Source organism: Pseudomonas sp. MF6776 (assembly GCF_016613125.1).
GTDB classification, from domain to species: Bacteria; Pseudomonadota; Gammaproteobacteria; order Pseudomonadales; family Pseudomonadaceae; genus Aquipseudomonas; species Aquipseudomonas iridis.
Genome location: NZ_JAENSQ010000017.1, coordinates 57,672 through 114,619, shown reverse-complemented (window position 1 = coordinate 114,619; position 56,948 = coordinate 57,672). Strand labels below are relative to the sequence as shown.

At 59.6% G+C, this 56,948-nt stretch carries 53 protein-coding genes (2 of these 53 cut by a window edge); 21 read left to right on the top strand and 32 right to left on the bottom strand.

The features are described 5' to 3' along the window. On the top strand, positions 1-514 hold the 3' portion of the coding sequence (locus JJD74_RS19550; protein ID WP_042556966.1) for an SCO family protein. It extends 122 nt beyond the left edge of the window; 514 of the gene's 636 nt are visible here — the last part of the coding sequence; its start codon lies beyond the left edge, outside the window; its stop codon occupies positions 512-514. A gap of 174 nt (positions 515-688) precedes the next feature. Here the strand turns inward: JJD74_RS19550 and JJD74_RS19545 are convergent, their stop codons facing one another. The 3 genes from JJD74_RS19545 to JJD74_RS19535 all read right to left on the bottom strand — a co-directional run bounded on the left by JJD74_RS19545 (position 689) and on the right by JJD74_RS19535 (position 3,218). Next, positions 689-1,459, bottom strand: a complete 771-nt coding sequence (locus tag JJD74_RS19545; protein ID WP_042556965.1) for a MetQ/NlpA family ABC transporter substrate-binding protein — start codon at positions 1,457-1,459, stop codon at positions 689-691. A 77-nt stretch (positions 1,460-1,536) separates the two neighbouring features. Further along, the gene (locus tag JJD74_RS19540) at positions 1,537-2,211 is read right to left on the bottom strand and encodes a methionine ABC transporter permease (RefSeq protein WP_042556964.1); all 675 of its coding nucleotides are present in this window, start codon (positions 2,209-2,211) and stop codon (positions 1,537-1,539) included. Next, the gene (locus JJD74_RS19535; protein ID WP_042556963.1) at positions 2,211-3,218 is read right to left on the bottom strand and encodes a methionine ABC transporter ATP-binding protein; all 1,008 of its coding nucleotides are present in this window, start codon (positions 3,216-3,218) and stop codon (positions 2,211-2,213) included. The genes JJD74_RS19540 and JJD74_RS19535 overlap by 1 nt, the downstream gene beginning before the upstream one ends. Positions 3,219-3,481: 263 nt before the next feature. On the opposite strand from JJD74_RS19535, the gene katE reads away from it, so the two are divergent. Continuing rightward, positions 3,482-5,623: a catalase HPII gene (gene katE, locus JJD74_RS19530; RefSeq protein WP_042556962.1), complete on the top strand. Its 2,142-nt coding sequence runs from the start codon at positions 3,482-3,484 to the stop codon at positions 5,621-5,623. An 80-nt stretch (positions 5,624-5,703) separates the two neighbouring features. Here the strand turns inward: katE and JJD74_RS19525 are convergent, their stop codons facing one another. Genes JJD74_RS19525 through JJD74_RS19510 form a run of 4 tightly spaced genes read right to left on the bottom strand, consistent with a single transcriptional unit; the run spans position 5,704 to position 8,503 of the window. Beyond that, a complete protein-coding gene (locus JJD74_RS19525; RefSeq protein ID WP_200616593.1) occupies positions 5,704-6,417 on the bottom strand; it encodes a PA5502 family lipoprotein in 714 nt (237 codons plus the stop codon). Positions 6,418-6,454: 37 nt separating this feature from the next. Next, positions 6,455-7,243: a zinc ABC transporter permease subunit ZnuB gene (gene znuB, locus JJD74_RS19520; protein WP_042556960.1), complete on the bottom strand. Its 789-nt coding sequence runs from the start codon at positions 7,241-7,243 to the stop codon at positions 6,455-6,457. Next, positions 7,236-8,021, bottom strand: coding sequence for a zinc ABC transporter ATP-binding protein ZnuC (gene znuC / locus JJD74_RS19515; protein WP_042556959.1), 786 nt, complete (start codon positions 8,019-8,021; stop codon positions 7,236-7,238). Before znuC ends, znuB begins: the two co-directional genes overlap by 8 nt. After that, the gene (locus JJD74_RS19510; protein WP_042556958.1) at positions 8,021-8,503 is read right to left on the bottom strand and encodes a Fur family transcriptional regulator; all 483 of its coding nucleotides are present in this window, start codon (positions 8,501-8,503) and stop codon (positions 8,021-8,023) included. The genes znuC and JJD74_RS19510 overlap by 1 nt, the downstream gene beginning before the upstream one ends. A 66-nt stretch (positions 8,504-8,569) precedes the next feature. Here JJD74_RS19510 and JJD74_RS19505 point away from each other — a divergent pair, with 66 nt between their 5' ends. After that, the gene (locus JJD74_RS19505; protein WP_196304120.1) at positions 8,570-9,490 is read left to right on the top strand and encodes a zinc ABC transporter substrate-binding protein; all 921 of its coding nucleotides are present in this window, start codon (positions 8,570-8,572) and stop codon (positions 9,488-9,490) included. A gap of 91 nt (positions 9,491-9,581) precedes the next feature. On the opposite strand, the gene JJD74_RS19500 is transcribed toward JJD74_RS19505, so the two are convergent. After that, complete coding sequence (locus tag JJD74_RS19500; protein WP_200616592.1) at positions 9,582-10,535, bottom strand: homoserine kinase; 954 nt, start codon at positions 10,533-10,535, stop codon at positions 9,582-9,584. Between the two features lie 60 nt (positions 10,536-10,595). After that, entirely contained in the window at positions 10,596-10,886 is a 291-nt protein-coding gene (locus JJD74_RS19495; RefSeq protein ID WP_042556955.1) for a DUF2782 domain-containing protein, read from the bottom strand. Positions 10,887-10,960: 74 nt separating this feature from the next. Here JJD74_RS19495 and polA point away from each other — a divergent pair, with 74 nt between their 5' ends. Beyond that, positions 10,961-13,765: a DNA polymerase I gene (polA, locus tag JJD74_RS19490; RefSeq protein ID WP_200616591.1), complete on the top strand. Its 2,805-nt coding sequence runs from the start codon at positions 10,961-10,963 to the stop codon at positions 13,763-13,765. 329 nt (positions 13,766-14,094) lie between these two features. Here polA and yihA read toward each other — a convergent pair whose 3' ends face one another. Further along, entirely contained in the window at positions 14,095-14,739 is a 645-nt protein-coding gene (yihA, locus tag JJD74_RS19485; RefSeq protein WP_150595860.1) for a ribosome biogenesis GTP-binding protein YihA/YsxC, read from the bottom strand. Between the two features lie 217 nt (positions 14,740-14,956). Here yihA and JJD74_RS19480 point away from each other — a divergent pair, with 217 nt between their 5' ends. The 7 genes from JJD74_RS19480 to JJD74_RS19450 all read left to right on the top strand — a co-directional run bounded on the left by JJD74_RS19480 (position 14,957) and on the right by JJD74_RS19450 (position 22,220). Beyond that, positions 14,957-15,214, top strand: a complete 258-nt coding sequence (locus JJD74_RS19480) for a c-type cytochrome (RefSeq protein ID WP_042561931.1) — start codon at positions 14,957-14,959, stop codon at positions 15,212-15,214. A 45-nt stretch (positions 15,215-15,259) separates the two neighbouring features. Beyond that, complete coding sequence (locus JJD74_RS19475) at positions 15,260-15,871, top strand: c-type cytochrome (RefSeq protein WP_042556952.1); 612 nt, start codon at positions 15,260-15,262, stop codon at positions 15,869-15,871. Positions 15,872-16,059: 188 nt separating this feature from the next. Continuing rightward, positions 16,060-16,701, top strand: a complete 642-nt coding sequence (locus JJD74_RS19470) for a thiol:disulfide interchange protein DsbA/DsbL (protein ID WP_042556951.1) — start codon at positions 16,060-16,062, stop codon at positions 16,699-16,701. Between the two features lie 14 nt (positions 16,702-16,715). Further along, positions 16,716-17,594, top strand: a complete 879-nt coding sequence (locus JJD74_RS19465; protein ID WP_115147887.1) for an endonuclease/exonuclease/phosphatase family protein — start codon at positions 16,716-16,718, stop codon at positions 17,592-17,594. Then, the gene (locus JJD74_RS19460) at positions 17,591-19,648 is read left to right on the top strand and encodes a diguanylate cyclase (RefSeq protein ID WP_200616590.1); all 2,058 of its coding nucleotides are present in this window, start codon (positions 17,591-17,593) and stop codon (positions 19,646-19,648) included. The genes JJD74_RS19465 and JJD74_RS19460 overlap by 4 nt, the downstream gene beginning before the upstream one ends. Positions 19,649-19,747: 99 nt before the next feature. Next, positions 19,748-20,530 (top strand): N-acetylmuramoyl-L-alanine amidase, encoded by a 783-nt coding sequence (locus JJD74_RS19455; RefSeq protein ID WP_200616589.1) that lies wholly within the window; start codon positions 19,748-19,750, stop codon positions 20,528-20,530. A gap of 76 nt (positions 20,531-20,606) precedes the next feature. Continuing rightward, positions 20,607-22,220 (top strand): EAL domain-containing protein, encoded by a 1,614-nt coding sequence (locus JJD74_RS19450; protein WP_395599675.1) that lies wholly within the window; start codon positions 20,607-20,609, stop codon positions 22,218-22,220. On the opposite strand, the gene JJD74_RS19445 is transcribed toward JJD74_RS19450, so the two are convergent. Continuing rightward, positions 22,217-24,007 carry a KinB sensor domain-containing domain gene (locus JJD74_RS19445; RefSeq protein WP_042556946.1) on the bottom strand — a complete coding sequence of 597 codons (1,791 nt, stop codon included), beginning with the start codon at positions 24,005-24,007 and terminating at the stop codon, positions 22,217-22,219. The two genes, JJD74_RS19450 and JJD74_RS19445, sit on opposite strands and share 4 nt — an antisense overlap. A 10-nt stretch (positions 24,008-24,017) precedes the next feature. Continuing rightward, a complete protein-coding gene (gene algB, locus JJD74_RS19440) occupies positions 24,018-25,364 on the bottom strand; it encodes a sigma-54-dependent response regulator transcription factor AlgB (RefSeq protein ID WP_042556945.1) in 1,347 nt (448 codons plus the stop codon). 427 nt (positions 25,365-25,791) lie between these two features. Here algB and JJD74_RS19435 point away from each other — a divergent pair, with 427 nt between their 5' ends. The 5 genes from JJD74_RS19435 (at position 25,792) to JJD74_RS19415 (ending at position 30,248) form a co-directional block, all read left to right on the top strand. Next, positions 25,792-26,076, top strand: a complete 285-nt coding sequence (locus tag JJD74_RS19435; RefSeq protein ID WP_042556944.1) for a hypothetical protein — start codon at positions 25,792-25,794, stop codon at positions 26,074-26,076. Positions 26,077-26,150: 74 nt separating this feature from the next. Next, positions 26,151-26,315, top strand: coding sequence for a DUF1328 domain-containing protein (locus JJD74_RS19430; protein WP_042556943.1), 165 nt, complete (start codon positions 26,151-26,153; stop codon positions 26,313-26,315). A gap of 2 nt (positions 26,316-26,317) precedes the next feature. Next, positions 26,318-26,782, top strand: coding sequence for an inhibitor of vertebrate lysozyme family protein (locus JJD74_RS19425; RefSeq protein WP_200616588.1), 465 nt, complete (start codon positions 26,318-26,320; stop codon positions 26,780-26,782). Between the two features lie 701 nt (positions 26,783-27,483). Then, the gene (gene gltP, locus JJD74_RS19420; protein ID WP_042556941.1) at positions 27,484-28,815 is read left to right on the top strand and encodes a glutamate/aspartate:proton symporter GltP; all 1,332 of its coding nucleotides are present in this window, start codon (positions 27,484-27,486) and stop codon (positions 28,813-28,815) included. Positions 28,816-29,018: 203 nt separating this feature from the next. After that, positions 29,019-30,248: a nucleoside recognition domain-containing protein gene (locus JJD74_RS19415; RefSeq protein ID WP_042556940.1), complete on the top strand. Its 1,230-nt coding sequence runs from the start codon at positions 29,019-29,021 to the stop codon at positions 30,246-30,248. 103 nt (positions 30,249-30,351) lie between these two features. Here JJD74_RS19415 and JJD74_RS19410 read toward each other — a convergent pair whose 3' ends face one another. From JJD74_RS19410 to JJD74_RS19365, 10 genes are all read right to left on the bottom strand, one after another. Then, positions 30,352-30,978 (bottom strand): ABC-type transport auxiliary lipoprotein family protein, encoded by a 627-nt coding sequence (locus JJD74_RS19410; protein WP_200616587.1) that lies wholly within the window; start codon positions 30,976-30,978, stop codon positions 30,352-30,354. Further along, entirely contained in the window at positions 30,975-31,913 is a 939-nt protein-coding gene (locus tag JJD74_RS19405; protein ID WP_047299189.1) for an MlaD family protein, read from the bottom strand. The genes JJD74_RS19410 and JJD74_RS19405 overlap by 4 nt, the downstream gene beginning before the upstream one ends. Before the next feature lies 1 nt (position 31,914). Continuing rightward, positions 31,915-32,718 (bottom strand): ABC transporter ATP-binding protein, encoded by an 804-nt coding sequence (locus JJD74_RS19400; RefSeq protein ID WP_200616586.1) that lies wholly within the window; start codon positions 32,716-32,718, stop codon positions 31,915-31,917. Continuing rightward, entirely contained in the window at positions 32,715-33,863 is a 1,149-nt protein-coding gene (locus JJD74_RS19395; protein WP_042556936.1) for an ABC transporter permease, read from the bottom strand. The genes JJD74_RS19400 and JJD74_RS19395 overlap by 4 nt, the downstream gene beginning before the upstream one ends. Positions 33,864-33,917: 54 nt before the next feature. Beyond that, the gene (locus JJD74_RS19390) at positions 33,918-34,946 is read right to left on the bottom strand and encodes a DUF5924 family protein (protein WP_042556935.1); all 1,029 of its coding nucleotides are present in this window, start codon (positions 34,944-34,946) and stop codon (positions 33,918-33,920) included. Positions 34,947-35,058: 112 nt separating this feature from the next. Then, on the bottom strand, positions 35,059-36,438 hold the full coding sequence (locus JJD74_RS19385) for a M16 family metallopeptidase (RefSeq protein ID WP_042556934.1): 1,380 nt from the start codon (positions 36,436-36,438) through the stop codon (positions 35,059-35,061). Between the two features lie 175 nt (positions 36,439-36,613). Then, on the bottom strand, positions 36,614-38,272 hold the full coding sequence (locus tag JJD74_RS19380) for a Na/Pi cotransporter family protein (RefSeq protein ID WP_042556933.1): 1,659 nt from the start codon (positions 38,270-38,272) through the stop codon (positions 36,614-36,616). Positions 38,273-38,663: 391 nt separating this feature from the next. Further along, positions 38,664-39,431, bottom strand: coding sequence for a TerC family protein (locus JJD74_RS19375; protein WP_042556932.1), 768 nt, complete (start codon positions 39,429-39,431; stop codon positions 38,664-38,666). 85 nt (positions 39,432-39,516) lie between these two features. After that, positions 39,517-40,824: a CitMHS family transporter gene (locus tag JJD74_RS19370; protein WP_042556931.1), complete on the bottom strand. Its 1,308-nt coding sequence runs from the start codon at positions 40,822-40,824 to the stop codon at positions 39,517-39,519. Between the two features lie 370 nt (positions 40,825-41,194). Continuing rightward, the gene (locus JJD74_RS19365; RefSeq protein WP_115147892.1) at positions 41,195-41,521 is read right to left on the bottom strand and encodes a DOPA 4,5-dioxygenase family protein; all 327 of its coding nucleotides are present in this window, start codon (positions 41,519-41,521) and stop codon (positions 41,195-41,197) included. Positions 41,522-41,603: 82 nt separating this feature from the next. Here JJD74_RS19365 and JJD74_RS19360 point away from each other — a divergent pair, with 82 nt between their 5' ends. Continuing rightward, positions 41,604-42,266 (top strand): NAD(P)-dependent oxidoreductase, encoded by a 663-nt coding sequence (locus JJD74_RS19360; RefSeq protein ID WP_200616585.1) that lies wholly within the window; start codon positions 41,604-41,606, stop codon positions 42,264-42,266. Positions 42,267-42,270: 4 nt separating this feature from the next. Here the strand turns inward: JJD74_RS19360 and JJD74_RS19355 are convergent, their stop codons facing one another. Continuing rightward, a complete protein-coding gene (locus JJD74_RS19355; RefSeq protein ID WP_047299186.1) occupies positions 42,271-43,221 on the bottom strand; it encodes a choline sulfate utilization transcriptional regulator in 951 nt (316 codons plus the stop codon). Positions 43,222-43,335: 114 nt separating this feature from the next. Here JJD74_RS19355 and betC point away from each other — a divergent pair, with 114 nt between their 5' ends. The 3 genes from betC (at position 43,336) to JJD74_RS19340 (ending at position 47,612) form a co-directional block, all read left to right on the top strand. After that, positions 43,336-44,850, top strand: coding sequence for a choline-sulfatase (gene betC / locus JJD74_RS19350; RefSeq protein WP_200616584.1), 1,515 nt, complete (start codon positions 43,336-43,338; stop codon positions 44,848-44,850). Positions 44,851-44,866: 16 nt separating this feature from the next. Then, the gene (gene choX, locus JJD74_RS19345) at positions 44,867-45,787 is read left to right on the top strand and encodes a choline ABC transporter substrate-binding protein (RefSeq protein ID WP_200616583.1); all 921 of its coding nucleotides are present in this window, start codon (positions 44,867-44,869) and stop codon (positions 45,785-45,787) included. A 256-nt stretch (positions 45,788-46,043) separates the two neighbouring features. After that, the gene (locus JJD74_RS19340; RefSeq protein ID WP_200616582.1) at positions 46,044-47,612 is read left to right on the top strand and encodes a SulP family inorganic anion transporter; all 1,569 of its coding nucleotides are present in this window, start codon (positions 46,044-46,046) and stop codon (positions 47,610-47,612) included. Positions 47,613-47,730: 118 nt separating this feature from the next. Here JJD74_RS19340 and aroE read toward each other — a convergent pair whose 3' ends face one another. Next, a complete protein-coding gene (aroE, locus tag JJD74_RS19335) occupies positions 47,731-48,552 on the bottom strand; it encodes a shikimate dehydrogenase (protein WP_042556924.1) in 822 nt (273 codons plus the stop codon). A gap of 9 nt (positions 48,553-48,561) precedes the next feature. Then, positions 48,562-49,476 (bottom strand): oxygen-dependent coproporphyrinogen oxidase, encoded by a 915-nt coding sequence (hemF, locus tag JJD74_RS19330; protein ID WP_200616581.1) that lies wholly within the window; start codon positions 49,474-49,476, stop codon positions 48,562-48,564. Between the two features lie 163 nt (positions 49,477-49,639). Between hemF and JJD74_RS19325 the strand changes: the two genes are divergently transcribed. Further along, a complete protein-coding gene (locus JJD74_RS19325; protein WP_042556922.1) occupies positions 49,640-50,617 on the top strand; it encodes a quinone oxidoreductase family protein in 978 nt (325 codons plus the stop codon). A gap of 7 nt (positions 50,618-50,624) precedes the next feature. Here JJD74_RS19325 and JJD74_RS19320 read toward each other — a convergent pair whose 3' ends face one another. The 7 genes from JJD74_RS19320 to dprA all read right to left on the bottom strand — a co-directional run. Further along, positions 50,625-51,923, bottom strand: a complete 1,299-nt coding sequence (locus tag JJD74_RS19320; protein ID WP_200616580.1) for a phenylacetate--CoA ligase family protein — start codon at positions 51,921-51,923, stop codon at positions 50,625-50,627. Beyond that, the gene (locus JJD74_RS19315) at positions 51,913-53,181 is read right to left on the bottom strand and encodes an aminotransferase class I/II-fold pyridoxal phosphate-dependent enzyme (protein ID WP_052491494.1); all 1,269 of its coding nucleotides are present in this window, start codon (positions 53,179-53,181) and stop codon (positions 51,913-51,915) included. Before JJD74_RS19315 ends, JJD74_RS19320 begins: the two co-directional genes overlap by 11 nt. Next, entirely contained in the window at positions 53,178-54,272 is a 1,095-nt protein-coding gene (locus tag JJD74_RS19310; RefSeq protein WP_115147899.1) for a DUF3419 family protein, read from the bottom strand. Before JJD74_RS19310 ends, JJD74_RS19315 begins: the two co-directional genes overlap by 4 nt. Before the next feature lie 42 nt (positions 54,273-54,314). Then, positions 54,315-55,049 (bottom strand): iron-containing redox enzyme family protein, encoded by a 735-nt coding sequence (locus JJD74_RS19305; RefSeq protein WP_042556920.1) that lies wholly within the window; start codon positions 55,047-55,049, stop codon positions 54,315-54,317. After that, a complete protein-coding gene (locus tag JJD74_RS19300; protein ID WP_234451806.1) occupies positions 55,027-55,530 on the bottom strand; it encodes a hypothetical protein in 504 nt (167 codons plus the stop codon). Before JJD74_RS19300 ends, JJD74_RS19305 begins: the two co-directional genes overlap by 23 nt. A gap of 444 nt (positions 55,531-55,974) precedes the next feature. After that, on the bottom strand, positions 55,975-56,532 hold the full coding sequence (locus JJD74_RS19295) for an L-threonylcarbamoyladenylate synthase (protein ID WP_200616579.1): 558 nt from the start codon (positions 56,530-56,532) through the stop codon (positions 55,975-55,977). Positions 56,533-56,587: 55 nt separating this feature from the next. After that, a protein-coding gene (gene dprA / locus JJD74_RS19290; protein ID WP_200616578.1) for a DNA-processing protein DprA crosses the window boundary here: on the bottom strand, positions 56,588-56,948 show its end. 737 nt of this gene lie beyond the right edge of the window; the window shows 361 of its 1,098 coding nt (coding positions 738-1,098); the start codon falls outside the window, past its right edge; it ends in the stop codon at positions 56,588-56,590.

Here is a 56,948-nt window from a genome sequence, read left to right as displayed (position 1 = left end):
CGGCATCATCCTGCTGCCGCAGAGCCGCAATCTGCCGGACGTGACGATGACGGACCAGGACGGCAAACCGGTCGCGATCAATGAGCTCAAGGGCAAGTGGAGTCTGCTGTTTTTTGGCTACACCTTCTGCCCGGATATCTGCCCGACCACCCTCGCGCAACTGCGCCAGATCAAAAGTGAACTGCCGAAGGACGCTGTGGACAAGTTGCAGATCGTTCTGGTCAGCGTCGACCCGAACCGGGACAACCCGAAGCAGCTGAAACAGTATCTGGGCTACTTCGATCCGCAATTCATCGGCCTGACGCCAACCTCGATCGAAGAACTGCAGAAAGTCGCCAACGCGGTGAGCATTCCGTTTATTCCAGCGGACACCAGCAAGCCGAATTACACGGTGGATCACAGCGGCAATCTGGCGGTAATCGGGCCGGACGGCACGCAGCGCGGGTTTATTCGGGCGCCGCTGAACAACGCCAAACTGGTGGCGCAGTTGCCGGTGATGCTTAACCGCAAATAACACGCCACTGCCCCCTGTGGGAGCGAGCCTGCTCGCGAAGAGGTCGGCAGAGTCAACATCTACATTGCCTGACACACCGCTTTCGCGAGCAGGCTCGCTCCCACAAGGGACTGTGTTTTCGGGCACAAAAAAGGGGACGCACATGGCGTCCCCTTTTCGTTGCAGCAATCTGAATCAGAACGCCGGCAACACCGCACCCTTGTACTTCTCGGTAATGAATTGCTTCACCTCCGGACTGTGCAGGGCCGCGGCCAGTTTCTTCATCGCGTCGCTGTCCTTGTTGTCCGCACGGGACACGAGAATGTTCACGTAAGGCGAGTCATTACCCTCAATCACCAGCGCGTCCTTGGACGGATCGAGCTTGGCTTCCAGCGCGTAGTTGGTGTTGATCAGCGCCAGATCGACCTGAGTCAGCACACGCGGGATGGTCGCGGCTTCCAGTTCGCGGAACTTCAGGTCTTTCGGGTTTTGCGCGATGTCTTTGATGGTCGACAGGATGTTGGTCGGGTCCTTCAAGGTGATCACGCCAGCCTTGGCCAGCAGCAACAGCGCACGGCCGCCGTTGGTGGCGTCGTTCGGGATGACCACGTTGGCGCCGCCTGGCAATTCTTCGATCTTCTTGATCTTGCTCGAGTACGCGCCCAGTGGTTCCAGGTGTACGCCGGTCACGGCAACCAGGCTGGTGCCCTTGGCCTTGTTGAATTCATCGAGGTACGGCTGGTGCTGGAAGAAGTTGGCGTCCAGACGCTTTTCGGCAACCTGTACGTTCGGCTGAATGTAGTCGGTGAAGACCTTGACCTTTAGATCCACGCCTTCTTTGGCCAGTGCAGGCTTCACGAACTCGAGGATTTCAGCGTGCGGCACCGGGCTGGCGGCAACGGTCAGGGTTTCGGCGTGGGCCGAGAATGCCGCAACGGCAGCGAAAGCAGCGATCAGTTTTTTCATTCAGCTAACTCCTTATGAGGCGCCCGTCTGGCGCCTGCCAGCGAATGGCCGGCTCATCTCTTGATTACAAAAACCGGTTATTTGCGCGAGAAATGCACGACCAGTCGGTCGCCCACCATTTGCAACACTTGCACCAGGATCAGCAGCAACACCACGGTGACGATCATCACGTCAGTCTGGAAACGCTGGTAGCCGAAACGGATCGCCAGGTCGCCCAGGCCACCGGCACCCACCACACCGGCCATCGCCGTGTAGGAAACCAGTGTAATCGCTGTCACGGTAATCGCTGCGAAGATGCCCGGACGGGCCTCTGGCAGCAACGCGTTGACGATGATCTGCCGAGTGGTCGCGCCCATCGACTGGGTCGCCTCGATGATGCCGCGATCGACTTCACGCAGCGCGGTTTCCACCAGACGCGCGAAGAACGGCGTGGCACCCACCACCAGCGGCGGAATCGCACCGGCCACGCCCAGCGAGGTGCCGGTGATCAGCACGGTGAACGGGATCATCACGATCAGCAGAATGATGAACGGCAGCGAGCGCAGGATGTTCACCGCCAGCGACATGAACGCGTAGACACCGCGGTTTTCCAGCAACTGACGCGGGCTGCACAAAAACAGCAGCACACCCAGCGGCAGACCGAGCAGCACGGTGAACAGCAGCGAACCGCCGAGCATCAGCATCGTGTCGCCGGTGGCCAGCCAGATTTCGTACCAGTCGATATTGGCGAAAAAGCTCATAAAGGCTTCCATTAACGCAGGACCTCCATGTGAACGTCAGCGGCGGTGAAGCGAGCGAACGCCGCTTCCATGTCGCCACCGGTGACGGCGAGGGTCAATTGCCCGTACGGAACGTCTTTGATGCGATCGATACGACCGGCCAGGATGCTGTAGTCGACACCGGTCTCGCGGGCGACGGTACCGAGCAACGGCGCGTAGGTCGCTTCGCCTTGGAAAGTCAGACGCACGATACGGCCCGGCACGTGAGCGAAGTCATCGCGCTGTTCGCTTTCGTCGATCTGCTCGCTTTCCTGCACGAAACGCTTGGTGGTCGGGTGCTGCGGATGCAGGAACACATCGGCCACCGAACCTTGCTCGACGATCACGCCGGCATCCATCACACCGACCTGATCGCACACACGGCGGATGACGTCCATCTCGTGGGTGATCAGTACGATGGTCAGTTTCAGCTCGCGATTGATCTCGGCCAGCAGTTGCAGGACCGAGGCCGTTGTCTGCGGGTCGAGAGCGCTGGTGGCTTCGTCGCACAGCAGAATCTTGGGCTTGGTCGCCAACGCGCGGGCGATGCCGACACGCTGCTTCTGGCCACCGGACAACTGCGCCGGGTACTTCCTGGCGTGGTCGGAAAGACCGACCCGCGCCAGCAACTCGGCCACACGTTTGTCGATTTCGCTGCTCGACAACTCGCCGGCCAAGGTCAGCGGCAACGCAACGTTGTCGGCGACAGTCTTGGAAGCGAGCAGGTTGAAGTGCTGGAAGATCATCCCGACTTGCTGGCGGAAACGGCGCAGGCCGTTGGCGTCCAGCGCGGTGACTTCTTCGCCGTCGACGAAGATCTTGCCGCCACTGGATTCTTCCAGGCGATTGATCAGACGCAGCAGGGTACTTTTTCCCGCGCCGGAATGGCCGATCAGACCGAAGACCTGACCGTTCTCAATCGAGAGACTGGTCGGGTGCAGGGCGGGGATGTCCTTACCGGCGACGCGGTAAGTCTTGTGGACGTTTTGAAACTCGATCACGTAGCGAACCTTGTGGGGCGCGTTAGAAAAGGATCAGCGGTTAGCCGGGCGCGCATTTTAGCCTGTCCGTATAGAGGTTCTTAGCATTTATTTCGCATTTAACCTTCGAATTGGCAATAAGAAGATCAAAGGTCATAAAAAAGGAACGCCCGTTCCTTGTCATCGGTCACTACTTAAGCGACTTGAAAGCCTGGGTGCCGTGCCCGGGAACCACTCAAGAGTCCTCGGCACGTCCCGGGGGTCAAACGAGGAGTTTACGTCTGATGAGTACCAAGAAACCTGCCCCTGCAAAAAGTGAAATGGCCGGAACCGATACCCCGGATCGCGCCAACACCAACGCCAAGCTCGACAGTCTGGAGACTTTTCGCTCCGACGCCACCGGCCAGGCACTGCGCACCAACCAAGGCGTGAAGGTTGCCGACAACCAGAACACCCTCAAGGTCGGTGAGCGCGGGCCGTCGCTGCTGGAAGATTTCATCATGCGTGAAAAAATCACGCATTTTGACCATGAGCGTATCCCGGAGCGTATCGTCCACGCCCGCGGCACCGGGGCCCATGGTTTTTTTCAAGCCTATGAAAATCATGCTGCGCTGACCAAAGCCGGATTTCTACAGGATCCAGGGAAGAAAACCCCGGTGTTCGTCCGCTTTTCCACGGTGCAAGGGCCACGCGGTTCCGGCGACACCGTGCGTGACGTGCGCGGGTTTGCCGTGAAGTTCTTCACCGACGAGGGCAACTTCGACCTGGTCGGTAACAACATGCCGGTGTTTTTCATTCAGGACGCGATCAAGTTCCCTGATTTCGTCCACGCGGTAAAACCTGAACCGCACAACGAAATCCCTACCGGTGGCTCGGCTCACGACACCTTCTGGGACTTCGTGTCGCTGGTGCCGGAGTCGGCGCACATGGTCATCTGGGCGATGTCCGACCGGGCGATCCCGAAGAGCCTTCGCAGCATGCAGGGCTTTGGCGTGCACACCTTCCGCCTGATCAATGCCGAGGGCAAATCGCGCTTCGTCAAATTCCACTGGCGCCCAACTGCGGGGACTTGCTCGCTGGTGTGGGACGAAGCGCAGAAGCTCGCCGGTAAAGACACCGACTATCACCGTCGCGATCTCTGGGAAGCCATCGAGATGGGCGACTACCCGGAATGGGAATTGGGCGTGCAGATCATCGAGGAGGAAAACGAGCACGATTTCGACTTCGACATCCTCGACCCGACCAAGCTGATCCCGGAAGAAATCGTGCCGATCACGCCGCTGGGCAAAATGACCCTCAACCGCAACCCGGACAACTTCTTCGCCGAGACCGAGCAGGTTGCGTTCTGCCCTGGCCACATTGTTCCGGGTATCGACTTCTCCAACGATCCGCTGCTGCAAGGTCGGCTATTTTCCTACACCGATACGCAAATCAGCCGACTCGGTGGGCCGAACTTTCATGAGCTGCCGATCAACCGCCCGGTGGCGCCGTTCCACAACGGTCAGCGCGATGCTCAGCACCGCACAACCATCGACAAGGGGCGCGCCTCTTACGAGCCGAATTCGATTGACGGCGGTTGGCCGAAAGAAACGCCACCGGCCGCGCAGGACGGTGGTTTCGAGAGCTATCCGGAACGCATCGACGCCGCCAAGATCCGTCAGCGCAGCCAGTCGTTCAGCGATCACTTCTCGCAGGCAACCTTGTTCTTCAACAGCATGAGCGAGCATGAGAAGGAACACATCATTGCCGCTTACAGCTTCGAGCTGGGCAAGGTTGAGCGCGAGTTCATCCGTGCACGGGAAGTGAACGAAATTCTGGCGAACATCGATCTGGAACTTGCCAAGCGCGTGGCGGAAAATCTCGGTCTTCCGGCACCCACCAAAGGCACGGTCGAAGCGCGCAAAACGTCTTTCGATCACTCACCGGCGCTGAGCCAGGCCAATTTGTTGCCAGAAAACATCAAGACGCGAAAAGTAGCGATTCTTGCTGCCAACGGCGTCGATGGTGCAGCGATTGATGCAATGAAGAAAGCACTGGCCGCTGAAGGTGCGCACGCTAAATTGCTCGGCCCGACCTCGGCGCCGGTAAAAACCGCCGATGGCAAAAGCCTGCCGGTGGATGCATCGATGGAAGGCATGCCTTCCGTGATCTTCGATGCGGTGTTCGTGCCGGGTGGCGCGGCGTCGATCAAAGCGTTGAGCGGTGACGGCGTGGCGTTGCATTACGTGCTGGAGGCGTACAAGCACCTGAAGGCGATTGCCTTGCACGGCGAAGCCAAGCAATTGCTGGATGTGCTGAAGCTGGAGGCGGATGCCGGGTTGCTCGAGGGTAAGGATGTCGGGGCGTTGACCAAACCGTTCTTTGCCGCGATCGGGCAGCATCGGGTTTGGGCTCGGGAGCCTAAGGCGAAAGCCGTTCCGGCGTAAAAGCAAAAGATCGCAGCCTTCGGCAGCTCCTACATGGGTTCACATTCTCCCTGTAAGAGCTGCCGGAGGCTGCGATCTTTTTACGGTTTACGCGGACTCAGCACCATCTGCGCCGGCACCGTGCGCAGAATCTGCTTCTCGATCTTCAGATCAAAATCCGGATTCAATTTCTTCACACGCTTGGTCAGCAAATTCGCCAACCATGGATAGTCATTGGTACGTGGCGCCTGAATAGTCACCGCACACTCGTAATTCACTACATCGGCGGCGATCGCATCCAATTGGCGGCGAAGTTTGTGACTATCGGTGATATTCAGCGCAACCGTGGTGCTTTCGGCTGTCGGGTCAATCACTTTGGCTTTCGGCCGGGCTTCCGCAGCGAGCAACGCCGCCTCGGCTTTTTCAAGCTCGGCCTTGCGTGCTTCGGTAATGGCGCCGTTGACGCCACCGGTCAGCGCCGGGGCCTTGGGCATCAATACACGTGCACGGCTCAAAGCAGTTGCAGCAGCGTTTACATCACCCTTTTGCAAGACGATCTGGCTGCGACGCAGATACGCCTCGGCCAATTGCCGTTGATATTGCTCAAGGGATTGATCGTTGGGGGTTTCAGTCTGCAAAGTGGCCAACTGGGCTTCGGCAGTGGCCAATTCGCTGCTGGCCAGGCTTTGTTCCAGCTGCGCGATGGCCGTAGCCCGCGCATCGGGGGCTTCAGCCACCGGCGGCGTGCTTTGGCAGGCGCCCAGCAGCACTGAAAATGCGACAAGGAGCAGATAACGGGAGGCGAACGGCTTCATTCCTGCGACTCTCTAATTGCGCAAAAAGCGGCCAAGTCTACACCCCACGACGAGGCAGAACAAAACTCAGCAGAAACAGTGCGGCCGCCGTCACAACGATTGACGGCCCCGCCGGGGTGTCCTTGAACCATGACAACGCCAGCCCGCCACACACGGCGAGCATGCCCAGCAGGCTCGCGCCCAGCGCCATCTGCTCTGGTGAACGAGCGTGACGCTGTGCCGCAGCCGCCGGAATGATCAACAGCGAAGTAATCAGCAATACGCCGACGATTTTCATCGCCACCGCGATCACCACCGCGATCAACAACATCAGCGCCATGCGCAAACCCGCGACCGGCAGGCCTTCAACCCTGGCCAGTTCCTCATGCACGGTGATCGCCAGCAGAGGCCGCCACAGCGTCACCAGCAACACCAGCACCGCCGCGCTGCCGCCGAGGATCCACGCCAGGTCAGTCGGGCTGATCGCCAGCAGGTCACCGAACAGATAGGCCATCAGGTCGATCCGCACTTCATGCATGAAGCTTAGTACGACAAGCCCGAGAGAGAGCGTGCTCGGTGCGAGAATTCCCAAAAGCGTGTCGGATGCCAGCGGCTGACGCTGTTGCAACGTGACCAGCAACACCGCCAGCAGCAGGCAACCGACCGTGACCGCAACCGTCGGGCTGACATCCAGCAGAAAGCCCAGCGCCACGCCGAGCAATGCGGCATGGGACAAGGTATCGCCGAAATACGCCATGCGCCGCCACACCACAAACGAGCCAAGCGGCCCTGCGACCACCGCCAGCGCCAGACCTGCAAGCAGGGCATACAACAGAAAATCAGCCATGCTTGCAGTTGTCTCCATGAACGTGGGGTTGGCCCGAAACCGGGCCCTTGACCACTGAACCGTGCAGATCGTGGGCGTGGTCGTGGTGGTGGTGATAAATCGCCAAGCTCGGCGCGTTCTTGCCGAACAGCTCGACAAACGCCGGATCGCCGCTGACTTGCTCGGGATGCCCAGAGCAGCAGACGTGACGATTGAGGCAGACCACCTGGTCGGTGGTGCTCATCACCAGATGCAAATCGTGGGAAACCATCAGCACGCCGCAGCCGTGGCGATCGCGCAGCCGGGTGATCAGGCTATACAGCTCCGCCTGGCCAGCGACATCTACGCCTTGCACTGGCTCATCGAGCACCAGCAGTTCCGGTTCGCGCAGCAGGGCTCGGGCGAGCAGTACGCGCTGCATTTCACCACCGGAAACGCTCTGCACCGGGCTGTCGATGACGTGCTCGGCACCGACTTCTTTCAGAGCCGCCAGTGCACGCGGGCGATCAACGCCCGGCACCAAACGCAGAAACCGCAGCACCGAGAGCGGCAAGGTCGGATCGACGTGGAGCTTTTGCGGCATGTAGCCGACACGCAGTTTCGGCTTGCGCCAGACGCTGCCACTGTTCGGTTTCAACAATCCGAGCACGGCGCGCACCAGCGTGGTCTTGCCCGCACCATTGGGGCCGATCAGGGTGACGATCTGCCCCGGCTCGACGCTCAGCTCGATGTTGTCCAGCACGGTTTGTCCGCCAAACGTGACGGCGACTTGCTCCAGACGGATCAGCGCATTGCTCATCAAGCCCCCTGGCAACCGGAGCACAGGCCGACCACTTCGACGGTCTGCGCTTCGACGATAAAACCGACATCCATGGCGCTGTTGATGATTGCGTCACTGATCACTTTTTGCTCAAGCTCGATGGCAGCGTGGCATTCGCGGCAGATCAGGAACTGGCCCTGATGCGCATGTTCCGGGTGCACACAGCCAACAAAGGCGTTGAGCGAGGAGATGCGATGCACCAGGCCGTTTTCCAGCAGGAAATCCAGCGCCCGGTATACGGTCGGCGGCGCGGCGCGGCGGCCGTCCTGCTCGCTCAGCACCGCCAGAATGTCGTAGGCACCCAGCGGTTTATGGCTTTGCCACACCAGCTCCAGCACTCGGCGGCGCAACGCAGTCAGGCGCAAGCCTTTCTGTGCACACAAAGTATCGGCCTCGGACAAAGCGCTGTGCACGCAATGAGAGTGGTCGTGGGGACGGCTGGCGATCGGTGTAATAGGCATGGGCGGCGACGAGTTTTGATAGAGACGTTATTATGTTACCCGTTCTCGCCTCCTTGAGTGGTCATCGTGTCCCGACTTTTTTCTGTTTTTGTGGCGTTTGTCGCCAGTTTCCTGCTGATCGGTTCGGCTCAGGCCGAGGTCAAAGTGCTCACCAGCATCAAACCGCTGCAGCTGATTGCCGCAGCCGTGCAGGACGGCGTGGCGATTCCCGAGGTACTGCTGCCGCCGGGTGCCTCGCCGCACAACTATGCGCTGCGTCCATCCGACGTACGGAAGGTGCAATCGGTGGATCTGCTCTACTGGGTCGGCCCGAGCATGGAAGGTTTCCTGCCTCGCGTGCTGAACGGTCGTACGCAGCCGAGCGTCGCGGTGCAGGATCTGCCGGGGATGAAACTTCGCCATTTCGCTGAAGACAGTCATTCCCACGCCGAAGAAGCCGACGATCATGACCACGATCACCGTCCGGGCACGCTGGATGCGCACCTGTGGTTATCGCCGGTGAACGCGCGGGTGATTGCCGACAAAATGGCCGCTGATTTGAGTGCAGCTGATCCGGCGAATGCCGAGCGCTATCAAAGTAACGCCAAGGCTTTCGATGAGCGTCTTGATGCGTTGGATCTGCGTTTGAAGAAGCGTCTGGCCAGTGTTGAAGGCAAACCGTACTTCGTCTTTCACGAAGCGTTCGACTACTTCGAAGACGCTTACGGCTTGAAGCATACCGGCGTGTTCAGCGTGGCGGCCGAGGTGCAGCCGGGTGCCCAGCACGTCGCTGCGATGCGCAAGCGTTTGCAGGAAGTGGGCAAGACCTGCGTGTTCAGCGAGCCGCCATTGCGCCCGCGTCTGGCGGAAACACTGGTCGCCGGCCTGCCGGTGAAACTGGCGGAACTGGATGCATTGGGCGGTTACACCCCGGCGACGGCTCAGGGGTATGAGCAGGTGCTGGAGAAGTTGGGCAATGATTTGGCGGGGTGCCTGGAGTCGTTGTAACCCCGGCATTCGTGTTGCCCCCATTCGCGAGCAGGCTCGCTTCCACAAGGATTAATGAAATCCTGTGGGAGCGAGCCTGCTCGCGAAGCTTTTAAAGGGCAAAAGGCAGATGAATGCTAACCATCTGCCGCTGCGCCAGGCGCTGCTCAAACTCCTGCGGATCGTGAATCAACACGTCCTGCCCGGCAAATTGTTCGGCCGCGATCAACCGCGACAGCCAGAACCGCACACACGCCACTCGCAGCATGGTCGGCCACAACTCAGCCTCTGCCGCCGTAAACGGCCGTAGCGCCGCGTAGGCGCCGAGGAAAGCACGGGCACGCGGGCCATCGATCAGACCATCATCGTCCGAACACCAATCGTTCAACGCAATCGCCACGTCATAGAGCATCGGGCCCGAGCAGGCGTTGTAGAAGTCGATCAGCCCGGTCAGATGCGTGCCTTCGAACATCGCGTTGTCGCGAAACAGGTCGGCGTGGATATTCGCCCGTGGCAGCGCGAGAATCTTGTCTTTGCGCGCAGTGATTTCATCCAGCGCCTTTTGCAGCAACGCGCGCGGCGCATCGCTCAGGTGCGAGAGCAACGCGGTGCCCTCCTCCAGCATCCAGTCGAGGCCACGATCGGTCTTGCGCTTGATCATGTGCTCGCCCTGGGTCGCCAGGTGCAGATGCGCCTGCAACTCGCCGACCTGCGCGCAATGCTGGGCGTTGGCGACCTTGATGTGCTTGCCAGCCAGACGCGGTTGCAGCAATGCCGGTTTGCCTTTGAGTTCACGCAACGCCACGCCGTCGATGGTGCGCAGTGCATACGGCACCGGCAGATCGGCTTCGTGCAGCACGTCGAGCAGGTCGATGAAGAACGGCATCTCCTGCACCGGGCCGCGTTCGACCAGGGTCAGGACGAATTCGCCCTGCTCCAGGCTGATGAAGAAATTGGTGTTTTCGCTGCCGGCGGCAATCCCCTGGAAATCAAGCAGACGGCCAAGCCCGTAAGGGGCGAGAAAGGTTTCCAGCTCGGGCCGAGCCAGGGGGGTGAACACAGACATGGTTAAAAACTGCTCAGTTCGGGCGCCGCGATCAACGCGGCGCCGATTAAAATTAAGAGACTACTTCCATTCGAAAATCTTCCACGACGGAATCAGCATATCCGGCTGATCCGAGCGAATGAAGTTCGCATCCGTCCCGTCTGCGCGCACAAGAAAGTAGGGCGGTGCGCCCTTCGGCGTGACTTTGATCGCATACAGGAAACCGTTTTGCCGATACTCCTGAATGGTCTTGTCGCCTTCCGTGCGAATGGTAACTTCGGGGTCCCCCGTCGGCGCATCATCCGCCGCCATCGCGGCCAATGGTGAAGCAGCAATCAACCCGACCAGCAGCAAGCGATTTAACGTACGCATGATAACCTTGTCCCTTTGTCGTCAACGGTCCCGCTATTCTAGCGCCGGGCCCGCCGAAAAGGTTGATTCTGCTCATGAGCCAAGCCCCCCTCGTCCTGGTGGACGGTTCGTCTTACCTGTACCGCGCTTTCCACGCCCTGCCTCCTTTGACCACCTCCAAAGGTCTGCCGACCGGTGCGGTCAAGGGCGTGCTGAACATGCTCAAAAGTTTGCGCAAACAGTACCCGGACAGTCCGTTCGCCGTGGTTTTCGACGCCAAGGGCGGCACATTTCGCGATGAGATGTACGCCGAATACAAGGCCAACCGCCCGAGCATGCCCGACGACATGCGCGTACAGATCGAGCCCCTGCACCAGAGCGTGATCGCCCTCGGCTTCCCGCTGCTGTGCGTGGAAGGCGTCGAGGCCGACGATGTGATCGGCACGCTGGCCCGCAGCAGTGCGGCGGCGGATCGCCCGGTGATCATCTCCACCGGCGACAAGGACATGGCGCAACTGGTCGATGGCCACATTACCTTGGTCAATACCATGTCCGGTAGCTCGATGGACGTGGAGGGCGTGAAGGAGAAATTCGGCGTCGCTCCGGAGCAGATCATCGATTATCTGGCGCTGATGGGCGACTCTTCCGACAACATTCCGGGCGTTCCCGGCATCGGCCCGAAAACCGCATCCGGCCTGCTGGTCGGCGTCAACGGTGGCCTGACCGAGCTTTACGCGCAGCTCGACATCGTGCCAACCCTGCCGATTCGCGGCGCCAAGACCCTGCCGGCCAAGCTCGAAGAACACAAGGAGATGGCTTTCCTCTCCTATCAACTGGCGACCATCAAGATCGACGTGCCGCTGGACGTCGAACTCGACGATTTGCAGATGCGCGCCGAAGATCCGGCCAAGCTCTACGAGCTGTACACGCTGCTGGAATTCAAAAGCTGGATCAACGATCTCGATCGCGACGCCAAACGCCTGGAGCTGAGCAGCGCTGCGGCGCCTGAGCCGGCGGGTGATCTGTTCAGCGCGCCAGAGGCCGAAGCCCCGGCCGCCCCGGCTGAAGCGGCTTATGAAACCATCCTTGATCAGGCGCGTTTTGACGTCTGGCTGGAAAAACTCAAAAACGCCCAACTGTTCGCCTTCGACACTGAAACCACCGGTATCGATGCGCAGCAGGCGCAGCTTGTCGGTCTGTCGTTCGCGGTGCAGGCCAACGAAGCGGCGTACATTCCGCTGACCCACTCCTACATCGGCGTGCCGGAGCAACTGGATCGCGACACTGTACTGCGCGCGCTCAAGCCGATTCTGGAAGACCCGAACAAACTCAAGGTCGGCCAACACGCCAAGTTCGACATGAACATTCTGGCCAACTGCGCCATCGGCGGCGATCAGAACGAAGGCATCACCGTGCGCGGCGTCGCCTTCGACACGATGCTTGAGTCCTACGTGCTCAACTCCACCGCCACCCGCCACGACATGGACAGCCTCGCGCAGAAGTACCTGGACCACACCACCGTGAGTTTCCAGGACATCGCCGGCAAAGGCGCCAAGCAACTGACCTTCGATCAAATCGCGCTGGAACAGGCCGGGCCGTATGCCGCCGAAGACGCCGACATCACCTTGCGTCTGCACCAGACGCTGTTCGAAAAACTCAGCGCCATTCCAAGCCTGGCCAGCGTGCTGACCGACATCGAGATTCCATTGGTACCGGTACTAGCGCGCATCGAACGCCAGGGCGCATTCGTCGATGCCGAGCTGCTCGGTATCCAGAGCATTGAGCTGGGCAACAAGATGGTCGCGCTGGAGCGCGAAGCGTTCGAAATCGCTGGGGAAGAGTTCAACCTGGGCTCGCCCAAGCAGCTCGGCGTGATTCTCTACGAAAAACTCGGCCTGCCGGTTTTGAAGAAAACCGCCAAGGGCCAGCCGTCCACTGCCGAAGAAGTGCTGGCAAAACTCGCCGAGGACGATCACCGCTTGCCGAAAGTGCTGATGGCGCATCGCTCCATGAGCAAGCTGAAAAGCACCTACACCGATCGCCTGCCGGAGCAGATCAACCCGCGCACCGGGCGCGTCCATACCTCGTACCATCAGGCCGTGGCATCGACCGGGCGTCTGTCCTCCAGCGATCCGAACCTGCAGAACATTCCGGTGCGTACCGCTGAAGGCCGACGCATCCGTCAGGCCTTCGTCGCGCCAAAAGGCTACAAACTGCTGGCGGCGGACTATTCGCAGATCGAACTGCGGATCATGGCCCACCTGTCCAAGGACGAAGGCTTGATGAACGCCTTCCGCAACAATCTGGATGTGCATACCGCCACCGCTGCCGAAGTGTTCAAGGTCGAGCTCAACGAAGTGACTTCCGACCAGCGCCGTGGCGCCAAGGCGATCAACTTCGGCCTGATCTACGGCATGGGCGCACAGAAACTCGGCAAGGACATTGGCGTCGACACCAAGACCGCCAAGGCTTACATCGACACCTACTTTGCGCGTTATCCGGGCGTTCGCGAGTACATGGATCGCACCCGCGCGCAGGCTGCGGATCAGGGTTATGTCGAAACGTTCTTCGGCCGTCGCCTGTACTTGCCGGAAATCAACTCCAACAAGCCGCAGGAACGCGCTGCCGCTGAACGCACGGCAATCAACGCGCCGATGCAAGGCACGGCAGCCGACATCATCAAGAAAGCCATGGTCGCGGTGGATAACTGGCTGACGACCTCCGGGCTGGACGCGCGAGTCATCCTGCAAGTGCACGATGAACTGGTGCTGGAGGTTCGCGAGGATCTGGTTGATCAGGTCAGCGCCGAAATTCGTCAGCACATGAGCGAAGCGGCGAAGCTGGATGTGCCGCTGCTGGTCGAAGTGGGTGTGGGCAATAACTGGGATGAGGCGCACTAAACCATTTTGAGTCGGTTTTGCTGCGGCTTCACGCCGCGGCAAACCCGTTGAACGGTGCTTAGTCCGAATAGCGCTTGGGCTTATTCCAAAGCTTTTTGAAAAAAATCTGAACTAATCTTGCAGCTCGCTACTCAGAGTTACTGAATGGCTGGTGAAGCCCTTCAATGCTCCTATGTTGTGTTAAGTGTTGGCAGATATCTGAACCCCGCCCTAGCGGTTCGGAACTTAAACCCCGGAATTTCTCCCTCCCCACTGAAATCCGGGGCTTTTTTTGCCCAAAAATCGGCTGTGGTGCTACGCAAGACACCACAGACGATTTTGAAATCCTTTTACTCAGACGCCGTTTCGGCGCCTTTGTCGGCCAGTTCCATCCAGTCCGCCAATACAGTGTAGGCCTCTTCCAGGCCCATGCGTTTCGGCGCCGAGAACAGCTGGATAGTCACCAGATCACCCCAACCCTTACGAATTTCCGCCTGAACCTTGAGCAGCGTGTTCTTCGCTGCGCCGTAGGTCAGCTTGTCCGCTTTGGTCAGCAGAATGTGCATCGGCATGCCGGCCGCAACCGCCCAGTCGAGCATCAGCAGGTCGAAGTCGGTCATTGGATGACGGATGTCCATCATCAGAATCAAACCCTTCAAACTCTCGCGGCCACCCAGGTAAGCCTCAAGGTGACGCTGCCAGTGCATCTTCAGCGGGATAGGTACTTTTGCATAACCGTAGCCCGGCAGGTCGACCAGACGACGATCTTCGTCTAGCTTGAAGAAGTTCAACAGCTGTGTGCGACCCGGAGTTTTCGAGGTACGCGCCAGGCTGGCGTGAGTCAGGGTGTTCAGGGCGCTGGATTTGCCGGCGTTTGAACGACCGGCAAATGCCACTTCAAAGCCTTCGTCGTCGGGGCACTGATCGACTTTGGCAGCACTGAGCATGAACGTGGACTGTTGGCACAGGCCGAGGATGGGATTTTTGAGCTGCATGGGATTTCCGATGTGGGCGGCGCCGGGAATGGGCGCGGAACGCGGTGTCGCTTCCGTTTCAGTGACGCCAGTATATAATGCCGCAGATTTTGTGTGTGCTTTGTCCCAGCGAAGGACGAAGTTTACGAGAGCGACAGACCTTGATTGCGCATTAGAACGCAAAACGCTCTCAACCCTGAAAAGGTCGTTTAAATGGCTGCTGGCTGCCGGAGTCTTGATGCCGCTTTGCAGCGCACAGGCTACACAGGATCCGGAAGCCGTGTACAACCGTGTTTGTAGTGCCTGTCATTCCGGCCAACTACCCATGGCGCCCGAAAGAGGCGATCAGGCAGCTTGGACGCCGAGGTTGGCGAAAGGTATGGAGACGCTGGTGCAACACGTGACCCAGGGTTTCAAGGCGATGCCGCCGCGTGGTTTGTGCATGGACTGCAGTGCCGAGGATTACCAAGCCATCATCCTTTGGATGAGCGAGTAAGCCCGGTCCATAACTCTTAACCCTTAGCCGTAGTTGGATTAGCTGATGAACAAATTGATCGTGAGTCTGCTGTTGACCGTGGGAATAACTGGCTTCGCCCATGCTGCAGGTGATGCCGCAGCAGGTCAGGCGAAAGTCGCTGTATGCGGAGCCTGCCATGGCCCGGACGGGAACAGCATGGCGCCAAACTTTCCAAAACTGGCCGGTCAAGGTGAACGCTACCTGACCAAGCAGCTACACGACATCAAGTCGGGCAAGCGCGTAGTTCTGGAAATGACTGGTCTGCTGACCAACCTCAGCGATCAGGATCTGGCCGACATGGCTGCCTACTTCGCCAGCCAGAAAGGCAGCGTCGGCGCCGCCGATCCCAAGCTTGTGGCGCGCGGTGAAGCCCTGTTCCGTGGTGGCAACCTGACCAAGGGCCTGCCAGCCTGCACCGGTTGCCACTCGCCCAATGGCAGCGGCAACGCTGCTGCCGGCTTCCCGCACCTGGGTGGTCAACACGCTTCATACATCGCCAAACAGCTGACCGATTTCCGCAAGGAAGAAGGCGGCCGTACCAACGATGGTGACACGATGACCATGCAGACCATTGCCAAGCGCCTGAGTGATGAAGACATCGCCGCGGTCTCCAGCTACATTCAGGGCCTGCACTAAGAGCCCTGGCTGCAACGGACATCTCGCGCAACGTTAACGCTCGATTAATCCGTCGCAGCAAGTATAAAAAGGGTGGCTTTGGCCGCCCTTTTTTGTGGCCGCTGCCGTTACACTACAGAACTCATGCCCGCCAAGGCCTGTCTGAAAACAGGTCGCGCGAGGCGACCCAATTTGTCCAGGAGTAAAGCATGCGTAATCTGATCATCAGCGCCGCCCTCGTCGCTGCCAGCCTGTTCGGCGTGACTGCCCAGGCCGCTGAAGCCCCTGCCGCCCCTTATGTAGAGCTGAGCAATCCGGTGCCGGTTGCCGTGCCTGGCAAGATCGAAGTGGTAGAGCTGTTCTGGTACGGCTGCCCGCATTGCTACTCCTTTGAGCCAGTGATCAATCCGTGGGTTGAAAAACTGCCATCCGACGTCAACTTCGTGCGTATTCCAGCCATGTTCGGCGGCCCATGGGACGCTCACGGCCAGATGTTCCTGACGCTGGAAGCTATGGGTGTTGAACACAAGGTTCACAGCGCTGTGTTTGAAGCGATCCAGAAGCAGCACAAGAAGCTGATCGACAAGAACGACATGGCTGACTTCCTCGCCACTCAAGGCGTGGACAAGGACAAGTTCCTCGCCACTTTCGACTCTTTCGCCATCAAGGGTCAGATCGTAAAGGCTCGCGAACTGGCCAAGAAGTATGAAATCACCGGCGTGCCAACCATGATCGTCAACGGCAAATATCGCTTCGACATCGGCTCCGCCGGTGGTGCCGAGCAAGCGCTGAAACTGGCTGACCAACTGGTTGCCAAAGAGCGAGCCACCAACAAGGCTGCTGCCAACTAAGCGCGGCAACCGCCATGCGCCGCTGGAAGACCGAACGCATCGTTGGCTTGCATGATCCGCAAGTCAACGAGCATCACCTGGCGTCCACGGGCCTGCCAGCGGATCATCGTCTGCGCTTGCTCAGTTTCAACATTCAGGTCGGTATCAGCACCGAGCGTTACCGGCATTACCTGACCCGCAGCTGGCAGCACCTGCTGCCGCACACCGGGCGCTCAGGCAATCTGCAGAAGATCGGCGACCTGCTCGGCGACTTCGACCTGGTCGCATTGCAGGAGGCCGATGGCGGCAGCCTGCGCTCGGGCTACATCAATCAAGTCGAACACCTGGCCCATCTCGGCGCCTTCCCCTACTGGTATCAACAACTCAATCGCAACCTCGGTCGACTGGCCCAGCACAGCAATGGCGTGCTCAGTCGCCTCAAGCCGTGGGCGATCGAGGATCATCCGCTGCCCGGCCCAAAAGGTCGCGGCGCGATCCTGCTGCGCTTCGGCGAAGGCCCGGAAGCGCTGGTGGTGGTGATGATGCATTTGGCCCTTGGCGCGCGAACGCGCAGCCTGCAACTGGCCTATATTCGTGATTTGATCGGTGGCTACAAACATCAGATATTGATGGGCGACATGAACACCCATGCCAGCGATCTGCTACAACAGTCGCCCTTACGCGATCTCGGCCTGCTGGCCCCGCAGGTGGAAGCGACATTCCCCAGCTGGCGTCCTCAGCGCTGCCTTGATCATATTTTGCTCAGCCCGACCCTGACCCTGGAAAAGGTCGAAGTGCTGGCACAACCGATTTCCGATCACCTGCCGGTCGCGGTAGAGATTCGTCTGCCGGGTTCGCTCACGGCCGATGCATTGCCCGCGTTGAGTCCTGCCCCTCGCGGAACCCCTGAATGAGCGACGAAGCCCAGCGCTGGAAAGAGAAATACCTCAAAAGCATCGAACAACAGGACAAACTCGAACGTCGCTGGGCCGCAAGGCTCGACCTGCTGCGCCGAGGCCTGGTGCGCAGCACGCTGGCCGCTGAGGGCACCGACCGCGTCGTTGATCAATGCATGAAAGAAATGCGCGACGTGGTGCGCTCCGACAACATGGACGCCGGCCTCGCCGCTCTGTTGCCGCGCCTGGAAAAAGCCGTGCTCGATTCCGAGCAGCGTCGCGAAACCCGGATCGATCAGGTCAGCACTGCACTGAACGCGCTGGTGACTCAGCTGCAAGCGTTGCCGCTGCCACGGGAAGTCGCCCAGCCCCTGAAGAAATTTGCCAAACAACTGGATGGCCGTGTCGGTCAGGCCAGGGAACTGCCGCTGCTGCTGGGTGAACTCAGCGGCCTGCAGGGCAAGGCGTTGAGTCAGGTGGAGACACCCGCCGAACCTGGCCGGCCAGGGTTGCTGCAAAGGCTTTTCGGCAGCCGAGACAGCGAGGAGGCGCCGGAACCGACAGCGCAAGCTCAAGTTGCGCCGACGGCACAACCGGCAGTTGCACCTGCACCTGCAGACGAACCCGCCCCAGAGCCTGTCGCAGTCACTGAGCCCCCGGTGGCCGCTGCCGTTACCCAGGACGCCGCGCCAACCGCGATTTCCGAGACACCTGCGCTTGCGCCTCAGCGGGAACCGCAAATAACGACCTTCGTGCCGCCAACGGTGGCCAGCGAAGTGATCAAAGCTGCACATGAAGCAGACGCAGTCGAATCCGAGCCCGAAACCGCGCCAACACCTGCTCCGACGCCAGTTGTTTTACCTGTCGCCTTCAACCCCGACGAATTGATCCACCCCGGCGATCCAGAGCCGCTGTTCCTCGACACCCTGCCCCTGCCGCCGCCCATCGCTCAAGCACTGGCGGCGATTGATCCGGAGCAATCCGAGCACGACATCCTCTTCGCCCTGCCGGATTCCCCGGAGCCGTCCTACAGCTCCGTGGCCAAACACATCGAAGACACGCTGATCGGCCTGCTCGACGACCTGACCCTGCCCGAACGACATCGCCCACAAGCCGAAGCCATGCGCGAGCGGCTCAAGCATGGCTTGAACTGGTACGAACTGATCCCGATCCTCGACGATCTGGCGACGTTGATGCTGGCGATTACCGACAGCGGTCAGCACGAATTCGAAGCGTATCTGCAGCAACTCAACGAACGCCTCGAAGCGTTCCAGAGCAATTTGCAAGCCGCCAGCGAAGGCCATGCCGACAACAGTTCGGCGGCGCGGGCGATGGACACTCAGATCCGGGAGCAAGTCGACGGCTTGCAGACCAGTGTCCAGGAGGCTGCCGACCTGGATGACCTCAAGCAGGTGCTGGAAAATCATCTCGAAGGCTTGCTCGGCACCATGGATCAACACCAGAAGCAGCGCGATGCCCGGGAACAGGAAGTCGCGACGCGCCTCAAAGGCCTCTCCGAGCGCGTGGCGCACATGGAGCAAGAAGCCCAGGGCTTTCGCGAACACCTTGAAGAGCAACGCCAGAAAGCCCTTATCGATCCGCTCACCAGCCTGCCCAACCGCGCGGCCTGGAGCGAACGTCTCGAGCATGAGATCAAGCAATGGCAGCAGCACGGCAACACACTGAGCCTGGCAATGCTCGACCTTGATCATTTCAAGCGAATCAACGACAACTACGGCCACCTGGCCGGTGACAAAGTCCTGAAGATCATTGCCACGGTGTTGCGCAAACGCCTGCGCGGTTCCGATTTCATCGCACGTTTCGGCGGCGAAGAGTTCGTTCTGCTGATGCCGGCCACCCCGCCAGCGGTCGGTGCAAAAATGTTGGAAACCCTGCGCGCAGCGATCGAAGCGTGCCCGTTCCATTTCAAGGGTGAACGGGTGACGATCACGATTTCCATGGGGCTGGCATCGTTCAAGCCAGGAGAACACAGCGATCTGGTGCTTAAAAGAGCCGATCAGGCGCTATACCGGGCTAAAAATGGCGGGCGCAATCGAGTTGAGCTGGGCTGAGAAATTGTTCCATTTTGTTTAAATCCGCTCGCTGACCGTCTGGACCCAAGGCAGTACGTTACACTGTTGCATTACTGTCTTGCGTAATTGCCCTCTGCCATGAAATTTTTTGCCCTCCTCGCGTCGCTACTCGTTCTGGCCGGTTGTGCCAGCGGTCCGCGTTATGACACCAGCCATCCTTCCGCCAACTACGACAGCCGTATCCAGTTCGTGGTCGTGCATTACACCTCGGCTTCCCTCGAGCGTTCGCTTCAGTTGCTGACCCACGGTGAAGTCAGCAGCCACTACCTGATCGGTGACGACCAGCGCGCCACTGTCTACAAGCTGATGGACGAAAACCAGCGCGCCTGGCACGCCGGTGAGAGCCAATGGCAGGGCCGCACCTGGCTCAACTCCAGCTCCATCGGTATCGAAATCGTCAACCCTGGTTTCACAGACACCCCAACCGGGCGCCTGTGGTATCCCTACAGCGAAGCGCAGATTCAAGCGCTGATCGTCCTGCTCAAAGACATCAGCAAGCGCAACGGCATCAGCCCGCAGCACATCATCGGTCATAGCGACATCGCGCCCCTGCGCAAGCTTGATCCAGGGCCACTGTTCCCGTGGAAGCGTCTCGCCGCCGAAGGTTTGGGCGTGTGGCCGAACGAACAGGCCGTAGCGCGCCAGCAAGCGTTGTTCACCAGCGGCGAGCTGCCAGGCATCAGCTGGTTTCAGGCGCAGTTGGCCCATCTGGGCTATGAGACGCCGCAAACTGGCGAGCTGGACGTCGCGACGCGCCACGTCCTCGCCGCGTTCCAGATGCACTTCCGCCCTTCGCGGTTTGACGGCACCCCGGACGCGCAAACGGCGGCGTTGCTGCTGGTTCTAAATCAGACAAAATAATGACGCCCGCCCGACGGTCAGGGCGAACTTCCAATCAGCAGCTATAACTCATTGGTAATTCTTCGGATATTCCATGATGGTTGCTACCCGAGCGACGCTGCGTAGCTGGTTTTATCGCCCAGGGTTTTTGGCGATGATCGCGGCCGTCCTCAGTGCAGGCCTGTTATTCAGCGGCGCGATGTTCGTGGCGATGCGCCAGGTCGAACAAAGTGAAAGCCAGGTAATGAACGCTCAGGGCGAACGCTTTCTCGCCCGGCTCGAGCAGTTGTTCGGACAACTACGCGAAAGCCTCGACGACCTCGAAGCCCAGCCGTTGCGCAGTTGTGACGACGAGATGATCGCCACGCTGCGGCAAGTCACCTTCAACTATCGCTTCGTCTATGAAGCGGCTTATATGGACGCCTCGCGAGTCTGCTCCAATCGTCCGCGCGAAGAGGGTCTGTCGGTTAACCGCGCGCCGGACATCAAAGGCCCGACCTACAGCTACTGGCTGAACACCACAACCGAACCCGACGAAAACCGCGCAGCATTGATGCTGGGGCGCGGCAATTTTCGGGTGGCTACATCACGCGGGCATTTGACCGACATGGTCGACCTGTCACCCGGCAGCAGCCTGCTGGTGGTGCTGGACCACGGCTCCCGCGCAATTCCGGTGCTCGGCACTGCGCAGACATGGCCACCAGCGGAACCCTGGCCGCCAAAAAGCCGCGACGCCCTGCAAGTCACCCAGAATCGGTTGATCTACCGCATGCCCACCGACAACCCGGAATATCAGTTGGTGCTGATCACGCCGCGCACCGGCATGCAGATCCCCACCATCTGGTGGTGGATAGTCCCGGCCTGCCTGGTGCTGGGCGCTGTCGTGGGGTTCTGCATATTTTTGCTGGTGCGCCAGCGCCAGTCACTGGATGCCGAACTGCACGGCGCCATCCGCCGCGGCGAACTGCAAGTGCTCTATCAACCGATCTTCGACCTCGACAGCCGCAACTGCGTCGGCGCTGAAGCCTTGCTGCGTTGGCGCCGTCCGGACGGCACATTGACCAGCCCGGACCTGTTTATCCCGATGGCGGAAAATACCGGGCAGATTCGCCAGATGACCGACTTTGTCCTTCAGCGCCTACTGGAGCAATTGGGGCCAGTGTTGCGCGCCAATCCGCAGCTGTATATCTCAGTCAACCTTGCCGCATGCGACGTGATGGTGCCGCGCATCGGCCCGGTCATGGCGCGGCTGCTGGCCCTGCACAGAGTGGCAGCCAAGCAGATTGCCTTCGAAGTCACCGAGCGCGGCTTGATTGATGTGGTGGTCGCCCGGGATAACCTGCAAGCGCTGCGCGATCTGGGCCATCAAGTGCTGATCGACGATTTCGGCACCGGCTATTGCAGCCTCGCCTACCTGCAAACCCTGCCGGTGGATTGCCTGAAAATCGACAAGGCGTTCATCGACGCGCTCGGCCATGACGCCGCCAGCAGCGGCGTCGCTCCGCACATCATTCACATGGCGCAGGCCCTGGATCTGAAGGTGATTGCCGAAGGGATCGAGCTGGAATCGCAAGCCGAACTGCTCAGCAGCGAAGGCGTGAAGTTCGGTCAGGGCTGGCTGTTCGCCCATGCCCTGAGTGCAGTGCAGTTCATCGAACTGATCACCCGCGGACGGCGAATTGCAGGGCGCCGGATGGATGACGAAGCCTAAACCGCCAAAGCCATATAAAACTGCGTGCCCTGCCCCGGCCGCGAATAAACGCCCATCCGTCCACCATGCAACTGAACAATCTCCTTGCACAGCGCCAGACCGAGCCCGGCCCCGCCCTTCTTGCGCCCGACCTGAACGAACGGCTCGAAGATCCGTCCTTGCTGGCCGTAGGCAATGCCTTCGCCATTATCTTCGACGCTGATGATCACCCGCTCGCCATGGCGACGTGCCTGCAAACGGATCTGGCCGTCACGGGCGGTATGGCGCAAGGCGTTATCGATAAGGTTGTCGAGCACCCGATCAAGCTGTGCCTGGTCAGCCTGCAAGCGCGGCAATGGTCCTTGTACTTCCACAGTCAAATCGATGCCTTTTTCCGCCGCCAAATCGGCAAAGCGTAACTGCGCCTGCGCCAGCAAATCTTCGATGGAACACGGCGCGAGCGTCAGTTTCTGCAAGCCATTCTGGTAGCGCGAGAAGTTGAGCAAGTCATTGATCAATTGCATCAGGCGCTGCATTTCTTCGTTGACGGTGTCGAGCAGGTCGGCCTCGCGAGATTCCGGCGCAAACTTCGCACGCTCGCGGAACAGCCCGAACGCCATGTGCATGCCGGTGACCGGCGTTCGCAGTTCATGGGACGCGCGCAGCACAAACTCGCTGCGCACCCGCTCGAAGGCTCTTTGCTCGGTGACATCGTGCAACACCATCACCGCGCCAAGAATGTGACCTTGAGTGTGGCTGACCGGAGTCAGGCTATAAGTCAGCAGGCGCGACTCGCCATCGACTTCGATGCTCAAGTCTTCCGGCGCCCGCTCCAGCGTGCCGCCGCGCAACACCAGTTGCAGCTGCTCATCCAGTTCCGGCCGCTCAAGTGCGCTGCCCAAGCCCTGGCCGAGACGGTCGTCGTCCCAGCCCAATTGGCGCTGGGCGACCGGGTTGAGGTGCTCGAGATGGCCTTGGCGGTCGATCATCAACAAGCCGTCGTCGATGCTGTCGAGCACCGCCTGCAAGCGTTGCTGACCGGCCAGTAGCTCATCGACGTTAGTGGCCTGATGCTCGCGCAGCGCCTCAGCCATCAGCCCGAACCGGCGCGAGAGCAAATTCACTTCCATCGCCGAGGAGATCGGCAGCGTCACTTCGAAATTGCCCTGGCCGATGTTATCGGCCGCTTTGGCCAGCGCCTCGATGGGCGCACCAAAGCGCCGGGAAATCCCGTGCGCGGTAATGAACCCGATGATCAACACCGCCAGCCCGACCAACCCGAGCAGGCTCGCAATCAGCAACGCCCGGTCGCGGGCCGCGTGCTGTACCGAATTAATGTTGTCGAGCGCGTGCTTGTGCTCGGCGATCAAGCCATTGCGCAAGGTATTGAAACGCTCACGAAGGTCGCTGTTGCCACTTAGGGCTGAACCCGGGTCACGGGACTGATCAAACACCTGGAGAAACTTCAGGTAATCGGATTTGGCCTGCGAGAACCCGTAATGACGGCCATCACCCTTCTCCTCCTGAGCAATGCCTTCGTCAAGCAACTGGAAATAATGTTGTTTGGACGCTTCGAACGCCTCCGGGTCAGGCTTCTCGGCAAGCATCATGATCAGCTGATCGCCGAGGGTCTGGCGCAGTTTCAGCCCCAGGTCGAGGGTGACAAAGTTGTTGCGGATCAATGTTTCCTGAGTGCCGGCCATTTGCATCACGCTGACCAGCCCGAGCAACAGCCCAAGCAGGGCCACGGTGATGAGCGCGGAAATGCTGAGGAACAACCGGGTCCGCAACTTCATCGCCAGTTTCATCGTCGGGCACTCACAGGTTGTACTGCTTGCGCTTGCGATACAGCGTCGAGGCGTCGATGCCCAGGGTTTTCGCGGCTTGATCCAGAGTGCCGGCGGTGGCGAGTACTGCGCCGATGTGGGCTTTCTCCAACTCATCCAGGCTCAGCGCGGCACCGACGCGTGGCGCATTGTTGGCCGGTTGCTCAGCCATGCCCAGGTGAGTGATCTCCACCCGTTCCTGCGGGCAGATGATGCTCGCCCGCTCGACCACGTTGCGCAGCTCGCGAATGTTGCCTGGCCAACGGTAGCCGAGCAGCGCTTCACGGGCCTCGTCACTGAAACCGCGCGCCGGGCGTGCGTACTCTTTGACGAAGCGCGCGAGGAAGCGATCGGCCAGCGTCAGAATGTCCTCGGCCCGCTCGCGCAGCGGTGGCAGGTGCAAGGTGATGACGTTGAGGCGATACAGCAAGTCTTCACGGAAGCGACCATCGCGCACCATGTCTTCGAGGTTGAGGTTGGTCGCCGCCAGAATCCGCACATCGGCGCGGCGAGTCACCGGGTCACCTACCCGCTCGTATTCCTTGTCCTGAATGAAGCGCAGCAACTTGGGTTGCAACGTCAGGGGAAAATCGCCGATCTCGTCGAGAAACAGTGTGCCGCCGTCTGCCTGGTTGACTCGACCCAGGGTACTTTCGCTGGCGCCGGTAAACGCCCCGCGACTGTGACCGAACAACTCGCTTTCCATCAACTCGGCGGTCAGCGACGGGCAGTTGATGGTCACACAGGATTTCTTCTCGCGTTTGCTCCAGCCGTGAATAGCTCGGGCCAACTCACCTTTACCGGTGCCGGATTCGCCAAGAATAAGAATGTTGGCATCGGTACCCGCCACTTGCCGCGCGGTTTCCAGGACGACTTTCATCGCCGGGCTATGGGAATCGAGGCCGTCCTTGGGCTTGCGGATTTCGCCTTCCAGCGCTTCAAGACGCGCGGAGAGTTGGCGCACTTCCAATTGCTTGGCAGTCGCCAGCCGCAATTGGTCCGGGCTGCACGGTTTGACCAGGTAGTCGGCGGCGCCGGCCTGGATTGCGTCCACGGCCGTGTCGACAGCCGAGTGAGCGGTGACGATCACCACTCGCATCCACGGTGCCTGAATGCGCATCTGCGCCAAAACGTCGAGGCCGTTGTCTTCGCCCAGACGTAAATCAAGGAAGCACAGGTCGAAAACCTGACGTTGCAGCAGTGCCTCGGCCTGAGCCGCGCTGTTGGCGGTGGCCACCGTATAGCCTTCGTCTTCGAGGCAATAGCGGAAAGTTCGCAGGATGGCGGATTCATCATCCACCAGCAGAATGCGGCCTTGTTGCTCAGTGGCAGATTCCATTTTTCCTACGCTCCATAGTGATTGATCTTGAGTTAGTCCCGGAAAAATCGGGCAAGTTGCATGGTTGATTCTGAACGATGCCAGCCATAGGAGGGTAGCCCTCTCCTGCCTTTACGGCTAATCCACTGATTTTGTTGAATTTTTAAACAATCACTGCCTTGCAGGCATTTACCTGCGTACTTTTCTGACATCTGCGCCCTGCTCTCAATTCCATAAGAATGAATTCTCCTACGAAAAAATCGTGCAATGCGCACGACCACAGATGCTGCATCGTGCAGGATGCGTCCCGTGGATTTTCTCAGTGCAATATAAGCTATTGATTTTATTGATTATTTTTTAGATAAAAAACTGGCATGCAGGCTGCAATACCTTGTTCATCCCGGGCAGATCAGAACTGCCCCAACCGAATAAGCGTGAGGAACCCAGGATGACTCGCCAACGTGCCGCCCAAATGCGTATCTCGCCTCTGCATATCCAGCAAGGTCTGTTTGGCGTGCTCGCGCTGTTGATCACCCTGATCGCGTGTCAGCAATACCTGAGCTGGGAAAACAGCCAGAAGCCTGAGCCGCTGATCTCGATCCAGCACAGCACGCAGAAGCACTTCAGTGCCGTCAGCAACACTGCGGCCGAGAGCGCTTCGATGCGCATGATGGACGTCGACCAGGCGCAGCCAATGGATCAGCTGCCGCGTGAAGAGCGCTGGGTCTTTTAATTGAATTAACCGGATTCGGGCGCGATGCGCCGGAACACGCAACATCCCTAAATAGAGAAGTAAGGAGAATCACCATGTTGAGTTGGGCAATCACATTCTTGATCATTGCCATCATCGCTGCGGTACTGGGCTTCGGTGGTATCGCGGGCACCGCCACGGGTATCGCCAAGATTCTCTTCGTCGTGTTCCTGGTGATGTTCGTTGTGTCGTTCTTCATGGGCCGTCGCGGCCGAGGTTGACGATGAGCGTTTCGAAGACACTGGCAGCCGCCCTGCTTCTGGGCGGTAGTGCCATGGCGATGGCGGCCAACGACGGCCAGGCGCGGGTCAACGAACTGTTAAGTTCCGACTCGCAGTACAGGGAAACCTGGCAAGGCGTGGTGAAGAAGGAAGAACGCCTGCCGGACTGGGTGATGAACCTGTCCGGCACTTCCGAACAGCAGATGAATGCCGTGGAAGAAGATGGCGACAAATACCTTGTTGGCCCGCTCTGCGAAAATGCAGACAAGTGCCTCAATCACCGCTTGATCGTTGCGTTCAGCTTCGACAAGGACGATGCCTACGGCATGCTGGTTGATGTGCCTGAAGGTCTGCCGTCCGACAAGTCGCCAACGCGACATGCCACTTACAGGTTCTTCGGCAAGCCTGATCAGGGCATGCAGGATCTGTTGATGGAAACATTGAAAAAAGATCCGAAGTGGTACTGAGTTTGAACATGAGGGCAGCGCCTGCGCTGCCCTCTATTGCGCCCACCCGATGACGGTCGGCGCATGACCAGGGGGCCGGGACGTTCTGACTGCTACAGAGTCGGAGTGACCTACGGGTACAGGGAGTGCCTGCGCAAGGGCCGGGTCAGGGTAAAAGCTGCCGCAAGTTCGTCAATCCAAAGGGGTTCGACGGGCTTGCGCCAAGCTTTCATTCAAGCAAAACGTTGATCCAGAGCGTTCAGCCCCTTCTTTTTATCGCCCACACTGCGCGCGAAAACATTACGCGGTGTTTCCTGGCGACCGTATATCGAGAAAGAGACCTTTTAAACAGTCGGACTTCGGGTCTCGATATGTAGGCTTTTTCCTGAAATTTCCGTCGAAATTCCTCGCTCAAAAAATAATCAATTTACGCTGCGATGGCCGGTTCACGGCACTTATGCCGGCCGAAATGTCACAATCGAACCGGTTGGGACGCCAGTTTCATTTAAAAAAGCTCATGCCGATTCGGCATAGGGTAGGCGTTTACGGCATTAGACGGCGCAACCTTGCATCGGAATAGTTGCGCCTTTTTTCGCCTGCCGAAGAGCCGTCAATACGCGCTTCGGGGCACCTTATACGGAGGCAGATGCACAGACTTTTCCGCTAAAAAGCGTTCCAGTTCCTGCATGTGCCTGAGTCAAACGCAAGTAAGGGTAAAGATAATGAAGAAGGCAAGAATTAGCCTCGCCTGGCAGATCCTCATCGGTCTGGTTCTGGGGATTGCAATCGGCGCGTTGCTCAACCATTTCAGTGCCGAGAAGGCCTGGTGGATCAGCAACGTCCTGCAACCGGCAGGCGATATCTTTATCCGTCTGATCAAGATGATCGTGATCCCGATTGTCATCTCTTCCCTGATCGTCGGCATCGCCGGCGTGGGCGACGCCAAGAAACTCGGGCGTATCGGCCTGAAGACGATCATCTATTTCGAAATCGTTACCACCATCGCCATCGTCGTCGGTCTGGTGCTGGCCAACCTGTTCCATCCGGGTACCGGCATCGACATGAGCACCTTGGGTACGGTGGACATTTCCAAGTACCAGGCGACTGCTGCCGAAGTACAGCATGAACACGCGTTCATCGAGACCATCCTCAACCTGATCCCGTCGAACATCTTTGCGGCCATGGCCCGCGGCGAAATGCTGCCGATCATCTTCTTCTCCGTGCTGTTCGGTCTCGGTCTGTCGAGCCTGCAGTCGGACCTGCGCGAGCCGCTGGTGAAGATGTTCCAGGGCGTCTCGGAAAGCATGTTCAAAGTCACCCACATGATCATGAACTACGCCCCGATCGGCGTATTCGCACTGATCGCGGTGACCGTGGCCAACTTCGGCTTCGCTTCCCTGGTACCGCTGGCCAAACTGGTGATCCTGGTTTACGTCGCCATCGCCTTCTTCGCCTTTGTGGTGCTGGGCCTGATCGCCAAGCTGTTTGGCTTCTCGGTGTTGAAGCTGATGCGCATCTTCAAGGATGAACTGGTACTGGCTTACTCCACCGCCTCCTCGGAAACCGTGCTGCCGCGCGTGATCGAGAAGATGGAAGCCTACGGCGCGCCGAAAGCCATCTGCAGTTTCGTGGTACCGACCGGTTACTCGTTCAACCTCGACGGTTCGACCCTGTACCAGTCCATCGCCGCGATCTTCATTGCCCAGCTGTACGGCATCGACCTGTCGATCAGCCAGCAACTGCTGTTGGTGCTGACCCTGATGGTCACCTCCAAAGGCATCGCCGGCGTACCGGGCGTGTCCTTCGTGGTGCTGCTGGCGACCTTGGGCAGCGTTGGTATTCCGCTCGAAGGCCTGGCGTTCATCGCCGGTGTCGACCGCATCATGGACATGGCCCGTACCGCGCTGAACGTGATCGGCAACGCTCTGGCCGTGCTGGTTATCTCCCGCTGGGAAGGCATGTACGACGACGCCAAGGGCGAGCGCTACTGGAACTCCCTGCCGCACTGGCGCAGCAAGGAAAAACTGCCGGCCGGCGAGATTTCCAAGCAGTAATCCAAGACCCAGTGGGAGCTGGCTTGCCAGCGATGAGGCCAGCACATTCAACATCTTTGTTGACTGACACACCGCCATCGCGGGCAAGCCCGCTCCCACAGGGATCACCGCCAGCCGTTATAAACAAACCCCGGAGAAATCCGGGGTTTGTCGTTTCTGGCGACCCCGTTATCATTCGCCGCATCTTCCGGGGGATTTGACTGATGCTTAATGGCCTGTGGCTTGGCTTCTTCATCGTGGCAGCCGTGTCGGCGCTGGTGCAGTGGCTGGTCGGCGGTAATGCCGGGATTTTTGCGGCGATGGTGGAAAGCATTTTTGCCATGGCCAAGCTCTCGGTCGAGGTCATGGTGCTGCTGTTCGGCACGCTCACCCTGTGGCTGGGTTTCCTGCGCATTGCCGAAAAGGCCGGGATCGTCGACTGGCTGGCCAAGGTGTTGGGGCCGTTGTTTCTGCGGTTGATGCCTGAGGTTCCGCCCGGCCACCCGGCCCTCGGCCTGATCACCCTGAACTTCGCCGCCAACGGTCTGGGTCTGGACAACGCCGCCACGCCGATCGGCCTCAAGGCCATGAAGGCGTTGCAGGAACTCAACCCCAGCGCGACCATCGCCAGCAACGCGCAAATCCTTTTCCTGGTGCTCAACGCTTCCTCCCTGACCCTGCTGCCGGTGACGATCTTCATGTACCGCGCCCAGCAAGGCGCGCCGGATCCGACCCTGGTGTTCCTGCCGATTCTGCTGGCGACCAGTTGCTCGACCATCGTCGGCTTCCTGTCGGTGGCCTTCATGCAGCGTCTGCGGATCTGGGACCCGGTGGTGCTGGCGTATCTGATTCCCGGCGCGCTGATCCTCGGCGCGTTCATGGCACTGCTGGGGACAATGTCGGCCACGGCGCTGGCGGGGCTTTCGTCGATCCTCGGCAATCTCACGTTGTTCGGGCTGATCATGCTGTTTCTGGTGATCGGTGCTTTACGCAAAGTGAAGGTTTACGAGGCGTTCGTTGAAGGCGCGAAGGAAGGCTTCGACGTTGCCAAGAACCTGCTGCCGTATCTGGTCGCAATGCTCTGCGCCGTTGGCGTATTGCGCGCATCCGGGGCGCTGGATTTTGGTCTCGACGGGATTCGCCATTTGGTCGAATGGGCCGGTTGGGACACGCGCTTCGTTGATGCGCTGCCCACAGCGATGGTCAAACCGTTCTCCGGCAGTGCTGCGCGGGCGATGCTGATCGAGACAATGCAGACCTCGGGCGTGGACAGCTTCCCGGCGCTCGTCGCGGCGACGGTGCAGGGCAGTACCGAGACGACGTTCTATGTGCTGGCTGTGTATTTCGGTGCGGTGGGGATTCAGCGCGCAAGGCATGCCGTGGGTTGCGCGCTGTTGGCGGAACTGGCCGGCGTGATCGGCGCCATCACCGTGTGCTACTGGTTCTTCGGCTGATAGAGACCCCTGTGGGCGCTGGCTTGCCAGTGATGAGGGCAGCACATCCAGAACCTCTGGTGACTGACACACCGCCACCGCTCCCACAGGGATTGTGTCGAGCTCAGGGTCTTTGGGGGGCCAGTTTCTGACCTTGGTCCACGGCCCACGCGACGACTTTGGCGGTGAGACGATCACTGGCCTGGCCAAACCCGGCGACCACCGCCGGCACTTGCACATCGCTCAGCGGCTGACGTTCTTCAAACCGGCGACTGGCCAGGATTCGCTGGTCATAGCCGCGCACCAGTAACGCATCGAGGCGCACGACGACGCTGGCCTGGGTGCCCTGATACTCGGTCTGAAACGCCTGCAAATTCCCGCCCAGCTCCAGATCCGCCTGAAAGTTGCTGTCATCGGTGCTCAGCAACGTCACCCGGCCATCGCGCTGAAAACCATCGAGTAGCCGATTGCGCAGCAATACCGGCGCCGGATCGCTCCAGCGCGAAGCCTTGTAGCTGCTGATCACGTCACCCTGCGGGATCACGGCGATGGTCGGCCGGTTCAACACTTCGCTGGCTTGCAACTTGTTCAAGCGCAGCGACCACTGCTGCGTCGCTAGCGAACCGCGCGAGGCGGGCGCCTGTGCTGCCGGCAAGCGGTAGACGTCCAGCGGCTCGGATTCGGGGAAGATCGTGCACGCGCTGATCAGCGTAAGGCCAGTGGCGAGGAGGGCGAGGCGGGTCAGCTTCATGGCGTGAACTCCTTGTTCTTGTCACTGCCCAGCAGGTAACCGCTGGGGTTGGCCTCCAGACGTTGGGAAATGGCCCGCAGCGAAGACAGGGTTTCGCGCAGTTCGCGGATCGCCGGCGCCAGGCCGTTGAGGCCCTGCATGCCGCTGTCGAGGGAGTTCTGGTTCTTGTTCAGCAACGCATTGATGGTGACGCTGCTGTCTTCCAGCGACTTCATTGCCTGCTCGGCGCTGCCCAGCGCCTGTTTGCCCTGATCGTTGAGCAGGCCGTTGGCGTTCCGCATCAACGCCGAGGTCTGTTCGAGCATGCTGCCGGCCTGTTTGCCGACGCTCGCCAGTTGCTGCATGGCCTGGCGAATGTCGCCGCGCTGATCGTTGATGGTGCCGGTGGTCTGTTCGAGATGGGCGAGGGTCCTGCTGACGCGTTCGACGTTATCCTCGGAGAACATCTGATTAGCATTGTGCAGCAGCGCACTGATGCCGCTCATCAAGTCGTTGCTGTCATTGAGCAGCCGCGAGATGGGCGAGGGCGACGCGATGATCACCGGGAGCTTGCCGTCATGCCCCTTGAGGGTCGGGCTCTGCGGCGTGCCGCCGCTGAGCTGGATGATCGACGTGCCAGTGATCCCGGTCAGCGCCAGTTTGGCCTGGGTGTCTTCCTTCACCGGCGTGTCGCCGCCGAGACGGATCCGCGCCAGCACCCGCCGTGGGTCCTGCGGATCGAGGCGCAGGCTGACCACGTCGCCGACCTTGATCCCGCTGTACTGCACCGAACTGCCCTTGGACAGGCCACTGACCGCCTCGTTGAACACCACCTCGTAATCCTTGAACTCGGTGTCGACACTGGATTTGGCCAGGAACAGGCCGAAGAGCAGGGCGCCGGCCACCACCAGCACGGTGCACAGGCCAATCAACACATGATGCGCTCGGGTTTCCATGTCAGACCTCGTTGAGCAGTTTGGCGGCGTCCAGCGCCGAGCGGCCGCGCGGGCCGTGGAAATATTCGTGAATCCACGCGTCATCGGTTTCCGAGACGACGTCGATGGCATCGGCCACCAGCACTTTCTTCTGCGCCAGCACCGCCACGCGGTCGGTGATGGTGTAGAGCGTGTCGAGGTCGTGGGTCACCAGAAACACACTCAGACCCAACGCATCACGCAGGGTCAGGATCAACTGATCGAACGCCGCAGCGCCAATCGGATCGAGGCCGGCGGTGGGTTCGTCGAGAAAAAGAATGTCCGGGTCCAGCGCCAAGGCCCGGGCCAGAGCGGCGCGCTTGATCATGCCGCCGGACAGCGACGCCGGGTATTTGTCTGCCGCCGACAGCGGTAACCCGGCCAGCGCCAGTTTGACGGCGGCCAGATGCTCGGCGTCTTCGCGGCTCAGGCCCGCGTGTTCGATCAGCGGCAGGGCGACGTTTTCGGTCACGGTGAGCGATGAGAACAGCGCACCTTTCTGAAACAGCACGCCAAAGCGTCGTTCGATCAACGAGCGCTCATGCTCCGCCTGGCTCGGCAGATTCTGGCCGAACACTTTGACGATGCCCTCGCTGGGCCGGCGCAGGCCGACAATACTGCGCAGCAGTACCGATTTGCCGCTGCCGGAACCGCCGACCACGGCGAGGATTTCGCCTTTGTACAAATCCAGATCGAGGTTCTCGTGCACGCTCTGCGTACCGAAGCGGTTGCACAGGTTACGGACTTCAATCACCGCCTCCGAGGGCGCACGGGGTAGACGACTCACCAGCCCATCTCCATGAAGAACAGCGCAGCCACCGCGTCGAGCACGATCACCACGAAAATCGACTGCACCACACTCGACGTGGTGTGTGCGCCGACCGATTCGGCGCTGCCACTGACCTTGAAGCCTTCCAGGCAGCCAATTGCCGCAATCAGAAACGCGAAGATCGGCGCCTTCACCAGGCCGACCAGAAAATGCTGAACGCCGATGTCGCTTTGCAGCAGCGAGAGGAACATCGCCGGCGAGATATCCAGCGACACCGCGCAGACCACGGCACCGCCGATGATTCCGCAGATCATCGCCAGAAAGGTCAGCAGCGGCAGCGCCACCAGCAACGCCAGCACGCGCGGCACCACCAGCAGCTCCATCGGATCAAGGCCGAGGGTGCGAATCGCGTCGATTTCCTCGTTGGCCTTCATCGACCCGATTTGCGCGGTGAACGCACTGGCGGTGCGCCCGGCCATCAGGATCGCGGTGAGCAAAACACCGAACTCACGCAGGAAGGCAAAACCCACCAGATCGACGGTGAAAATGCTCGCGCCAAAACTGGCCAGCACCGTCGCGCCGAGAAACGCCACCACAGCCCCCACCAGAAAGGTCAGCAACGCCACGATAGGCGCGGCGTCGAGACCGGTCTGTTCGATGTGCGCGATCATCGGCGTGATACGCCAGCGCTTGGGCCGAAACAGGCCACGAGCGATGGTTTCCAGAATCAGCCCGACGAAGCCGAGCAGTTGCAGGGTGTCTTGCCAGACCGTGTCGACGGCGCGGCCGATGCGCGTCAGCAATTGCACGCTGACGCTGATTTCCGGTTCCTTGATCGGCACGCAGAAATCGGTCAACGACTGATACACGGTCTGCAGCAGCGCGCGGTCGGCGCTGGAGATTGTGCAATCGGGATGTTCGGCGGACTTGCCGAGGCGCTCGGAGCCGAGCAATTCCACCAGCAATGACGCGCCAGCAGTGTCGAGGGCGCCGAGGCCGTTGAGGTCGATGGGCGTGTCGGTGTCGTACTGGCCGCGCAGGGTTTCGCTCAGATGTTTGAGCTCGGTGTAATGGGCAAGCGTCCAGTCTCCGCTGATCCGCAGGCGGGCAGGGGTGTTGGACGTGTCCAATTGGGCGCTGCCTGTCATCGAGCTGCTGGTCATAAGCTCCGTGCTTGTTCGGCTTCTAAGCGAACTAACGTAATAGCACGAACCGGATTACTTTTCTTTGACCGGTGTGCTGTCGGTGATTTCAAAGCGCAGCACACCGATCAGTTGGCCATCCTCGGTCAACACCCGCACTTGCCATTTGCCCGCCGGGTTGCCGGGGAAATTCTGTTTGTGCGTCCACGCCCGGTAGCCTTCCTTGCGCCCGCCGTGGATGTCGAGGGCGATGCGATCGACCTCTTTGCCGTTGAACTGCCAGACGTGATAAATCCGCTCATCAAGCCCGCGCGGTGCATTGATCGCGGTGTAGGCGTAGAGGCCGCCGTTGCGGATCTGCTCGGCGCTGACCTTATCGAGACTGGCGCCAGGGGTGCGATCCTGCATTTGCGTGCTGATTGCCACATCGGTCATCCATAGCGTCGCCGGCGGCACCCACGAACGCAATGCCCAGCCGACGCCACCGATGCCCACGGTGATGCACAGAATCGCCAGCGCGTTGCGCACGGTGCGGATCGGGAAGATCGACGCCAGGCTAGGGAACGACAGCAGCACGGCAATCCCCAGCGCCCATTTGAAACTTTGCGAGGTGGTCAGGTGCATGATCACCGGCAACGCCGTGAGCAGGGCGGCGAACAGGGTCAGAGTGTGCAACGCGAGAAACGCCCAGCGCCGTGGCGCCAGCCATTTGTAATAGAGCGGGTCGACGATGGAGATCAGCGCAGCGACGCTGAGCAGGCCGGTAAAAATCAGTTGGCTGCTGTTCCACGTCGTGGTGATGAAAAAGAACGGCAGGACAAAAAACAGGCTTTCCTGATGGATCATCTGCGTCGCATAACGCAGCAGCGGTTGAGGAATTTCCCGTTTGAACACCCGCGTGAAGAGGCCGGTGAGGGTGTTTTCCAACATCAGCCAGATCCAGCTGAGCAGCATGATCACCGTGATCCAGCTCGCCAGTCCCTGCTGGCGATCGACCAGCATGAAACTGCCGACCCCCGAGATGAAACCACCCAGCGCAATGACCCCGGGGTAGCGCTTCATCAGCTCGATAATGCGCTGGATAAGGAGGGTCAGTCTGGACATTTTGGCGGTTCACAACGATAGGGGAAAAAACCTCGACAGAGTAGCGCCCACCGGGCCACGTGGCGAGGTTGGCAGTCAGTTATTCGGTGTATTGACTGCGATCTTTTGATCTTCACGCGCGCTTACGATGCAAGCGCCAGCCAATCAACATCAGCAGCACCAGACCCACTCCACCTGCAGCTACCCACAACACCTGATCATCACTGATCAGCGGCTTCTCGATCCGCAGATACCCCGGTTGCAACATCAACTCACGCATCGCCTTGTTCGCCGTTTCCAGCGTCACGCCTTGCAGGTCCCGCGCAGGGTTGGCGAAGCGGCCGTCCTGATAATCGCTCAGCGCGCTCCAGTAATAATCGGCCATCGCACTGTTGCCTTGTACCGCCCAGGCCTGATGGGCGATGGCGGCCTGTTTGATCCGGGCGAAGGTGTCAGGGTCGAGACCGTTTTTCAGCAAGTCCGCCTTGAGGTCTTCCAGGACCTGAATGGCTTCGTCGACGTCATCGCGATCCAGGTCAGCGTTGAGGCTCATGAAGCCGACGCCGCCGAACACTTCGCGTTCGGCCCACGGCCCGTAGGACAAACCGTGGTTCAGGCGAATCTGCCGGTACAGCGCCCAGTCGAGGTAATCCTTGAGGATATCGAAGGTCTGGTCGTACTGATCGTCCAGCACCGGCTCCGGCACCAACCAGTGCAACTTGGCGCCATCACCCATGAAGCCGCGGGTGAGGGTTCGCTCGTGGGCGGCGCTGGTGCTGATGTCCGGCAGCGGACGGTGCTCGCTGGGTTCGACCGGTTCGAGGGCGCCCCACGTGCGTTCCAGATAAGCCGGCAGCAGTTTGTCGAGTTCGCCGACGATGATCAGGGTCATGTTGTTTGGGGCGTACCAGGCCTGGCGCACCTTCTCTAACTGCTCTTGGGTCAGATGATCGACTTCGGCGCGTTGCGGGCATTTCAGGCCCAGTTCGACGGCCAATTGATTGCTCGCGGTGTGGCCCAGATCCTGACGATCAAGAAAACGTTGCAGGCGCGTGTAATGGCCGCCGTCTTCACGCTCGACCACGCGTTTGGCGGCGTTGATCGCGTTGTCGTCAATGCGGGTCTGGGTCAGCAGAGCCAGCAGCAGGTCGAGCACCTTGCGCTGGTTCTTGGCCGGGGCTTCGATGACGAAGGTGGTGTCGGCATTGCTGGTGAAGGCGTTCCATTCGCCGCCCAGGGCCTGCATGCGTTCTTCGAGACCACCTTCGCCAGTGGCGTCAATGCCGCTAAACAGCAGGTGTTCGAGCAGATGCGGCAGCTCTTTTTCGTCGCAGTCGAAATCGTCGAGACCGACGCCGACCACCAGGCGGATCGCCACATGCCCACGCTCGGTGCCGGGCTTGAGCATCAACTGCAAACCGTTGGGCAACGCATAGCCTTCGACCTGAAAACGATCCAGGGCGAAGGAGGGTAGAGAACCGAGCAACAGACAGGCGAACAACAGGCAACGCATAACAGGCTTCCATACGGCTGATTTGGAGATCCGTGTCGTCAGTCAGGCCCTCTTCACTGGCAAGCCCGCTCAAACAGGGATCTATGGCGCACAAAACCCTGTGGGAGCTGGCTTGCCAGCGATGACGGCCTTGAGGCTGAACTCTGAGTTACTGACTGACCACAACCGCAGACGTTCAAGGCGAATGCGTAATGTCGCTCATATCATCCGCCGCCAGCGCGCCGGTATCCGCTGTTTCCAGCACCACATACGCACTGCCGCAGAACAGCGAATTGAGCCGGCGCATATCCGCAATCAACTCCAGATGCAGCGAACTGGTTTCAATACTCTGCACGATCTTGCGTTGCAATCGGCTGACATGCGCATGGGCCAAACGGCGTTCCTGTGCGCGGAAACGACGTTTTTCGCGCAACAACTGCCGGGCACTTTCCCGGTCGCCACTGAGAAACACCGACAGCCCCAACCGCAGGTTGGCAATGAGCTGCTGATGCAGCACGGCCAGATCCTCCAGGCCCTCTTCGGAAAACGAACGACGTTGCGAAGTCTTCTGCTGCTGGATCTTGCGCAGCATGCGTTCGATGACATCGCTGGACAGTTTCAGGTTGATCGCCAACTCGATGATCTCGGCCCAGCGTCGACTGTCCCGCTCGCCGAGATCCTCGCGCGGCATCTGCGCCAGATACAGCTTGATTGCGCTGTACAGCGCTTCGATGTCGTCGGTCAGCCTGCGCACCTCCTGAGTGACGGCGGTCTGCTTGCCGCGCAACACATCGAGAGTGGCATCGAGCATGTTGTCGAGCAGATCGCCCATGCGCAGGGTTTCCCGCGCGGCGTTGGCCAGCGCAAGGCTTGGCGTGACCAGTGCGGTCGCGTCGAGATGACGCGGTTTGGCGGTGCCGTTGACCTCCGGCCGTTCAGGCAGCAGCCAGGCACACAGCCGCGCCATCGGCCCGACACTCGGCAGCAGGATCAGGCAACGCGCGGTGTTGTAGAGCAGATGGAAGCCGATGACCATCTCCTGCGGGCTGAAATCGAGACTGTCGATCCAGTGCACCAGCGGATCGAGCACCGGGATGATCAGCAGCAGGCCGATCAGCTTGTACAACAAACTGCCCAGCGCCACCTGCCGGCCCGCCGCGTTCTGCATGCTGGTGCTCATGAACGCGAGAATGCCGCTGCCGATGTTGGCGCCGATCACCAGACCGATCGCCACCGGCAGACTGATCACCGCTGCCCCGGCCAGTGTGGCGGTGAGCAGGACGGCGGCGAGGCTGGAGTAGGAAATCATCGCGAACAGCGCGCCGACCAAGGCGTCGAGAAGGATATCGCCAGTCAGCGAGGCAAAAATCACCTTCACCCCTTGCGCATGGGTGATCGGCGCAGCGGCCTCGACGATCAATTGCAGCGCGAGAATGATCAGCCCCAGACCGATGGATACGCGACCCATCTGCCCGAGCCGCGTCTGTTTGCGCGACAGAAAGAAAATCACCCCGACAAAAATCAGCAGCGGCGACAGCCAAGACAGGTCGAAGGTCAGCACCCGGGCCATCAACGCCGTACCGACGTCGGCGCCGAGCATGGTCGCCAGCGCCGGGGTCAGCGCCATCAGGCCCTGGCCGACAAAGGAGGTGACGAGCATGGCGGTGGCGTTGCTGCTCTGCACCATCGCGGTCACGACGATACCGGCGACAAAGGCCAGCCATTTTTTCGACATGTTCTGGCCAATCACATGGCGCAACTGGGTGCCGTACACCCGCAGGATGCCGGTTCGAACGATGTGCGTGCCCCAGATCAGCAGGGCGACGGCGGAAAGCAGATTGAGCAGGGTGAGCATGCAAACCCCCTGAAATAGCAGCGCTCCAGAGGAGCAAGTTGACGGTGCCGCGCGGTTTCTACGTTCTGATACTTAAGCTGTAGTTGGCTAACGGTCTGTGCGCCAGCATTGCACAGCCAAAGTGGGGATTGAAACAAAAGTGTCATGAAAAGGCGTTCATTCACGTTCGCCACAAACAAGGCAAAACCCTGTGGGAGCTGACTTGCCAGCGATGACGTCGGCATAGCAAACATTGATGTCGACTGACACCCCGTTATCGCTGGCGAGCCAGCTCCAACAGGTTCTTCTGTCTGCGTGAACTACGGTTTTTCAAGCATCAAAGACAAAAAAACCTGTGGGAGTCTGGCTTGCCAGCTCCCACAGGTTTTTTACTGACTGCTGGACTACCGGGTTACTGGCCCGGAATGTCCTTGCGCAGTTTCACCGGATCTTGCTGTTGTTTCTTCTTGGCCATCGCGCCACGCAGTTTGATATTGATCGCTTCCACTGCCAGCGAGAACGCCATCGCGAAGTAGACGTAGCCTTTTGGCACATGCACATCGAACGATTCGGCGATCAGCACAGTACCGACCACCAGCAGGAACGACAGCGCCAGCATCTTCAGCGACGGATGTTTGTCGATGAAATCGCTGATAGTCCCGGCCGCCAGCATCATCACCAGCACCGCAACGATGATCGCTGCAACCATGACTGGAACGTGCGAGACCATGCCGACTGCGGTGATCACCGAATCCAGCGAGAAGACGATGTCGATGATCGCGATCTGGATGATGGTGTAGAGGAAGTTGCCACCCTTGCCGCTTGGCGTTTCTTCGCTTTCGTCTTCGCCTTCCAGTGCGTGGTACATCTCTTGCGAGCTTTTCCACAGCAGGAACAGACCACCGAAGAACAGGATCAGGTCGCGGCCGGAGATGCCTTGGCCGAACACGACGAACAGGTCGGCCGTCAGGCGCATGACCCAGGTAATCGACAGCAGCAACAGGATCCGCGTGATCATGGCCAGCGCCAGACCGAAAATCCGGGTGCGCTGCTGCATGTGTTTGGGCATGCGGCTGACCAGGATCGAAATCATGATGATGTTATCGATACCGAGGACGATTTCCAGGGCGGTCAGGGTAAAGAAGGCAACCCAGATTTCAGGGTTGGTCAGCCATTCCATGTGTATTCCTTTGAGCGATTGTTAAACCACAAAGAGTCCGGGCTTCAAACAGCGAAGCCGGGACTCTGTGCAGTGAGTCTTGGACTTATAGAGTGCTGAAGAGCGGAAAAGTCCCCAACAGCAGTGCAGCAATCAGGATGCAGATACACACCAGGATCGCCCATTTCAGGGTGAAACGCTGATGGTCACCAAAATCGATCCCGGCCAACGCCACCAACAGATAAGTCGATGGCACCAACGGGCTCAGCAAGTGGACGGGCTGGCCGACGATCGAGGCACGGGCCATTTCCACCGCAGTAATCCCGTAGTGGCTGGCGGCTTCGGCCAACACCGGCAACACACCATAGTAGAACGCATCGTTGGACATGAAGAAGGTGAACGGCATGCTCACCAGCGCCGTGATTACCGCCAGGTACGGGCCGAGGAAATCAGGGATCACTGCCAACAGGCTCTTCGACATTGCATCGACCATACCGGTGCCGGTCAGGATACCGGTGAAGATGCCGGCCGCAAAGATCAGCCCGACCACTGCCAGCACACTACCGGCGTGCGCCGCGACGCGATCCTTCTGCTGTTGCAGGCAAGGGTAGTTGACGATCATGGCGATACTGAATGCAACCATGAACAACACCGGCAGCGGCAACAGGCCGGCGATCAGCGTGCACATCAGGCCGAAGGTCAGGGCGCCGTTGAACCAGATCAGCTTCGGACGACGGGCATCCGGGAACTGCGAAACGCTGATTTCGCTGTGATCGATCTCGTCGCCGATCAGGTGCAACTCGCCCAGACGCGCACGTTCGCGTTTGCCGTAGAAATAGGCAATCAGCAGGATCGCCACCACGCCAGCGGCCATGGCCGGGATCATCGGCACAAAAATGTCCGAAGGATCGACATGCAGCGCACTCGCCGCACGAGCGGTCGGACCGCCCCATGGGGTCATGTTCATCACGCCACCGGCGAGGATGATCAGGCCAGCCATGATCCGCGGGCTCATGCCAATGCGGCTGTACAGCGGCAGCATCGCGGCCACGCAGATCATATAAGTGGTCGCGCCGTCCCCATCAAGGGAAACGACGAGCGCCAGTACGGCGGTGCCGACCGAAACTTTCAGTGGGTCGCCCTTGACCAGTTTGAGGATCTTGCGCACGGCCGGGTCGAACAGGCCGGAGTCGATCATCAGGGCGAAATAGAGAATGGCGAACATCAGCATCACGCCAGTCGGCGCCAGCTTGGTGATGCCTTCGAGCATCATCGGACCGATCTTCGGCGCGAAGCCACCGAACAGCGCAAACAGAATCGGGATGATGATCAGGGCGATCAGCGCGGACAGGCGCTTGGTCATGATCAGGAACATGAACGTGATGACCATGGCGAAGCCAAGGAAAGTCAGCATGGGATTACTCCAGGCGTAGCGCGGCTAGTTGAGTGAGCGGATCGGGCGAGATCAGCGCAGAACGGGAAGCACGAGGCGTACGGGTGGAGTGGCAACAAGAAAACGCGGGAAGAGGCGGGCTACAGAGGACATCAGAATCACCATTGTTGTTGTTAATTGGGCCGGGCGAGCGAGGTATCACACGCGTTGGCCAACCGGTCTGTTGCCGGAAGTGAGGGCGATCCTAATCGGGGAAGCTTTCAGCTACCTTTCGCGGGCGAAACCTTTGAATGAACGGTCAACCGGTCGTCGGATGCGATTAAAGTCGATTTGCGCACGAGCAGCTGAGGTGCGAGCGCGAAGAAACGCGTCGGGCGTATCAACGACCTGATTAAAAAACAGACAAATCCAGCGTCCGCATCGCCCCCATCCAGATCGCATGCTCGGTGTGATCGACCCAGTCATCGCCGGTGTCCGGGTGCAGAAACACCACCAGGCCTTTGCGATTGAGGGCAAGCCACGGCAGCACCTCGCCGATCAGCTCGGGGCCGAAGGCCAACTGGCAGCTCCAGTCCGGGTGCGGGCCGACCGGTCGTTCGTGGACGCGGCCCATCTTCAATGGAAACAATTGCGCGGCCCGCTCGCACAGTGCCCGTGCCTGTTCAATCGTATTGGCGTCGAAATAGACGTGGGCGTGGTAGCCCTTGATCGCTTGCATCGCAAACCCTCTGAATCGGTTCGAACCCTCGACGTAGCCCGTATGTCACACGTCATACAAGGGATAACAAAAGGGATCAGCCATGAAAAATGCCGAAACCCCGGTGGTAAAAGTGGTGCTCTATGGTGCCATGAGTAGCCTGGGCGCTGCGTTGATGGCTGAACTGCTGCGCCGACAGCACGAAGTCATCGCCATTCTCGACGACCTGACCGCGCTCGCGCCGCGTCCAGGATTGCGCACCAAAAGCGGTGACCTGTTCGATTGCGAGCGGGTGAATCAAAGTGTCGCCGGCAGTTCCGCGGTGATCTGTTTGCTCGATGCCCCGGGGCTGCCGTTCAGTAGCGATCATGTTGAACGCTCGGTGGTGCTTGGCCCGGTCGAACAGGTACTAGCCGTTGATGCTCTGGTCGACGGCCTGCAAGCGGCCAATGTGTCGCGGCTGTTTCTGGTGGGGGAGTTTGCGGTACTCGACGAGCCGGAGCTGGATGAACGCTTACAACGTCACGCTGCCGAAGAAATTCGTGAAGCGGTGCAAAGCAGTCCACTGCACTGGACGCTGGTCAATGCGCCGCAAGGCGTGGCTGGGCTGACCATTGAGCATTTCAGTCAGGTCGGCGGCAATCTTGAGCCGGGTTTGGCAGAACCGCTGGAACGCTTGAATCGCGTGGCAGTGGGAATTGCCGATGAGCTGCGACTGAATCTGCATGTGGGTCAGCATGTGAATTTTGTCGCGGCGTCCGACTGATTGATCACACCGCAATCGAAGGCAACGCGAGCCCGGTAAGGGATTCGGCACTGCTGGCCTGCTCCTCCATGAGCCAATCGACAAACTGCTGAATCAACACTCCACGCCGTTTGCGCTGCGGCAACACTACGTAATAGCCAAGGCGCGACAGCGTGGTCTCGGCAATCGGTCGACACAGCAAGCCCTGACTGAGCAAGTTATCCACAAGGTGACGCCAGCCAATCGCCACGCCTTGGCCGCCGATCGCCGCTTGGATCAGCAGTGTGTAATTGTCGAAACGCAATTGCCCCGGCGCCGGCGGGGTAGTGATGCCCAGTTCGCGGAACAGCCCACTCCAGTCGAACCAATTGCTGCTGTTCTCCCCCCGCAGGTGCAGCAGCGGAAGTTCCAGTAGTGCCTGCGCGGTCAAGGGCAGGGCACGATCCTTGAGCAAGAGCGGACTGCACACCGGGAACACTTCTTCGCTGAACAGCCAATGGCTTTCACCCTGTTTGAAACGGCCATCGCCGAACAGGATCGCCACGTCGATATCGGTGCGCAGCATGTTGTGGTTGCGCTCACTGGTGACCAGGCTGACGTCGACGTGTGGATTGGCTTCATGGAAGCGATGCAGACGCGGCATCAACCAATACGCAGCGAAGGCAAAATCGGTAGCGACTTGCAGTACCTCATGTTGCTGCTGTGCGCTGATCGCACTCAAACCGGCGTCGATATTCTGCAAACCGAGGGTAACTTGCTCGAACAGGATGGTGCCGACTTCGGTGAGCTCAATGCCACGGTAGATTCGATCGAACAACCGTGAGCCCAGTTGCTCTTCCAGTCGTTTGATCTGCTGGCTGATCGCAGGTTGCGTGGTGCCAAGCTCCACTGCGGCGGCGGTAAAACTGCGATGCCGGGCAGCGGCCTCAAAGGCGCGCAACAAGTCGAGCGACAGATCACCAAGAGCTTCATACATAAGCTGTGCTTATCCTAGTCATTGCCCGGCGCGGGCTTTACCCGACAGAGCATGGACTCCATGCTCGATCGCAGCAATGTCGCATAAATATTCACTATGGAATGCCGCGATCACATGAAGCGCAAGAATATTCTTTTCATCATGGCCGATCAGATGGCCGCGCCAATGTTGCCGATCTACGGGCCTTCGCCGATCAAACTGCCCAATCTTTCCCGCCTGGCCGCCCAAGGCGTGGTGTTCGATGCCGCTTACTGCAACAGCCCGTTGTGCGCGCCGTCGCGTTTTACCCTGGTCAGCGGACAGCTGCCGAGCAAGATCGGCGCTTACGACAACGCTGCCGATTTCCCCGCCGATGTGCCGACTTACGCCCACTACCTGCGTCGCCTCGGCTATCGCACGGCGCTGTCGGGCAAGATGCATTTTTGCGGCCCGGATCAGTTGCATGGCTACGAAGAGCGGCTGACCAGCGATATCTATCCCGCCGACTATGGTTGGTCGGTGAATTGGGACGAGCCGGATGTGCGGCCGAGCTGGTATCACAACATGTCTTCGGTGCTGCAAGCCGGACCGTGCGTGCGCACCAATCAACTCGACTTCGATGAAGAGGTGGTGTTCAAGGCGCAGCAATATCTGTTCGATCACATTCGCGAAGATGGCGATCAGCCGTTCTGCCTGACCGTGTCGATGACACACCCACACGATCCGTACACGATTCCCAAGGCATTCTGGGATTTGTACGACGATGCCAATATCCCATTGCCTACAACGCCGGCTCAACAAGAACTCGATCCGCACTCGCAACGGCTGCTCAAGGTGTATGACCTGTGGGATAAACCCTTGCCTGTGGATAAGATTCGCGACGCGCGCCGTGCGTACTTCGGCGCTTGCAGCTATATCGATGCCAACGTCGGCAAACTTCTGCAAACCCTCGAGGAAACAGGGCTGATCGACGACACCATCATCGTCTTCTCCGGCGACCATGGCGACATGCTTGGCGAGAAAGGCCTCTGGTACAAAATGCACTGGTACGAGATGGCAGCGCGCGTTCCCCTGTTGATAAGTGCGCCAGGCCAGTTTGGCGCGAGTCGGATCAGCGCTGCGGTGTCCACAGCAGACCTGCTGCCCACCTTCGTCGAACTGGCTGGCGGCACGCTGGAGCCGGGTCTGCCGCTGGATGGGCGGTCGCTGGTGTCGCACCTGCAAGGGCAGGGCGGTCATGACGAAGTGTTCGGCGAGTACATGGCCGAAGGCACGATCAGCCCACTGATGATGATCCGCCGTGGCGCCTACAAATTTATCTACAGCGAAAGCGACCCTTGCCTACTCTTTGACGTAGACAACGATCCGCGTGAAACGGAAGAACTCAGCCAATCGCCACTGCATCGCCAGCTTTTCGACGATTTTCTCGTCGAAGCGCGGGCCAAGTGGGATATCCCGGCAATTCACCAGAACGTTCTCGCCAGCCAGCGCCGCCGCCGTTTTGTCGCCGATGCGTTAACCATCGGCAAGCTGAAGAGCTGGGATCACCAGCCATTGGTGGACGCCAGTCAGCAGTACATGCGCAACCACATCGACCTCGATGATCTGGAGCGCAAGGCCCGTTATCCACAACCCTGCCAAAACCAATAATGTGAAGGGGAAGTCCATGCGCAAGTTATCCACAGCAGTGACGTTTGGCCTGATAGCGCTGAGCAGTACCTCGGCATTCGCCGAGCAAAGCTGCGCCACGGTAAAAATGGCCGACCCCGGCTGGAGCGACATCGCCGCAACCAACGCCATTACCGGGTTTCTGCTGGACGGCATGGGCTACAAGGCCAAGGTCGACACCCTCGCGGTGCCGATCACCTTCGGCGGTTTGAAGGACGGTCAGGTGGATGTATTCCTCGGCAACTGGATGCCGGCGCAGCAGGGCTTCTACGATAAATTCGTGGCTACCGGCGATGTCACGCAACTGGCGAAGAACCTCGAAGGCACCGAGTTCACCCTCGCCGTGCCGGACTACGTGTGGGATGCGGGTGTGCATAACTTTGCCGACCTGAACAAGTTTGCCGACAAGTTCGACAAGAAGATCTACGGCATCGGCTCGGGCGCCCCGGCGAATATCTCGCTGCAGGAGATCATCAAGAAGAATGACTTCGACATGGGTCAGTGGAAACTGATCGAGTCCAGCGAACAGGCGATGCTCGCCGAAGTGTCACGGGCGGTGAAAAAGCAGAAATTTGTCACCTTCCTCGGCTGGACCCCGCACCCGATGAACGTGCAGTTGAAAATGCATTATCTGAAGGGCGGCGAGAAATACTTTGGCGACACCGGCAGCGTGTTCACCCTGACGCGCAAGGGTTACGCCGAAGCGTGTCCGAATGTGGGTAAATTGCTGACCAATCTTGCGTTCACTCAGGAGATGGAGAACAGCATCATGGCCGAGGTAGTGAACAAAAAGGTCAGCAATGCCGAGGCAGCGAAGGCGTGGATCAGGGCTAATCCGGCGGTGTTGGACAAGTGGCTGGAGGGGGTGAAGACGCTGGATGGCAAGGATGCGCTGGCGGCGGTTAAAGCCAAGCTCTGATCGTGGGGTTGCTGGAATTGTGCTCGGCTTGAGATTCTACCCCCTCACCCCAGCCCTCTCCCCCAGAGGGGGCGAGGGGAAAGGGAGCCGATCTCTGGTGTATTCAGCATTGAGTTCGACGCAGATTTTTCACGTCGGCGTAGCTCAACCAGACACCTCGGTCAGTCCCCTCTCCCTTTGGGAGAGGGCTAGGGTGAGGGGCTTTCCCAACTGACACCCTGTTACCCTTGCAGCAAAACCCAAACCGCGAGGACCCATGGCCTTTCCCAGTCGCCGCTCACTGTTTCCGTTCCTCACCTGGCTACCCCGGCAAACCCGCGCCAGCGTCGGACGGGATCTGATCGTTGGCCTCAGCGGTGCGATTCTCGCGTTACCTCAGTCGATTGCCTACGCGCTGATCGCCGGTCTCCCACCTGAATATGGCCTCTACGCCGCGATCATCCCGGTGCTGATCGCATGTCTGTGGGGTTCGTCGTGGCATCTGATCTGCGGCCCGACCGCGGCGATTTCGATCGTGCTTTACGCCAGCGTCAGTCCACTGGCCGTACCGGCATCCCAGGACTACGTCACCCTGATCCTGTTGCTGACCTTCCTCGCCGGGGTATTTCAATGGCTGCTTGGCTTGCTCCGGTTTGGCGCGCTGGTGAACTTCGTCTCGCATTCGGTGGTGCTCGGTTTCACCCTTGGTGCGGCGGTGGTGATTGCCATTGGGCAATTACCGAATCTGCTGGGGCTGGATCTGCCCGCCAAAGCCACGGCGCTGGACAGTTTGATGGATCTGCTGCAACACCTTCGGGCTGTGGATAAACCTTCGTTGCTGCTCGGAGTGGCCACGGTGGCAGTCGGCGTTGTGCTGAAACAGTGGTTGCCGCGCTGGCCGACGTTGTTGATAACGTTGGTGCTGGCCAGTCTGCTGGTATGGCTGTGGCCGGCGATGTTCGGCGACGTGCATCTGGTCAGCGCATTTGTCGGGCGTTTGCCGCCGTTCAGCGGGTTGCCGCTGGATCTGGATTTGATCCTGCGCCTGCTACCCAGCGCGGTGGCGGTGGGCATGCTGGGGCTGGTCACCAGCCTGTCGATTGCCCGTTCGATATCTGCACGTTCGCAGCAGTTGCTCGATGCCAATCAGGAAGTGCGCGCGCAGGGCCTTTCAAACATTGTCGGGGCGTTCTTTTCCGGATCGCTGTCGGCGGGCTCGTTCACCCGCTCGGGTCTCAGTTATGAGGCCGGCGCTTGCTCCCCTCTGGCAGGCGTGTTTTCGGCGATCTGGGTGGCATTGTTTGCGATTTTTGGTGCCGGGCTGATCGCGCACATCCCGATTCCGGCCATGGCCGGCAGCATTTTGCTGATCGCCTGGGGGTTGGTCGATCATCGCGGAATTCGATCGTTGCTCAGGGTCAGCCGCGCCGAATTCGTGGTGATGGCGCTGACCTGCCTGGCGACTCTGCTGCTGGAGTTGCAGACCGCGATTTACGCCGGCGTGCTGGCGTCGCTGTTCTTCTACCTCAAGCGCACTTCGCAGCCGCGGGTGCAGCATTGGCGCGATGGCGAAGATGATGTGCTGGGGGTCGGCGGCTCGATCTTCTTCGGCGCCAGCCATTATCTGCAAGTGCGTTTACAGCGCATGCACGGCGCGCGGGTGGTGATCGAGGCGCAGCAGATCAACTTCATCGACTATTCGGGGGTGGAGATGTTGCATCAGGAAGCGCGGCGCCTGTTGGGCCAGGGTCGCAGCCTGACTTTGCGCGGTGCGCGGCCGCAGGTGGTGGAGGAACTGCGCAAGCTGGAAGGCCCAGAGAAATGCCCGATCCGGTTTGAGGATTGACCCGACAAGCACTGCAAAACCCTGTGGGAGCGAGCCTGCTCGCGAAAGCGGACTATCTGACACATCAATGTTGGATGTGCCGCCGTTTTCTCGAGCAGGCTCGCTCCCACATGGGTAATTACTGCGCCAACTGGCGGCGTAGTTCGGCCAGAACCGGCGCCGTGTCCGGACGCACGCCGCGCCACAAATAGAACGCCTCGGCAGCTTGCTCGGCGAGCATGCCCAAACCATCCATCGACACCGCCGCACCGTGCTCACTGGCCCAACGGCAGAACGCGGTCGGTTCTTTGCCGTACATCATGTCGTAGCACAGGGTTTGGCCCGGTTCGATCAGGCTCGGCGCAATCGGCGGTACATCGCCGGTGAGGCTGGCGGAAGTGGCGTTGATGATCACGTCCACCGGCTCGCGCAGCCAATCAAAGCCGCTGGCCGACACCGGCCCCAGATCGCAGAACAATTCCGCCAGCAACTCGGCCTTGTCTACCGTACGGTTGGCGATGATCACCGAGGCGGGTTTCTCCGCCAGCAACGGCTCCAGCGCTCCACGCACGGCGCCACCGGCACCGAGCAGCAAGATGCGTTTGCCGGTCAGACTGAACCCGGCGTTTACCGTCAGATCCCGCACCAGTCCGGCGCCGTCGGTGTTGTCGCCAAGCAGCGAACCGTCGGCCAGTTTGCTCAAGGTATTCACCGCACCAGCCCGTCGCGCGCGGGCCGTCAGGCTGTTAGCCAGGCGGTAGGCGTCTTCCTTGAACGGCACAGTGACATTGGCACCGCGACCTTCGCGGAAAAACGCCGTAGCGCAGCCGGAAAAGTCGTCGAGCGGCGCCAGCAACGTGGCGTATTCGAGGCTCTCGCCGGTCTGCTCGGCGAACAGCTTGTGGATCATCGGCGATTTGCTGTGGCCGATCGGGTTACCGAAAACGACGTAACGATCCATCAGATGTCCTCAGGCTTGAGTCAGCCAGTCGCGGTCTTGCAGGAAGTACTCGGTCAGGCGTGCTTCTTCGCTGCCAGGTTCAGCCTTCCAGTCGTAGCCCCAGCGTACTTGCGGCGGCAGCGACATCAGGATCGACTCGGTACGCCCGCCCGATTGCAGGCCGAACAGCGTGCCACGGTCGTAAACCAGGTTGAACTCGACGTAGCGGCCACGGCGGTACTCCTGGAACTCACGTTGCTGGGCGGTGAACGTATCGTGCTTGCGGCGCTGCACGATTGGCAGATAGGCGTCGATGTAGGCATCACCAATGGCGCGCATAAAGGCGAAACTGGTGTCGAAATCCCACTCGTTCAGGTCATCGAAAAACAAGCCGCCGATGCCGCGCGGTTCGTGGCGATGCTTGATGTGGAAGTAGGTGTCGCACCACGCCTTGTACCGCGGATAGACGTCCGGGCCGAATGGCGCGCAGGCCTGTTCGGCGACGCGGTGCCAATGGATGCAGTCTTCTTCGTTGCCGTAATACGGCGTCAGGTCGAAGCCGCCGCCGAACCACCAGACCGGCTCTTCACCTTCTTTCTCGGCGATGAAAAAACGCACGTTGGCGTGAGAGGTCGGCACGTGTGGGCTGTGCGGATGAATCACCAACGACACGCCGAGCGCCTCAAAACCGCGACCGGCCAATTCCGGGCGATGGGCGCTGGCCGACGGTGGCAGACCACTGCCGAAGACGTGGGAAAAGTTGACGCCGCCCTTTTCGATCAGCGTGCCGTTTTCAATGACGCGAGTACGACCGCCACCGCCGGCAGGCCGTGTCCAGGCGTCTTCGACGAAGCGCGTGCCGCCATCCTCGGTTTCGAGTGCGGCGCAGATGCGGTCTTGCAGGTCGAGCAGATAGGCCTTTACGGCGTCGGTGCGGGTCGTCATGGCTTCACCTTGAATCGGGGCATCACTACGCGGCAACCCGCAGGCGGGGGTCGGCGCAAATGGGCGCGTAGCATACCACCGCAGGCCAACGCGCCGCAGTTGACGAAGATCATGCATAAGCGTTGGATAGGGACCTTACAAAAGACCCAAGGAGAGCAGGCAGATGGCAAAGCGTATCCAGTTCCGCGCCCACGGCGGTCCCGAAGTGCTCGAGTTTGTTGATTACGAACCCGCCGCGCCCGGCCCGAATCAGGTGCGCGTAGCCAACAAGGCTATCGGCCTGAATTTCATCGACACCTATTTCCGCAGCGGCCTCTACGCACCGCCAGCCTTGCCGTCCGGCCTGGGCGCGGAAGGTGCAGGCATTGTTGAGGCGGTGGGCAGCGACGTTACCCGGTTCAAGGTCGGAGACCGCGTCGCGTACGGCAGCGGCCCGCTGGGCGCCTACAGCGAATTGCACGTCCTGCCTGAAGCCAATCTGGTGAAGCTGCCGGACCAGATCAGCTTCGAAACCGCCGCCGGGGTGATGCTCAAGGGTTTGACCGTGCAGTACCTGCTGCGTCAGACCTATGAACTCAAGGGCGGCGAGACCATTTTGTTCCACGCCGCAGCGGGGGGCGTGGGTTCGCTGGCCTGCCAATGGGCCAAGGCGCTGGGCGTGAAACTGATCGGCACCGTCAGCTCGAAGGAAAAAGCCGAACTGGCCAAGGCCAACGGTGCCTGGGCGACCATCGACTACAGCCACGAAAATGTTGCCGAACGCGTGCTGGAATTGACCGACGGCAAGAAAGTCCCGGTGGTCTATGACGGGGTTGGCAAGGACACTTGGCTGACCTCGCTGGACAGCGTGTCGCCTCGTGGGTTGGTGGTGAGCTTCGGCAATGCTTCCGGCGCAGTCGACGGCGTGAATCTGGGCATCCTTTCCGCCAAGGGCTCGCTCTACGTCACCCGGCCTACATTGGCGACCTATGCCAACAATGCGCAGAACCTGCAGCGCATGGCCGATGAACTGTTCGAGATGATCATCAGCGGCAAGCTCAAGGTCGATATCAGCCAGCGCTATCCATTGGCTGAAGCGGCGAAGGCGCAGACCGAGTTGTCGGCTCGGCGCACCACCGGTTCGACCATCCTGCTCCCCTGAAAACACGCTACCCCGGTGAGTCGGTGGTAGCCTCCAACTCAATAAAAAACGGCGTCTTGCCCGCAGCAGTTGTTTCGAAACGGCTGCGAGCCAGACGCTGCACCTGCAATCCCAAAACACCGGGCAGCCTGAGCAATGCGCTTGCCTGCGCCTCGTTGTGCAACGCCTGTTCGATGGCGGCTTCTGCGCCGGAAGGCAGTTTGTCCTGAGCAATGACCAGACACATGCGCACACCGTTGGCCTGTCGATTGATCTGTACCTGAATGTCGTTAGAAGCCAGCTGTGGCAACGCCTGTGCGATTACGCTCATCACCTGTCGCTGCGTGATGAGCGCGCCCCCCAGCTTGATCGATGTCTCTACCCGCCCCTCAAGTTGCAACACGGGCAAGGCGCTGCCACAGGCGCAATTCGCCCCATTGCGCAGGATTCGCCCACGATCACCAATCCGGTAACGCAACAGCGGCACGTGATCGGGCAGCAAGGATGTCAGCAGGAACTCACCGCTTTCGCCCACGGCCACTGCTTGCAAGGTGAGAGAGTCCACCACTTCGATGAACATCGCATCGGCGTGCAGATGATAAAAACCGTGTCCAAGGTGCGCGCATTGATAGCCGATGGGGCCGGTTTCCGTCGAGCTGTAGCCCAGCGACCGGAGCCTTATCGCTGGCCAGTCCCGGACAAGCTGTTCGCGCAATTGAGGAGCGCAGGGTTCCCCGATGTAGTAAAGCCATCTCAGGCTGACCAATTGCTGTGCGTCGATTTCATCGTGGTTGAACAGCGCCGCGGCGAAGGAAGGCGTGCAAATCAGCGCATCGGCCGCTTGCGACTGAATCAACCCGGCAATTCGCTGAACACCCATTAATGAACCGGCGGGCAGCAGACGTGCGCCGACATGCTGCACGATCGCCGCGGCGTACTGGAAAGCCCCCTGCATTTCGCCCGCGGTCAGGCAATTGATGACCACACCCGGGCGTTCGTCCGCCACGCCAAACATTCGCGCCCCCAGCGGCACGATGCTGGCGTTGAACGTCCAGGAATGGGTGATGTGTTTGCGGTTGCCGGTGCTGCCGCCCGACGTCAGGGTCAGGCCGCCACCCGGCGCACGGTGCGACGCTTCGCCAAGCGCGGAAAACAACACACCGCCATGTTCGTCCTCCACGGCCTGAACCGGCAGGCGCTGCAAATCCTTCAGGCTGTGCACCTGGAGGATCTGCGGACACAGCGCACAGAACCACGACAGTGACTGCGCATGGGCCAATTTGTGCGCAAAGGCCTGGTTGGCAGAGAGCACGGGATCATCGCTCATCGTCACGACCACCCTGGCGAATGCCCAACTCATCGAAACCGCCACGGACTGCATTGGCCAGGCTCTCCAATTGGGCCTGGTTGTGATTCGCGCTGACGGCCAGACGCAGAATCGCTTCGCCTTTGGCCACCACCGGAAACATGGCGGTGGTAACGGCTATGGCCTTTCGCCGCAGGTGTAACGCCAGACTGATGGCATCACGCTCGGCGCCGACGCGGACGAAACGAATGGGCGAGGCGACTTCATGGTTGCCCAGCACCGGCCCGAGCAGGTTGTCGATCAGGGCAACATTTCGCCACAGAGCCGCCTGCAACTGTCCCAGCTCCGGCGAAAGGTGAATGTCCGCAGACGCTACCGCCGCACCGACACCGCCCATCGACAATGGCCCACCGAAGGTATAGGTCGACGCATGGCGGCGGATCATTTCAGCGTCGGCTTCGGTAAAGACCGTGATCGCTCCGCCCGTGGCACCAAATGCCTTGGACAGCGAGGACAGAAGAATCAGACGGTCGCGCCGTTGCTCACCAGCAGCAACGAGTGCATAACCTCCGCCTGTTACGCCGTGAATCGAGGTGCCGTGGGCGTCATCGGCATACAGATAGCCTTCAAAGCGCTCCGCCAGCTGCAACAGTCGATTGATCGGATACAAACCCCGCATCGAGCCAATGCTGTCCGTAAGGATGATGGGTGTATTGCCTGCCGCTACCGCCGTGGAGCAAGCCTGTTCGACTTGGTCCACGTCATTGCAGTCGCATCGCTGTACAGGGCCGAACTGCCACAGGATCCCTTGCAGCACCTGCATTGAGGCATGGGCCGCCCGGTCGACGATCCAGCCCGGGCCACGACGCAACGGATAGGACGGTAACTCGCCTGAGCCCAGTAACGGCAGGCAGCCCAGATGCGCACTGCCCACCGAGTTGAAGGTCACCGTGTAGCCCTGGAATATCTGGTTCAACTGCTCGTCGAGTTCGCGCATGGGCGGTAGCAGTACGCGGGTTCGTGCGGCGGCGAATTGCACGCCGAAGGATTTCACGGCGCTTACCGCGCTTTGAATCAGACGCGGGTCGCACTCCAGTCCCAGGTAAGAACATGAGAGAAACTCGGTCAGCCGCTCACCGCTGCTCAATTCGATGGTCTTGCCCTCACGGCTCACCAGTTTCAAGCCATTGAGGCCGGCATCGAACAGCTGCTGCTGATCGTCACGAGCCTGACGCACACGGTTTTTTACCCAGTTGACGGTTGGGTGCTGATTGTTCATCGGGATACCTGCAAAGGTGTCGTCTGGCGGTAGACCTGCACGCGCCAGAGCTGGGTTTTTTCTCGTGCGATCGCGTCCTGGTACTGGGCAGTGATATCGCAGAAGCCTGCACAATCGGGCTGGACGATGTGCAAATGTCCACGCATGACCAGCAACGCCTCTTCGGCAAGGGACGGCCGCAGCCGTTGCAAGACACTCGCTCCAGCGACCTGGGGCATGAAGGAAGGCACGTCCGAGAGCGATACGAAATCGACGTCCGTGTGTTTGGCGGCGCAATCGATAATGTCGGCCTGCACGATGCGCAACTCACACTGCTGAATGGCCTCTCGGGCACGCTTGAAGATCCGCGGATCGCACTCCAGCGGGAAACCTTCGGGGTAGCGCAGCTCACCAAAAAACAGCATTTGCAGAAAGAAGCTCTCGCGCACGATCTGCGTGTTAAACAAGGTGTGGAAGATATCCAGATACGCTGCGCGGGAGCTGATACCCAGGTTGTTGGGTGGAAACGAACCTTTGTACAACAACGAATTGAGCACTGCTGCGTTGCCCAGCAGCGAGATCACAGCACGCCAGCGCCTGAGGGGAAAACGGGTTCGGTAATAATCGGTTTGCTCGCCGAGATCGCAGCACTGAAAAATCTCTCTCCCCGCCCCGCCGGTAAACAGTCGATTGACCTTCGCCAATCGCTGCAAAGTCTGCTCAAAGGCCCCCATGTAGATCGGCGCCTGCCAATGACGTGTCTGGAAAAACTCCGCCAGCCAGTGGCGATCGACACGCGGCAGATCCAGTTGCTCAAGTATGGATTGGCGTCGCGACGGCAAAACCCCTGGGTGGTAACCCATGAAGTCCATAAACGATGTGTAATCGGTCTGTTCCAGCAGAGCAAAGCGCAGTCGCGTGAACGCCAATTGCGGCGCACTTACATCGATGCAGGTCATGCGTGCGGGGTTGCGGGCCAGCAGCGGCAGCAGCCGTCCGCCACTTCCCGCGACGCCGACCACGTGCCTGGCCCGCGGGGGCAGGATGGCGAACTCCAGTGCGGTGTCTTCATCCCCCAGCGCATAGTTCAGTCGCTCGAAATAGTCAGCCATGCCTGCCCCCGTGCGTCGTTCGGGAAAATCGCCGTGAAGGACTCATGAGTTATCCAGTGCGTGCAGGAAGTCATAGCGTGGTGCGAGGCCGTTTTGCCAGGCCTCGTACTGCTCATAGACGGCTTCAAGCATGTTGCCGGTCAAACGCAAACTGGTTTCCATCACGGTAGCAACGGCGTCCCAATCGGATTGATCTTTGCAAGTTCGCTGCAGGATGAGTTTGATTTCGTTGAAGTGTTCGATATCAATATCGGAGTGAGCGATAAAGAATGTCAGCTGCGCCGGTTTTAACGACAATGTTTCGCTCAAGCCATTAATAAGCGGATTAATAAATTGATAAGCGTTTTCTGCCCAGTAACTGTACCCCAGCCGTTGCAGTGGATTACCGGTAAAAGATATCCAGTATAAATAGGCGATTAACACTTCGGTGGCCGGTAGCGCCGTCGGTATATCGAAGACTTCATTCTTGAGGCCCAGACTCATGACGTCATGCAGTGCCATTTTCTCATGGCCGACCTCTTGCGCCGCATGCTCAAAACAAAATTTTGCATACACCGGATTATCGGCATGGCGCACGCCCACCAAACCCTGGTTTCGCGCATTGTGTGCGGTGTAGTGGAAAGTCTCGATCATGTAAATCGCATACAAGGCCTTCGAAACGCTGCCGCCGCGGATGGCTTTAACCAGCCGCGAGTTATCGAGAATATCGGCCCATACATTTTCGATTCGTTCGTCCAGCAGGCTCAGCTGTTGTTCAAAACTGACATGCGCGGTCATCGTGACTCTCCGGTGAATTGAGGGCGGTGTGGGCGGGTTGTTGAACGGCTGCGAGGATCTGCGGCCATTGCGCTGAGAGCAGCCAGTAATCGCCGCGGGCGCGTTGTTCGATATGCAGGGAGTCGGTGGTGATTGATGTCAGGCCGAAGCGCTGGAACAGCCGCCGCTGGGGTGATCGGCACAGGGCGGTGACGCCCTCATAACCGCGCTTGATCGCCCATTCGGTGGCCGATGCCAGCAGGCAGTTGACCGACACCGGCAGGTGACCCTGGGAGAGGGTGATCAACCGGCTGAACTCGACATGACGCGACAGCGCCTGGGTTGGCGAAAGATGCTGATGCGCCAGTGATGCCCATTCAAACGGTGAGGGCGTCACTCTCAATACCGCCATCAACTGGTCTTGTTGATAGAGCAGAAAGTGCGTGCTGCGGGCCGTTATCGCCAAGCTTGTTTCCAGCAAACGGGCTCTGGAGGTCAGCATGTAGTGTTGCAATCGCAGTCGAAACTGCCGACCAATAAACCGTTCGAACTCTCGCGTGTCTGATCCGGCTTCGAGAGTAACCACATGACAATTTTCATGCTGACGTTTTAATGTCGACTGAAGTGCCTGCAGATAATCCGTGAGTTGTAATTCCGTAGTATCCATTCCTTCTCCGCAGACGTTAACTTATCGAAGTTTTCTGAGCGCATTGAAATGATGGATGCTTTTAGAAATATCGCCACTGCGCGATTTCTGATAATGACGTAGGAAAAATTACTGAAACTGGATGCTCGTCGATTAGTCCGACACATTAAAGACAGATATAAACAAAAAGTTGTTGTATTTTAATAGTTACTTGAAGGAAAAATCGCAGCCATATGTAGTACTCCTCGCCTTGAAAGCCGAGGAGTGCCACCTATATCTATATAAGCTTGAAACGGAATGTCAGTCAGGACGAATGACGTTACCGCTGGCCAGGTCACGGATGACGCTGGGGTTTTTGCGCCCACCCAGTTGTCCACCCAATACCAGGTCAATCTGTCCGCGGAAATACTGCTCGACCCTCAAGCGCGTGCGCGCCGCCGGACGTCCTTGCGGGTTGGCCGATGTCGAAATCAGCGGCCCGACCATTGAGCACAAGTCACGCACCTGCGGGTGATCACTGACACGCAACGCGACGGTGTCATGCACCCCGGTGACCCATTCCGGCAACAAGCTCTGATGCGGCACCAGCCAGGTGTTCGGCCCTGGCCAGGTGCTGGACATGCGGTCGATCCAGTCTTGCGGGAAGTCTTCAAACAGAAAGTCGAACTGGCGAATATTGTCGGCGACCAGAATCAGGCCCTTGTCGACCGAACGGTTCTTGATCGCCAGCAGTCGATCCACCGCTTCTTCATTCCACGGATCGCAACCCAGCCCCCAGACAGCTTCGGTTGGATAGGCAATCACCGCCCCGGCGCGAATCTCTCGCGCGGCTTGTTGCACACGCCAACTGTTGACCATGAAAAAACTCTCCACAAACAGGTTTCGCGCAGTTTACCGATCTTCCTTGTAAAACCTAGCTCGTCCTGGCCAGCCAGCGACCGTTTTCGCACACCGCACGGCCATCCATTTCCAGTTCCGTGAGGGCCGCCAACACTTTGGGCAAGGCCCAGCCACTGCTATCAGCCAAGCCTTCGCTGGTATGCGGTGCGGCGTGCAGCAGCGTGAGCAGTGGATGAGTCTCTTTGGGCGTGTCCATAGACATCGGTAAATGCTGCCAGCCGCGCAGGGCTTCGAGGATGTGCTCTATGGTTTCGACCAGCACTGCGCCATCTCGAATCAACTGGTGACAGCCGCGTGCACCGGGGTGATGAATCGAGCCGGGAATGGCGTAAACCTCCCGTCCCTGTTCCGCCGCCAACCGCGCGGTGATCAGC

Excerpts from the sequence above, each read along its gene's own strand:
- JJD74_RS19545 (WP_042556965.1), bottom strand. The coding sequence starts at position 1,459 with ATGAAAAAACTGATCGCTGCTTTCGCTGCCGTTGCGGCATTCTCGGCC.
- JJD74_RS19540 (WP_042556964.1), bottom strand. The coding sequence starts at position 2,211 with ATGGAAGCCTTTATGAGCTTTTTCGCCAATATCGACTGGTACGAAATC.
- katE (WP_042556962.1), top strand. The coding sequence starts at position 3,482 with ATGAGTACCAAGAAACCTGCCCCTGCAAAAAGTGAAATGGCCGGAACC.
- JJD74_RS19525 (WP_200616593.1), bottom strand. The coding sequence starts at position 6,417 with ATGAAGCCGTTCGCCTCCCGTTATCTGCTCCTTGTCGCATTTTCAGTG.
- znuB (WP_042556960.1), bottom strand. The coding sequence starts at position 7,243 with ATGGCTGATTTTCTGTTGTATGCCCTGCTTGCAGGTCTGGCGCTGGCG.
- znuC (WP_042556959.1), bottom strand. The coding sequence starts at position 8,021 with ATGAGCAATGCGCTGATCCGTCTGGAGCAAGTCGCCGTCACGTTTGGC.
- JJD74_RS19510 (WP_042556958.1), bottom strand. The coding sequence starts at position 8,503 with ATGCCTATTACACCGATCGCCAGCCGTCCCCACGACCACTCTCATTGC.
- JJD74_RS19500 (WP_200616592.1), bottom strand. The coding sequence starts at position 10,535 with ATGTCTGTGTTCACCCCCCTGGCTCGGCCCGAGCTGGAAACCTTTCTC.
- JJD74_RS19495 (WP_042556955.1), bottom strand. The coding sequence starts at position 10,886 with ATGCGTACGTTAAATCGCTTGCTGCTGGTCGGGTTGATTGCTGCTTCA.
- polA (WP_200616591.1), top strand. The coding sequence starts at position 10,961 with ATGAGCCAAGCCCCCCTCGTCCTGGTGGACGGTTCGTCTTACCTGTAC.
- yihA (WP_150595860.1), bottom strand. The coding sequence starts at position 14,739 with ATGCAGCTCAAAAATCCCATCCTCGGCCTGTGCCAACAGTCCACGTTC.
- JJD74_RS19480 (WP_042561931.1), top strand. The coding sequence starts at position 14,957 with ATGCCGCTTTGCAGCGCACAGGCTACACAGGATCCGGAAGCCGTGTAC.
- JJD74_RS19475 (WP_042556952.1), top strand. The coding sequence starts at position 15,260 with ATGAACAAATTGATCGTGAGTCTGCTGTTGACCGTGGGAATAACTGGC.
- JJD74_RS19470 (WP_042556951.1), top strand. The coding sequence starts at position 16,060 with ATGCGTAATCTGATCATCAGCGCCGCCCTCGTCGCTGCCAGCCTGTTC.
- JJD74_RS19465 (WP_115147887.1), top strand. The coding sequence starts at position 16,716 with ATGCGCCGCTGGAAGACCGAACGCATCGTTGGCTTGCATGATCCGCAA.
- JJD74_RS19460 (WP_200616590.1), top strand. The coding sequence starts at position 17,591 with ATGAGCGACGAAGCCCAGCGCTGGAAAGAGAAATACCTCAAAAGCATC.
- JJD74_RS19455 (WP_200616589.1), top strand. The coding sequence starts at position 19,748 with ATGAAATTTTTTGCCCTCCTCGCGTCGCTACTCGTTCTGGCCGGTTGT.
- JJD74_RS19450 (WP_395599675.1), top strand. The coding sequence starts at position 20,607 with ATGGTTGCTACCCGAGCGACGCTGCGTAGCTGGTTTTATCGCCCAGGG.
- JJD74_RS19445 (WP_042556946.1), bottom strand. The coding sequence starts at position 24,007 with ATGAAACTGGCGATGAAGTTGCGGACCCGGTTGTTCCTCAGCATTTCC.
- algB (WP_042556945.1), bottom strand. The coding sequence starts at position 25,364 with ATGGAATCTGCCACTGAGCAACAAGGCCGCATTCTGCTGGTGGATGAT.
- JJD74_RS19435 (WP_042556944.1), top strand. The coding sequence starts at position 25,792 with ATGACTCGCCAACGTGCCGCCCAAATGCGTATCTCGCCTCTGCATATC.
- JJD74_RS19430 (WP_042556943.1), top strand. The coding sequence starts at position 26,151 with ATGTTGAGTTGGGCAATCACATTCTTGATCATTGCCATCATCGCTGCG.
- JJD74_RS19425 (WP_200616588.1), top strand. The coding sequence starts at position 26,318 with ATGAGCGTTTCGAAGACACTGGCAGCCGCCCTGCTTCTGGGCGGTAGT.
- gltP (WP_042556941.1), top strand. The coding sequence starts at position 27,484 with ATGAAGAAGGCAAGAATTAGCCTCGCCTGGCAGATCCTCATCGGTCTG.
- JJD74_RS19415 (WP_042556940.1), top strand. The coding sequence starts at position 29,019 with ATGCTTAATGGCCTGTGGCTTGGCTTCTTCATCGTGGCAGCCGTGTCG.
- JJD74_RS19410 (WP_200616587.1), bottom strand. The coding sequence starts at position 30,978 with ATGAAGCTGACCCGCCTCGCCCTCCTCGCCACTGGCCTTACGCTGATC.
- JJD74_RS19405 (WP_047299189.1), bottom strand. The coding sequence starts at position 31,913 with ATGGAAACCCGAGCGCATCATGTGTTGATTGGCCTGTGCACCGTGCTG.
- JJD74_RS19395 (WP_042556936.1), bottom strand. The coding sequence starts at position 33,863 with ATGACCAGCAGCTCGATGACAGGCAGCGCCCAATTGGACACGTCCAAC.
- JJD74_RS19390 (WP_042556935.1), bottom strand. The coding sequence starts at position 34,946 with ATGTCCAGACTGACCCTCCTTATCCAGCGCATTATCGAGCTGATGAAG.
- JJD74_RS19385 (WP_042556934.1), bottom strand. The coding sequence starts at position 36,438 with ATGCGTTGCCTGTTGTTCGCCTGTCTGTTGCTCGGTTCTCTACCCTCC.
- JJD74_RS19380 (WP_042556933.1), bottom strand. The coding sequence starts at position 38,272 with ATGCTCACCCTGCTCAATCTGCTTTCCGCCGTCGCCCTGCTGATCTGG.
- JJD74_RS19375 (WP_042556932.1), bottom strand. The coding sequence starts at position 39,431 with ATGGAATGGCTGACCAACCCTGAAATCTGGGTTGCCTTCTTTACCCTG.
- JJD74_RS19370 (WP_042556931.1), bottom strand. The coding sequence starts at position 40,824 with ATGCTGACTTTCCTTGGCTTCGCCATGGTCATCACGTTCATGTTCCTG.
- JJD74_RS19365 (WP_115147892.1), bottom strand. The coding sequence starts at position 41,521 with ATGCAAGCGATCAAGGGCTACCACGCCCACGTCTATTTCGACGCCAAT.
- JJD74_RS19360 (WP_200616585.1), top strand. The coding sequence starts at position 41,604 with ATGAAAAATGCCGAAACCCCGGTGGTAAAAGTGGTGCTCTATGGTGCC.
- JJD74_RS19355 (WP_047299186.1), bottom strand. The coding sequence starts at position 43,221 with ATGTATGAAGCTCTTGGTGATCTGTCGCTCGACTTGTTGCGCGCCTTT.
- betC (WP_200616584.1), top strand. The coding sequence starts at position 43,336 with ATGAAGCGCAAGAATATTCTTTTCATCATGGCCGATCAGATGGCCGCG.
- choX (WP_200616583.1), top strand. The coding sequence starts at position 44,867 with ATGCGCAAGTTATCCACAGCAGTGACGTTTGGCCTGATAGCGCTGAGC.
- JJD74_RS19340 (WP_200616582.1), top strand. The coding sequence starts at position 46,044 with ATGGCCTTTCCCAGTCGCCGCTCACTGTTTCCGTTCCTCACCTGGCTA.
- aroE (WP_042556924.1), bottom strand. The coding sequence starts at position 48,552 with ATGGATCGTTACGTCGTTTTCGGTAACCCGATCGGCCACAGCAAATCG.
- hemF (WP_200616581.1), bottom strand. The coding sequence starts at position 49,476 with ATGACGACCCGCACCGACGCCGTAAAGGCCTATCTGCTCGACCTGCAA.
- JJD74_RS19325 (WP_042556922.1), top strand. The coding sequence starts at position 49,640 with ATGGCAAAGCGTATCCAGTTCCGCGCCCACGGCGGTCCCGAAGTGCTC.
- JJD74_RS19320 (WP_200616580.1), bottom strand. The coding sequence starts at position 51,923 with ATGAGCGATGATCCCGTGCTCTCTGCCAACCAGGCCTTTGCGCACAAA.
- JJD74_RS19315 (WP_052491494.1), bottom strand. The coding sequence starts at position 53,181 with ATGAACAATCAGCACCCAACCGTCAACTGGGTAAAAAACCGTGTGCGT.
- JJD74_RS19310 (WP_115147899.1), bottom strand. The coding sequence starts at position 54,272 with ATGGCTGACTATTTCGAGCGACTGAACTATGCGCTGGGGGATGAAGAC.
- JJD74_RS19305 (WP_042556920.1), bottom strand. The coding sequence starts at position 55,049 with ATGACCGCGCATGTCAGTTTTGAACAACAGCTGAGCCTGCTGGACGAA.
- JJD74_RS19300 (WP_234451806.1), bottom strand. The coding sequence starts at position 55,530 with ATGCTGACCTCCAGAGCCCGTTTGCTGGAAACAAGCTTGGCGATAACG.
- JJD74_RS19295 (WP_200616579.1), bottom strand. The coding sequence starts at position 56,532 with ATGGTCAACAGTTGGCGTGTGCAACAAGCCGCGCGAGAGATTCGCGCC.